51 protein-coding genes (1 of these 51 running past the window's edge) are annotated in these 56,578 nt (G+C 71.6%); 27 read left to right on the forward strand and 24 right to left on the reverse strand.

The annotated features are described in order from the left end of the window. Positions 1-196, forward strand: partial view of an alpha/beta fold hydrolase gene (locus ACLBX8_RS23225; RefSeq protein ID WP_447715795.1) — the 3' portion only. Its footprint begins 584 nt before the window's first position; only the last 196 of its 780 coding nucleotides appear in the window; the start codon falls outside the window, past its left edge; its stop codon occupies positions 194-196. A 182-nt stretch (positions 197-378) separates the two neighbouring features. Next, positions 379-792 carry a thioesterase family protein gene (locus tag ACLBX8_RS23230; RefSeq protein ID WP_091927586.1) on the forward strand — a complete coding sequence of 138 codons (414 nt, stop codon included), beginning with the start codon at positions 379-381 and terminating at the stop codon, positions 790-792. Between the two features lie 69 nt (positions 793-861). Here ACLBX8_RS23230 and ACLBX8_RS23235 read toward each other — a convergent pair whose 3' ends face one another. From ACLBX8_RS23235 to ACLBX8_RS23255, 5 genes are all read right to left on the reverse strand, one after another. Continuing rightward, positions 862-1,149: a helix-hairpin-helix domain-containing protein gene (locus ACLBX8_RS23235; protein WP_244527020.1), complete on the reverse strand. Its 288-nt coding sequence runs from the start codon at positions 1,147-1,149 to the stop codon at positions 862-864. A 577-nt stretch (positions 1,150-1,726) separates the two neighbouring features. Further along, positions 1,727-2,674 carry a PDR/VanB family oxidoreductase gene (locus tag ACLBX8_RS23240; RefSeq protein ID WP_447700323.1) on the reverse strand — a complete coding sequence of 316 codons (948 nt, stop codon included), beginning with the start codon at positions 2,672-2,674 and terminating at the stop codon, positions 1,727-1,729. Between the two features lie 14 nt (positions 2,675-2,688). Next, the gene (locus tag ACLBX8_RS23245) at positions 2,689-3,258 is read right to left on the reverse strand and encodes an MOSC domain-containing protein (protein WP_026605417.1); all 570 of its coding nucleotides are present in this window, start codon (positions 3,256-3,258) and stop codon (positions 2,689-2,691) included. 20 nt (positions 3,259-3,278) lie between these two features. Beyond that, positions 3,279-3,668, reverse strand: a complete 390-nt coding sequence (locus tag ACLBX8_RS23250; RefSeq protein WP_447700322.1) for a RidA family protein — start codon at positions 3,666-3,668, stop codon at positions 3,279-3,281. 93 nt (positions 3,669-3,761) lie between these two features. Beyond that, complete coding sequence (locus ACLBX8_RS23255) at positions 3,762-5,090, reverse strand: MFS transporter (protein ID WP_447700321.1); 1,329 nt, start codon at positions 5,088-5,090, stop codon at positions 3,762-3,764. Between the two features lie 203 nt (positions 5,091-5,293). On the opposite strand from ACLBX8_RS23255, the gene ACLBX8_RS23260 reads away from it, so the two are divergent. Beyond that, positions 5,294-5,902 (forward strand): helix-turn-helix domain-containing protein, encoded by a 609-nt coding sequence (locus ACLBX8_RS23260; protein ID WP_020096176.1) that lies wholly within the window; start codon positions 5,294-5,296, stop codon positions 5,900-5,902. Between the two features lie 61 nt (positions 5,903-5,963). On the opposite strand, the gene ACLBX8_RS23265 is transcribed toward ACLBX8_RS23260, so the two are convergent. Together ACLBX8_RS23265 and ACLBX8_RS23270 are read right to left on the reverse strand one after the other, a co-directional pair. Beyond that, entirely contained in the window at positions 5,964-6,203 is a 240-nt protein-coding gene (locus tag ACLBX8_RS23265; RefSeq protein ID WP_012329666.1) for an Lrp/AsnC ligand binding domain-containing protein, read from the reverse strand. Between the two features lie 96 nt (positions 6,204-6,299). Beyond that, positions 6,300-7,085, reverse strand: a complete 786-nt coding sequence (locus ACLBX8_RS23270) for an alpha/beta fold hydrolase (RefSeq protein WP_447700319.1) — start codon at positions 7,083-7,085, stop codon at positions 6,300-6,302. 126 nt (positions 7,086-7,211) lie between these two features. Here ACLBX8_RS23270 and ACLBX8_RS23275 point away from each other — a divergent pair, with 126 nt between their 5' ends. From ACLBX8_RS23275 to ACLBX8_RS23285, 3 genes are all read left to right on the forward strand, one after another. Continuing rightward, the gene (locus ACLBX8_RS23275) at positions 7,212-7,844 is read left to right on the forward strand and encodes a GntR family transcriptional regulator (protein ID WP_020096173.1); all 633 of its coding nucleotides are present in this window, start codon (positions 7,212-7,214) and stop codon (positions 7,842-7,844) included. A gap of 95 nt (positions 7,845-7,939) precedes the next feature. Beyond that, on the forward strand, positions 7,940-9,463 hold the full coding sequence (locus ACLBX8_RS23280; RefSeq protein WP_447700318.1) for an aldehyde dehydrogenase: 1,524 nt from the start codon (positions 7,940-7,942) through the stop codon (positions 9,461-9,463). 83 nt (positions 9,464-9,546) lie between these two features. Then, on the forward strand, positions 9,547-10,953 hold the full coding sequence (locus ACLBX8_RS23285) for an MFS transporter (protein ID WP_447700317.1): 1,407 nt from the start codon (positions 9,547-9,549) through the stop codon (positions 10,951-10,953). A gap of 46 nt (positions 10,954-10,999) precedes the next feature. Here the strand turns inward: ACLBX8_RS23285 and ACLBX8_RS23290 are convergent, their stop codons facing one another. Next, positions 11,000-11,434 (reverse strand): YybH family protein, encoded by a 435-nt coding sequence (locus ACLBX8_RS23290; RefSeq protein WP_020096170.1) that lies wholly within the window; start codon positions 11,432-11,434, stop codon positions 11,000-11,002. Positions 11,435-11,500: 66 nt separating this feature from the next. Continuing rightward, positions 11,501-12,052 (reverse strand): lipocalin-like domain-containing protein, encoded by a 552-nt coding sequence (locus ACLBX8_RS23295; protein WP_447700316.1) that lies wholly within the window; start codon positions 12,050-12,052, stop codon positions 11,501-11,503. 410 nt (positions 12,053-12,462) lie between these two features. Between ACLBX8_RS23295 and ACLBX8_RS23300 the strand changes: the two genes are divergently transcribed. Next, positions 12,463-14,553: a prolyl oligopeptidase family serine peptidase gene (locus tag ACLBX8_RS23300; protein ID WP_447700315.1), complete on the forward strand. Its 2,091-nt coding sequence runs from the start codon at positions 12,463-12,465 to the stop codon at positions 14,551-14,553. A 743-nt stretch (positions 14,554-15,296) separates the two neighbouring features. Here ACLBX8_RS23300 and ACLBX8_RS23305 read toward each other — a convergent pair. From ACLBX8_RS23305 to ACLBX8_RS23315, 3 genes are all read right to left on the reverse strand, one after another. Further along, positions 15,297-15,530: a hypothetical protein gene (locus ACLBX8_RS23305; RefSeq protein ID WP_020095857.1), complete on the reverse strand. Its 234-nt coding sequence runs from the start codon at positions 15,528-15,530 to the stop codon at positions 15,297-15,299. Positions 15,531-15,835: 305 nt separating this feature from the next. Further along, positions 15,836-15,958 (reverse strand): hypothetical protein, encoded by a 123-nt coding sequence (locus ACLBX8_RS23310; RefSeq protein WP_331297492.1) that lies wholly within the window; start codon positions 15,956-15,958, stop codon positions 15,836-15,838. Between the two features lie 216 nt (positions 15,959-16,174). Beyond that, positions 16,175-16,342: a hypothetical protein gene (locus tag ACLBX8_RS23315; protein ID WP_020095859.1), complete on the reverse strand. Its 168-nt coding sequence runs from the start codon at positions 16,340-16,342 to the stop codon at positions 16,175-16,177. A 412-nt stretch (positions 16,343-16,754) separates the two neighbouring features. Here ACLBX8_RS23315 and ACLBX8_RS23320 point away from each other — a divergent pair, with 412 nt between their 5' ends. Then, on the forward strand, positions 16,755-16,973 hold the full coding sequence (locus ACLBX8_RS23320) for a hypothetical protein (protein ID WP_020095860.1): 219 nt from the start codon (positions 16,755-16,757) through the stop codon (positions 16,971-16,973). A gap of 279 nt (positions 16,974-17,252) precedes the next feature. After that, positions 17,253-17,543: a hypothetical protein gene (locus tag ACLBX8_RS23325; protein WP_026605349.1), complete on the forward strand. Its 291-nt coding sequence runs from the start codon at positions 17,253-17,255 to the stop codon at positions 17,541-17,543. A gap of 61 nt (positions 17,544-17,604) precedes the next feature. Here ACLBX8_RS23325 and ACLBX8_RS23330 read toward each other — a convergent pair whose 3' ends face one another. Beyond that, positions 17,605-18,519: a manganese catalase family protein gene (locus ACLBX8_RS23330; protein WP_010685278.1), complete on the reverse strand. Its 915-nt coding sequence runs from the start codon at positions 18,517-18,519 to the stop codon at positions 17,605-17,607. 223 nt (positions 18,520-18,742) lie between these two features. Here ACLBX8_RS23330 and ACLBX8_RS23335 point away from each other — a divergent pair, with 223 nt between their 5' ends. The 7 genes from ACLBX8_RS23335 (at position 18,743) to ACLBX8_RS23365 (ending at position 26,262) form a co-directional block, all read left to right on the forward strand. After that, positions 18,743-18,952 carry a hypothetical protein gene (locus ACLBX8_RS23335; protein WP_020095863.1) on the forward strand — a complete coding sequence of 70 codons (210 nt, stop codon included), beginning with the start codon at positions 18,743-18,745 and terminating at the stop codon, positions 18,950-18,952. A gap of 131 nt (positions 18,953-19,083) precedes the next feature. Then, positions 19,084-20,256, forward strand: coding sequence for an alpha/beta fold hydrolase (locus tag ACLBX8_RS23340; protein ID WP_447700314.1), 1,173 nt, complete (start codon positions 19,084-19,086; stop codon positions 20,254-20,256). Positions 20,257-20,385: 129 nt separating this feature from the next. Next, the gene (locus tag ACLBX8_RS23345) at positions 20,386-21,687 is read left to right on the forward strand and encodes an MFS transporter (RefSeq protein WP_447700313.1); all 1,302 of its coding nucleotides are present in this window, start codon (positions 20,386-20,388) and stop codon (positions 21,685-21,687) included. A gap of 235 nt (positions 21,688-21,922) precedes the next feature. Next, positions 21,923-23,341, forward strand: coding sequence for an FAD-binding oxidoreductase (locus ACLBX8_RS23350; RefSeq protein WP_447715796.1), 1,419 nt, complete (start codon positions 21,923-21,925; stop codon positions 23,339-23,341). Positions 23,342-23,770: 429 nt separating this feature from the next. After that, positions 23,771-25,072 carry an oxalate/formate MFS antiporter gene (gene oxlT, locus ACLBX8_RS23355; RefSeq protein ID WP_091682085.1) on the forward strand — a complete coding sequence of 434 codons (1,302 nt, stop codon included), beginning with the start codon at positions 23,771-23,773 and terminating at the stop codon, positions 25,070-25,072. Between the two features lie 279 nt (positions 25,073-25,351). Continuing rightward, positions 25,352-26,053, forward strand: a complete 702-nt coding sequence (locus ACLBX8_RS23360; protein ID WP_020095868.1) for a GntR family transcriptional regulator — start codon at positions 25,352-25,354, stop codon at positions 26,051-26,053. A 26-nt stretch (positions 26,054-26,079) separates the two neighbouring features. Next, a complete protein-coding gene (locus ACLBX8_RS23365; protein WP_020095869.1) occupies positions 26,080-26,262 on the forward strand; it encodes a hypothetical protein in 183 nt (60 codons plus the stop codon). 50 nt (positions 26,263-26,312) lie between these two features. Here the strand turns inward: ACLBX8_RS23365 and ACLBX8_RS23370 are convergent, their stop codons facing one another. From ACLBX8_RS23370 to ACLBX8_RS23385, 4 genes are all read right to left on the reverse strand, one after another. After that, entirely contained in the window at positions 26,313-27,668 is a 1,356-nt protein-coding gene (locus ACLBX8_RS23370) for a peptidoglycan-binding protein (RefSeq protein WP_056524238.1), read from the reverse strand. A 184-nt stretch (positions 27,669-27,852) separates the two neighbouring features. Then, a complete protein-coding gene (locus ACLBX8_RS23375; RefSeq protein WP_447715797.1) occupies positions 27,853-29,157 on the reverse strand; it encodes a cytochrome P450 in 1,305 nt (434 codons plus the stop codon). A gap of 59 nt (positions 29,158-29,216) precedes the next feature. Continuing rightward, positions 29,217-30,356, reverse strand: coding sequence for a helix-turn-helix transcriptional regulator (locus tag ACLBX8_RS23380; RefSeq protein ID WP_020095872.1), 1,140 nt, complete (start codon positions 30,354-30,356; stop codon positions 29,217-29,219). A 154-nt stretch (positions 30,357-30,510) separates the two neighbouring features. Continuing rightward, a complete protein-coding gene (locus tag ACLBX8_RS23385) occupies positions 30,511-32,379 on the reverse strand; it encodes a di-heme-cytochrome C peroxidase (protein WP_447700308.1) in 1,869 nt (622 codons plus the stop codon). A gap of 412 nt (positions 32,380-32,791) precedes the next feature. Here ACLBX8_RS23385 and ACLBX8_RS23390 point away from each other — a divergent pair, with 412 nt between their 5' ends. Next, complete coding sequence (locus ACLBX8_RS23390) at positions 32,792-35,614, forward strand: hypothetical protein (protein ID WP_447700307.1); 2,823 nt, start codon at positions 32,792-32,794, stop codon at positions 35,612-35,614. A gap of 819 nt (positions 35,615-36,433) precedes the next feature. Here the strand turns inward: ACLBX8_RS23390 and ACLBX8_RS23395 are convergent. Further along, positions 36,434-36,652, reverse strand: a complete 219-nt coding sequence (locus ACLBX8_RS23395; protein ID WP_020095876.1) for a hypothetical protein — start codon at positions 36,650-36,652, stop codon at positions 36,434-36,436. A gap of 261 nt (positions 36,653-36,913) precedes the next feature. On the opposite strand from ACLBX8_RS23395, the gene ACLBX8_RS23400 reads away from it, so the two are divergent. After that, the gene (locus ACLBX8_RS23400; protein ID WP_447700306.1) at positions 36,914-37,579 is read left to right on the forward strand and encodes a phosphatase PAP2 family protein; all 666 of its coding nucleotides are present in this window, start codon (positions 36,914-36,916) and stop codon (positions 37,577-37,579) included. 14 nt (positions 37,580-37,593) lie between these two features. Here ACLBX8_RS23400 and ACLBX8_RS23405 read toward each other — a convergent pair whose 3' ends face one another. Continuing rightward, complete coding sequence (locus ACLBX8_RS23405) at positions 37,594-37,785, reverse strand: DUF1127 domain-containing protein (RefSeq protein ID WP_056524250.1); 192 nt, start codon at positions 37,783-37,785, stop codon at positions 37,594-37,596. Positions 37,786-38,140: 355 nt separating this feature from the next. Here ACLBX8_RS23405 and ACLBX8_RS23410 point away from each other — a divergent pair, with 355 nt between their 5' ends. Genes ACLBX8_RS23410 through ACLBX8_RS23430 form a run of 5 tightly spaced genes read left to right on the forward strand, consistent with a single transcriptional unit; the run spans position 38,141 to position 42,828 of the window. Further along, entirely contained in the window at positions 38,141-38,638 is a 498-nt protein-coding gene (locus ACLBX8_RS23410; RefSeq protein WP_020095879.1) for a MarR family winged helix-turn-helix transcriptional regulator, read from the forward strand. Beyond that, positions 38,635-40,677, forward strand: coding sequence for an FUSC family protein (locus ACLBX8_RS23415; protein WP_447715798.1), 2,043 nt, complete (start codon positions 38,635-38,637; stop codon positions 40,675-40,677). Before ACLBX8_RS23410 ends, ACLBX8_RS23415 begins: the two co-directional genes overlap by 4 nt. Beyond that, positions 40,674-40,883, forward strand: a complete 210-nt coding sequence (locus ACLBX8_RS23420) for a DUF1656 domain-containing protein (protein ID WP_056524255.1) — start codon at positions 40,674-40,676, stop codon at positions 40,881-40,883. The genes ACLBX8_RS23415 and ACLBX8_RS23420 overlap by 4 nt, the downstream gene beginning before the upstream one ends. Positions 40,884-40,940: 57 nt before the next feature. Further along, positions 40,941-41,888, forward strand: coding sequence for an efflux RND transporter periplasmic adaptor subunit (locus ACLBX8_RS23425; RefSeq protein ID WP_020095882.1), 948 nt, complete (start codon positions 40,941-40,943; stop codon positions 41,886-41,888). A gap of 52 nt (positions 41,889-41,940) precedes the next feature. After that, positions 41,941-42,828 carry a VOC family protein gene (locus ACLBX8_RS23430; protein ID WP_447715799.1) on the forward strand — a complete coding sequence of 296 codons (888 nt, stop codon included), beginning with the start codon at positions 41,941-41,943 and terminating at the stop codon, positions 42,826-42,828. Between the two features lie 248 nt (positions 42,829-43,076). Here ACLBX8_RS23430 and ACLBX8_RS23435 read toward each other — a convergent pair whose 3' ends face one another. The 3 genes from ACLBX8_RS23435 to ACLBX8_RS23445 form a co-directional block, all read right to left on the reverse strand. Continuing rightward, entirely contained in the window at positions 43,077-43,526 is a 450-nt protein-coding gene (locus tag ACLBX8_RS23435; protein ID WP_447715800.1) for a DUF6691 family protein, read from the reverse strand. 3 nt (positions 43,527-43,529) lie between these two features. Further along, positions 43,530-43,955 carry a YeeE/YedE family protein gene (locus tag ACLBX8_RS23440; protein WP_447715801.1) on the reverse strand — a complete coding sequence of 142 codons (426 nt, stop codon included), beginning with the start codon at positions 43,953-43,955 and terminating at the stop codon, positions 43,530-43,532. Positions 43,956-44,269: 314 nt separating this feature from the next. Continuing rightward, positions 44,270-44,593 (reverse strand): ArsR/SmtB family transcription factor, encoded by a 324-nt coding sequence (locus ACLBX8_RS23445; protein WP_020095886.1) that lies wholly within the window; start codon positions 44,591-44,593, stop codon positions 44,270-44,272. Positions 44,594-45,190: 597 nt separating this feature from the next. Here ACLBX8_RS23445 and ACLBX8_RS23450 point away from each other — a divergent pair. Then, positions 45,191-51,550, forward strand: coding sequence for an autotransporter outer membrane beta-barrel domain-containing protein (locus ACLBX8_RS23450; protein WP_447715802.1), 6,360 nt, complete (start codon positions 45,191-45,193; stop codon positions 51,548-51,550). Positions 51,551-51,735: 185 nt separating this feature from the next. On the opposite strand, the gene ACLBX8_RS23455 is transcribed toward ACLBX8_RS23450, so the two are convergent. After that, positions 51,736-53,193, reverse strand: coding sequence for an FAD-dependent monooxygenase (locus tag ACLBX8_RS23455; protein ID WP_447700300.1), 1,458 nt, complete (start codon positions 53,191-53,193; stop codon positions 51,736-51,738). Positions 53,194-53,307: 114 nt separating this feature from the next. Beyond that, a complete protein-coding gene (locus ACLBX8_RS23460) occupies positions 53,308-53,541 on the reverse strand; it encodes a lipase family protein (RefSeq protein WP_447715807.1) in 234 nt (77 codons plus the stop codon). A 182-nt stretch (positions 53,542-53,723) separates the two neighbouring features. Between ACLBX8_RS23460 and ACLBX8_RS23465 the strand changes: the two genes are divergently transcribed. The 3 genes from ACLBX8_RS23465 to ACLBX8_RS23475 all read left to right on the forward strand — a co-directional run bounded on the left by ACLBX8_RS23465 (position 53,724) and on the right by ACLBX8_RS23475 (position 56,247). Continuing rightward, on the forward strand, positions 53,724-54,128 hold the full coding sequence (locus ACLBX8_RS23465; protein WP_244527014.1) for a hypothetical protein: 405 nt from the start codon (positions 53,724-53,726) through the stop codon (positions 54,126-54,128). Between the two features lie 681 nt (positions 54,129-54,809). Continuing rightward, complete coding sequence (locus ACLBX8_RS23470; protein ID WP_447700299.1) at positions 54,810-55,631, forward strand: hypothetical protein; 822 nt, start codon at positions 54,810-54,812, stop codon at positions 55,629-55,631. Between the two features lie 301 nt (positions 55,632-55,932). Next, on the forward strand, positions 55,933-56,247 hold the full coding sequence (locus ACLBX8_RS23475; protein ID WP_447715803.1) for a hypothetical protein: 315 nt from the start codon (positions 55,933-55,935) through the stop codon (positions 56,245-56,247). Positions 56,248-56,578: the final 331 nt, after the last annotated feature.

The raw sequence follows: 56,578 nt of genomic DNA on the forward strand, positions 1-56,578 counted from the left end.
GCGCTCGAAGCCGAGCTTCTACGCGGTGTCGACCGAGGATCGGACCATCGACCCGGACCTCGAACGGTTCATGGCCAAGCGCATGAACGCGCGGACCGTCGAGCTCCGGGCGAGCCACCTGTCCCTGATCTCGCGCGCTCCGGATATCGCGGACCTCATCCTCGAGGCGGCCGGCCAGCCCCGCCGTCGGCGCTGACCGGACGCGACTCGCTTGCGGGCGCTCGTCCCTCCCCACGGTTCCCGGTCCGGGGTTCCCGTGCCTGGCCGGGCGGCGGGGAGGGGGCTGGGCTGCGTGCGGCGAAGGTCCCGGGATGTCCGGACGCGGTCCCTCGGCCCTACCTATCGGTCATCGGGCCGAAACGGATCTGGAGCGCGCGCATGCAGGACATCCCGTTGGGGGCGAAGGGGAGCTTCGCCATGCTGGTCGGGCCGTCACATCTGGCCAGCCAGTTCAAGGACAACATCCTTCCGCCGGTCTTCGCCACGCCGATGATGGTCCTGATCATGGAGAACGCGGCGCTGAACGCCGTCCGCCAGTACCTCGATCCCGGCGAGAGCGCCGTCGGGACCAAGGTGGACGTGACCCACATGGCGGCGACGCCGGTCGGGCACCGCGTCCGGGCGGAAGCCGAGGTGGTCGGCGTCGCCGGACGCCAGATCCAGTTCCGCGTCGCGGCCTGGGACGAGTCGGAGCAGATCGGGGCCGGGACGCACGAGCGGATGATCGTCGACATCGAGCGGCTCGGCAAACGTCTCGCCGCCAAACAGCCCGCCCCGTCGAAGCGCGCGTAGCGTCCGGGCCGTGGCCCCTGGCACCCGTGGGACCGGCGAGCCCGGCTCGGTGCCGACGGGCCTCGACCCTCAATCCGGGCGGCCCGCGCCAGCGGACTCGGTCTGCCGCACCGCGACGGCAGCCCTGATCGCCTCGTAATCGGCCTTCTTCAGGACACGCCGGGTCACGAGATCCTCCGGGGAACCGTAGGGCCGGAACGCGACGATCCGGCGCCCGATCATGCCGGCCCCGAGGGCGTTCAGCTCCTCGACGGACGCCGTGTTGAGGTCGACGCCCTGGCCCGGAGAGGCCGGCGGCTGGCCGGAGCCCGGCGCGCCCTCGGCCTGCTGCGGCGGCGGCGCCGCCGGCTTCGCCACCCCGCTCGCCGCGGGGGCATCCGGCGACACTGCCGGCGACGCTGCCGGCGATGCGGGCGGCGATGCGGGCGGGGTTGCCGCCAGGGACGACGGGGGGGCGGCTGTCGCGTTCCGCGGTGCCGGGGCGACGCGCGGGGCGGATCCGGCGTTCGGCCCCGGATAGACGGACCGGATGGCCTCGCCCTGCGGGTCGATCCCGGATCGGTCCTGCTTGGACACGGGGATCGCCGTGGACGCCTGCCTGTCGCGGCTCGCGTGAGGGCGGGGCCCGTAGGAGATCCAGAGGCCCGCCAGGACGACTGCGGCCGCCGCCAGACCGGCGCTGATGGACAGCGTGGATCGGCTCATTCTCACAACCTCCTCTTGGCGGGCGGGGCACTGCCCCACGGCGATGGCGCGATCGAGGCGGGCTAACCCAGCCCGCGCGGCATCGCCATCCGCCGCGTGAGGTTCGCTGATCCGAATCGTGCGGCGCGCTGGCGCAGCTCACGGTCGCGCGGGCCGCGCGGCGAGGCTGCCGGCGTCGTCGCCCGCGCGGGGCCGCACGTCTGATAACGCCGCAGCGCGGGTCCGGCCGTCAGAGCTCGAGCGTCACGGCGTCCCGCGCACGTGAGACGCAGGGCATCATGCGGCTCCCGCGCTTGGCGAGCGGCAGGACCGCGTCGCGGTGGAGGACCGCGCCGTCGCGATAGCCGCACTCGCAGGCGCCGCAGACGCCGAACTCGCAGGAGGAGGGCAGGTCGAGCCCCGCGCCGCGCAGCACGTCGAGCAGCGACCAGTCGGCGGGCACGTGGAGCACCTGCCCGGTGGAGGCGATGCGCGCCTCGAACGGCTCCGGTACGAAGCCCTCGTCGCGCAGCGGCTCGAAATGCTCGCTGTGCACCCGCTCGGCGGGCCAGCCCCGCACGACCAGACCCTCCTGGACCGCGTCCATGAGGCGCCGCGGCCCGCAGGCGTAGGCGTGGGTCCCGGTCTCGGCCGGGCCGAGGGCGTCGGGGTCGAAGCGCCACCCCTCGGACCCGAACCAGCACCGGAGGCGCGGCCCGCAGACCGCCCGCACCGCCGCCAGCAGCGGCGCCGCCTCGGGGGAGGGGGCGCAGAGGTGGAACACGAACTCCGCCCCCGACGCGGCGAGCGCGCGCGCCATGGCGAGCAGGGGCGTCACCCCGATCCCGCCGGCCACGAGCAGGTGGCGGCGCGCCTCGGGGTCGAGGGGGAAGTTGTTGCGGGGCGCCGAGACGTGGGCGAACGCCCCGGGCGCGAGCGTCTCGTGCGCCCAGGCCGAGCCACCCCGGCCGGCCGCCTCCCGCTTGATCGCGATCTCGTAGCGGCTTCGGTCGGCCGGGTCGCCGCACAGCGAGTACTGCCGCACCCGCCCGTCCGGCAGGCGCAGGTCGACGTGGGCGCCGGCCGTCCAGGCGGGGAGTTCCGGGCGCGCGGGATGGACCAGACCGAGGTGCAGCACCTCCGGCGTCGTCGCGACCGCGTCGGCGACGCGCAGCTTCATGATCAGGCGGGCCGTCATCGCGCGCAGCTCCGTCAGTCCAGCAGCGCGATCGCGTCGCCGGGCCGGATCACGCCGCCGCTCTCGATCCCGCAGTTCAGGCCCGAGCGGTTGTAGAGCGGCAGGTAGACCGGCATTCCGAGCAGCTCCTCAAGATAGCGGCAGGGGAAGTTGAGGCGCCCGCCCCGCAGGATCACCGCGCCGACCCGGAAGCGCCGGCCGACCAAGTGGTTGAGCGGCACGCCGCGCACCGTGAGGTTGCGCCGATGGTCCCCCGGCAGGAGGCGCAGCGGCCCCTCCTGCAGCGGCGGGTCGTTGCGGTTGAGGGCGTCGAGGGCCTCCTGCTCGATCAGCGTGACCTCGCGCACGTCGGGCTTGGGCGAGTAGGTGCCGGTGCCGAGGAAGTAGCGGTCGCCCTCGATCCCGCGGCCGGCCACGCACACGGCCTCGGACACCTCCTCCATCTCGTAGCTCGCCGCGGGGGCGATGTGGATGTGGGTCAGGCTGCCGACCCAGCCGGCGGCGCCGCCCGGAACCCGGACGGCGGCCGATCCGGCCGCGTGCGCGAAGGCCTCGACCATGCGGGGTGCGGTCTCGCCGGTCATCGTGCTGGTCGCCTCGGTTGTCATGCGGCCTCCGTGGCGAGCGCGATCGCCTCGATCTCGACCCGGGCGTCGCGCGGCAGGCGCGCGACCTCGACCGTGGAGCGGGCCGGGGCCTCGCCCGGGAAGTGCTCGGCGTAGACCGCGTTCATCGCGGCGAACTCCGCCATGTCCTTGAGGAACACGGTCGTCTTCACGACGCTCGCGAGGCTGGCGCCGCCCGCCTCGAGGACGGCGGCGAGGTTGGCGAGGGAGCGCCGGGTCTGCGCCTCGATCCCGTCCGGGAACGCGCCGGTGGCGGGATCGATCGGCAGCTGTCCGGAGGCGAAGATCAGCCCGCCGGCCCGGATCCCCTGTGCGTAGGGCCCGACCGCCGGAGCGGCCTTCTCGGTGCGTATGGTGTGCTTCGTCATGCGGTCGATCTCGCGTCGGTCTGTTTCAGATAGTGGACGATAATCCACTGTATGGGAAGCCGCCGCGCGCGTCCGGGGCGGCGGCTCATCCGGTCAGTCGATCGGCTTGCGCGCCGTCTCCGGGGCGAGGAGCGTCGCCGTCAGGGTGATGCAGGCGAGGGCGATCAGGTAGACGGAGATCGGCCAGGTCGCGCCGGAACTCCAGCCCAGCAGGGCCGCGGCGATCAGCGGGGTGAAGCCGCCGCTGAGGGCCGCGCCCACCTGGAAGCCCAGCGAGGCGCCGCTGTAGCGCAGGCGCGCGTCGAACAGCTCGGACATCCAGGCGGCGCCGGTGCCGAACATGATCCCCTGGCCGAAGCTCAGGGCCACCGCGACGGTCAGGGTGATGATCGTCGGGTCGCGCGTGTCGAGCAGGGTGAACAGCGGGAACGCGAAGGCGATCGAGAACAGGCAGGCGGCGACGAACAGGGTCCGGCGGCCGTAGCGGTCCGACAGCCAGCCGAAGGCCGGCAGGGTGAAGAGCTCGATCACCGCCGCCACCAGGATGCCGTTCAGGATGATGCTGCGCGACAGCCCGAGCTGGCCGGTCACGTAGGAGATCGAGAACACGGTCACGACACTGACGTAGGCGATCTCGGAGACCTTGAGGCCCACGGCCTTCAGGAAGGTGCGCGGGTGCTCGGTGAGGATCTCCATGACCGGCAGCCGCGCCACGGCTGACCGCCGCTTCACTCGCTGGAACGCGGGCGTCTCGTGCAGGCGCAGGCGGATGAACAGCCCGAGGCCGACCAGCAGCGCGCTGGCCAGGAACGGGATCCGCCAGCCCCAGGCGAGGAAGTCCGCCTCCGGCAGGAAGCCGCACAGCGCGAAGGCCCCGATCGACGCGATGACGCCGAGGGGATAGCCGAGCTGGACGATGCTGCCGAAGAAGCCGCGCCGCTCCGCCGGGACGCTCTCCACCACCATCAGGACCGCGCCGCCCCACTCGCCGCCGATCCCGATGCCCTGGACCAGGCGCAGCGCCACGAGCAGGATCGGGGCCCAGATGCCGATCTGCGCGTAGGTCGGCAGGCACCCGATCAGGAACGTGCCGAGGCCCATGATGATGATGGTCAGGGACAGCATCGCCTTGCGGCCGATCTTGTCGCCGAAATGCCCGAAGATGACGCCGCCGAGGGGGCGCGCCAGGAAGCCCACCGCGTAGGAGCCGAACGCCGCGATGGTGCCGACCAGCGGGTCGAAGCTCGGGAAGAACAGCTTGTTGAACACGAGCGCCGTGGCCGTCCCGTAGATCAGGAAGTCGTACCACTCGACCGTCGTGCCGATGACGCTCGACCAGACGATCTGGCGCCGGTCGGCGACCGGCACCGGGCCGGCATCGGGAGCCGGGGACGCCTCAAGGGGCAACGCGGTATCGGCCACGGTACATCCTCCACTGTGATGGATAAAAATCCATTCTTGTGGAGGCAAGCGGCGTGCCAGCCCGGCGACGCGCGTTTCGGAGTGCGCTTCGGCGCAAGGTGCGGCGCAAGGTGCATTTCGGCAGCCCCTGCGCTAGGCGGGGGCGACTCTCTCGGTGCCGCGCCCCGGTCGCGCGGGCCGGACGCGGGCGCGGATGACGGGGCATGACGGCGAGGACGATCATCGGGGCGGACCCGGCAGCGACGGAGACGTCCCCGCAGATCCACATCGCCGAGGAGATCCGGCGGCGCCGCAGGGAGCAGGGCCTGTCGCTGGAGACGCTGGCGGCGCGCTCGGGCGTCAGCCGCTCGATGATCTCGAAGATCGAGCGCTCCGAGGCCGTGCCGTCGACGGTGGTGCTGTCCCGCCTCGCGGAGGCGCTCGGCGTCACCTTCTCGCGGCTGATGGCGCCCGCGACGGAGCGCGAGATCCTGGTGATCCCGGCGAGCCGCCAGCCGATCCTGCGCGACGAGGCGTCCGGCTACCTGCGGCGCTGCATCTCGCCGGTCCTGCCCGGGCGGGGCATCGACTGGGTGCTCAACACGCTGCCGCCGGGCGCCAGCACCGGCGAGTTCACCGCCCATCGCCGCGGCGTGTCCGAGTACATCTACGTCCTGCGCGGCCGCCTGCGGGCGGTGATCGGCGAGCGCGCGGTCATCATGGAGACCGGCGACAGCCTGTATTTCGAGGCCGATGCCGGGCACGCCTTCACCAACGTCGGCACGGAGGCGTGCGAGTACTTCCTGGTGATCGACCCGTCGCGCGTCCGCTGAGCCGGCGCCCCCCGGACGTCCGCGGCGCGCGGGCCCGGCGCGACGGGCCCGGTCGGGCGCGTCAGTGGAAGGCCTTGAAGGCGATGATCGTCTCGGAATCCTTCACGCCGTCGAGGCGCAGGAGGAAGTCGTTCACGAACAGCCCGATATCGACGCCGTTGTCCACGTGGAACTTGGCCATGATGTCGAACCGTCCGGCCGTAGAGTAGATCTCGGACGCGATCTCCATCGCGACGAGCGCGTCGGACACGGCGTAAGTCTTGCCGATCTCGCATTTGATCTGCACGAAAAATGTCTTCATGTCCGTCTCGCTGGATGGCGCGCCGCCGCGGCCGCGCGGATCGGGGCCGCCGACCCCGCCGGAGCGGCCGAACCTAGCACCGTTCCGCGCGTCCGCTCAGGCGGCGCCCGGCCGGAGAAACGCCAGGACCTCGCGGGCGAAGATCTCGGGGGCCTGGAGCTGCGGGACGTGGGCGCAGTCCGGCAGCGTCACGAACCGCGCGTCCGGCAGCCCGGCCGCGAGCTCGCGGGCCATGGCCGGCGGGGTCGCCTCGTCCTCCTCCCCGACGAGCACCAGCGCCGGCGCGCGGATCTCGGAGAGCCGCGCGCGCAGGTCGAGGCCGGCCAGGGCCGCGCAGGCCGCCCGGAACACGTCGACGTCCGTGCGCAGGAAGGCGGCCCGGCGCTCGGCCATCAGGTCCGGGTGCGCGGCCTGGAACGCCGGCGCGAACAGCCGGCGCATGGCCGTGTCGGCGAGCGCCGCGAGCCCCTTCTCGGCCGCCGCGCCGGCCATGCCGCGGAACGCGGCCCGGCCGGGCTCCGGGAAACAGGCGCCGCAATCGGCGAAGACGAGCCGGTCGAAGAGGTCGGGATGGCGCAGGGCGCAGAGCAGCAGCACGAAGCCGCCGTAGCCGTTGCCCAGTCCGGCCGCCGGCCGGCCCCCGGCCGCCGCGCGCAATGCCGCGCCGACCCGGTCGGCGACGGCCTCGAGGCCGCCCGGCGCGGGCGCGGAGGCGCCGAACCCGGGCAGGTCGGGGACGAGGAGCCGGAAGTCGCGGCCGAGCGCCGGGGTGACCCGGTCGAAGCTCGTCCGGTCGGCGAGCAGCGAGTGCAGCAGGACGAGGGGCGGGCCCTCGCCGGACAGGGTCACCGCGACCTGGCCATCCGCGAACATCGCCTGCATCCGAGACCTCCCCCGCCGCCTCTGCCGGCGGCTCCACGACGCTGTCGCATCCGACGCGTTCGCTCGCAATCCGGTTGACGTGATATTTCACGAATGGCAGCATGTGTCGATCGAACGAGGCCGTGCGTGCTGCTCCGAGACAACATCTACGCGGCGATCCGCGCCGACATCCTGGCCTGCGTCCTGCGCCCCGGCGCGGAGGTGCGCGAGCAGGAACTGGCCCAGCGCTACGCCGTGAGCCGGCAGCCGGTCCGGGAGGCGCTGCTGCGCCTGGAGCGCGAGCGGCTCGTCACGGTTCACGCGCGTCAGGGATATCAGATCAACGCGATTTCGGTGGCGGACGCGCGCGATCTGCTGCGCATGCGCCTCGCCCTGGAGCCGGCCTGCGCGGCCGAGGCCGCGGCCGGCGCGCCCGCTTCCGTCCTGGCGTCCCTCGACGCGTTCCGCGCCGTCGCGGACGGCGCCGACTTCATCGCGGAGAACCGCGCCTTCCACATCGCCCTCGCCGAGGCGTCGGGGAACCGCCGCATGGCCGCGACCGTGCGCGACCTCGTCGAGCAGGCGGACCGGCTGGTCCGGGTCAGCCTCGACGGTATCCGCGGGCGCGACCCGGCGCAGCTGGTGGACGAGCACGCCGCCATCATCGACGCCGTGCAGCGCCGCGACGGGCGCGGGGCGCGCCGCCTCGTGCGCGCGCACGTCGCCCAGGCCGAGCGCCGCATCCTGACCGCCCTGGAACGCAGCGCGATCGTCCTCTGAACGAGGTCGCGCCCGGCGCGGAGCCGAGGGACGCGGTGGAACACGACACCGGGCCCGACCCGGCCCGACAACGGACCCGACACGGGAGAGACGCCATGACCCTGCACGCGCCGGAACCGACCGTCGAGACACGGGGCAACTTCATCGACGGGCGCGAGGTCGAGGCCGGCGACGGCGCGCTGATCGACGTGCGCAACCCCGCCACCGGCGCGGTGATCGCCCGGATCCCCAATTCGGGGCCGGCCGACGTCGACCGGGCGATGCGCGCGGCCCGGGCGGCCTTCGAGGGCCGGGAATGGGGCGGGATGGACATCCGGGCGCGCGCCCGGCTGGTGAACAGGCTCGCCGACGCGTTCGAGGCCAACCTCGACACGCTCTACCGGCTGGAGACCACCAACAACGGCCGGCCGGTCAACGAGACCCGGGCGCAGCTCTCGCGGCTGCCGGACTTCTTCCGCTACTTCGCGGGCGTGGCGCTGGCGCGGCGCGACGACGTCATCCCGGTCGAGGGCAACTACCTCAACTACACCCGCCGCACCCCGATCGGCGTGGTGGCGAATTGCACGCCGTTCAACCACCCGCTGATGATCCTGTGCAAGTCGCTGGCGGTGGTGCTCGCCACCGGCTGCACCACGGTGGTCAAGCCCTCCGAGTACACGCCGCTCACGACCCTGAAGCTCGCGCAGATCTTCACCGAGGCCGGCCTGCCGCCGGGCGTGTTCAACATCGTGCTGGGGCTCGGCGCCTCGACCGGCAAGGCGCTGGCCGAGCACGGCGACATCAACAAGCTCGTGCTCACCGGCGGCACCGAGGCCGGCCGGATCGCCGGCTCGGCCGCCGCGAAGGTCTTCGCCCACCAGACCATGGAGCTCGGCGGCAAGACCCCCGTGATGGTGTTCGACGACTTCGACGTCGAGCGGGCGGTGAACTACGCGGCCTTCGGCGCCTTCATCGGCGCCGGCCAGACCTGCGTCTGCGGCAGCCGCCACCTCGTCCAGGCCTCGATCTACGACGAGTTCGTGGAGCGGCTCGCCGCCAAGACCGCCGCGATCCGCCTCGGCGACCCCTTCGACCCGGCGACCCAGCTCGGGCCGGTCATCTCCGAGCGCCAGCGCGAGCGGGTGCTGGCCTATGCCGGCTACGGCCGCGACCAGGGCGCCCGCGCGGTGGCGGGCGGGCGGGCGGGCCGGGTGCCGGGCTTCGAGGGCGGCTACTTCGTGGAGCCCACCGTGTTCGCGGACGTCACCGCCGACATGCGCATCTTCCAGGAGGAGGTGTTCGGGCCCTTCACCAGCGTCACCCGCTTCGAGGACGAGGCCGACGCGCTCCGGCTGGCCAACGACTCGCCCTTCGGCCTCGCCGCGGCCGTGCGCACCCGCGACGTCGCCCGGGCCCACCGGGTGGCGCACGCGGTCAAGGCCGGCATCGTCTGGATCAACGACCACCACCGCCTCGACCCGGCCTCGCCCTGGGGCGGGGTCGGCGACAGCGGGCTCGGCCGCGAGTGCGGGATCGAGAGCTTCAACGACCATTTCGACGTGAAGAGCGTGATGGTCGCCACCGGCGACGGGCCCTTCGACTGGTACCGCGACACGGCCGGCCAGCGCCGCCTGAACTGACGACCGGCGGCGCGGGGGATGCGAGGTCCGCGCCAGACGGGCCCCTTCCGCGCCGGCCCCGAACCCGAGGAAGGAAACGCCCCATGTCCGAAGCCGTGAGCCAGGCGGTCAACGCCGGAGGCCGCCTCGACCGCCTGCCGATCGGCCCGTTCCACCGCCGCATCATGTGGCTGATCGGGATCGGCATGTTCTTCGACGGGTTCGACATCTACATCGCCGCCACCGTGCTCGGCGCGACCCTGAAGAGCGGCTTCTCGACCCTGCCGCAGAACGCGTGGTTCGTCTCGGCCACCTTCGTGGGGATGATGGCGGGCTCGTTCCTGACGGGCTTCTTCGGCGACCGCTACGGGCGCCGCTTCACCTACCAGGCGAACCTCCTGGTCTTCGGGCTGGCCGCCATCGGGGCGGCCTTCGCGCCCAACATGACGGTGCTGATCGTGCTGCGCTTCATCATGGGCGTGGGGCTCGGGGCCGAGAACGTCGTGGGCTACTCGACCATGACCGAGTTCGTGCCGGCACGCTCGCGCGGGCGCTTCCTCGGCCTCATGGCGGTGTTCGTCGTCACGGGCCTGCCGGCCGCCTCCCTGATCGGCTACCTGATCATCCCGACCTTCGGCTGGCGGGCGATGTTCGCGCTGGGCGGCCTCGGGGCGCTCGCCGTCTGGTACGCCCGCAAGAGCCTGCCGGAATCGCCGCGCTGGCTCGAGGCCGTGGGGCGCCACGCCGAGGCCGAGGCGCTGATGCGCGCGATCGAGGCCGAGGCGGCCCGCGGCGCGCCCCTGCCGCCCGCCGCCGCGGCCGCGCCCGTCACGCAGCTCGGGCTCGCCGCCCTGTTCCGGCCGCCGCTGCTGTCGCGCCTGCTGCTGGGCTGCCTGTGCCTCGTGGTGATCAACACCCTGCTGTACGGCTTCGTGACCTGGCTGCCGACCTTCTTCATCCGGCAGGGCCTCTCGGTGGCGACCTCCTTCGGCTACGCGCTGCTGATGGGGCTCGGCGCGCCGGTGGGCAGCGCCATCGGCGCCCTGACCGCCGACCGCTGGGGCCGCAAGCCGACGATCATCGGCGCCTCGGCGACGGCCATCCTGTTCGGGATCCTCTACCCGATGACCCTGGACCCGGTCCTGCTGCCGCTGGTCGGGTTCGGGCTGACGGTGCCGATCTACGTGCTGGTGGCCCTGCTGTTCGGGATCTACATCCCCGAGCTGTTCCCGACCGAGGTGCGCCTGCGGGCCTCGGGCCTGTGCAACACGGTCGGGCGCGGGGCGACCATCGTGACGCCCTTCCTGGTCGTGACCCTGTTCGAGGCCTACGGCATCGCGGGCGTGACCGGCCTGATGATCGGGCTGCTCGCCCTGCAGATCGTGGCGGTCGCGGCCTTCGGCGTCGAGCCGCGCAGCCAGAGCCTGGAGAGCCTGGAGGCCGGCGTCGCGCCGGCCGAGGGCGGCCCGGCCGCCCGGGCGCGGGGCACGGTTCCGCGCCCGATCCACTGAGACCGGGAGGCGCTCCGCCCGGCCGTCCCCCGGCTGGGCGGAGCGATCAGTTCCAGGTGTGCAGGACCGTGCGCCAGGCGCCGTCGCGCTTCTCCAGCACGTTCACCCAGTTGCCCTCGAACTTCTTCTTCGCGCCCCCGTCCCCGGGGCCGGTCATCTCCCAGCGGCCGGACACGATGAGCAGGTTGTCCTTCGGCAGCGCGGATTTGACCGTCGTCTTGTGCTCGTCCCATCCCTTCGCCTTCAGCCCGGCGAAGAACTTCTGGATGCCGTCGCTGGTCTGCGGCGCGCCCTTCGTGACGACGATCGCGTCGGGCGTGTAGAGCTTGGCCAGCGCGTCCATGTCGCCGCCGTTATACGCCGCGTCCCACTGGCTCGCGGCGCTCTGCGCGTCGGCCTGGACGGTGTCCGACCGGCACAGGCTCGGCGTCATCAGGGCGACAGCGAATACGGTCGCGTGCAGGACGTGGGGACGCAGCATGTCTTCCTCCATCGTGAAATGTTCTGGTTGATGAGAGCGTGACGGCACAGGATCTGCGGGGGCGGGCTAAGGGTATTTCTCCCAGGTGAGCGTGATGACGCTCATCCTGCCGTCGACGTTGAACTTGAACGGCACCGTCGTGAGGACGAGCCGCCCGTTCTCCTGCGCGACGTGCCGGACCTGGGAGGTCCCGGTCCAGGCCTCGTTCCAGGACGTGTCGATGTCGTGGACGATCCGGTCGCCCTCGAGCCGGTAGGTCCCGGCATAGGCGAAGAAGGTCTTGTGGAGCTTGATCCGGTCCGCGTCGGACATCTTGTCGTTGGCGATCGGCCGCTCTCGGCCTTCGTGGGCGCAGACCACCATCATGCGCCCGTCGAGGCCGTAATGGATCCATCCGGTCGGCTTCGGGCCGCCGTAGGCGTCGATGGTCTCGCCCGTGTCCACGATCCGGCGCGTGGCCGCGGCGAGGCGCCAGGTCCCGACGACCGCGTCCGCGTCCACCGCCCATCCGGGCGAGGTGCCGAGACAACCCGAGACCAGGACGGCGGCGCCCGCGACGCCGACCATCGCCGCCTCGGCGAGCCGAGACCTGCGCAACCCCTGTTCGACGACGCGCATCGCAGCGACCCCCGGTAAGGCCATGGGGACTCAGAGCACGAACCAGACCGTACGCGACAGAACCATCATTGAATACCATGATCGGTGCGAATGCAAGGCATATGTGCTGATTTGATAAAAACGAAAACAGTCAAAGATCTGATATGGTCCGAATGGTGCTGGAAAGATAAGTATAGATGCGCCCGAGAGACCTGCGCGGCCTGCCGGCCGAGTCGACGGCGCGCGCGGAGGCGACGTTCGGGAGGGGGATCGGCCGCCCGCATGCGGAAACGTCCTGATCCGCGTGTCTGGATCGTCCTTTCCACCTGCGCGAGGCGTGCGAACATCTGCGCGTCCGAGACGATTGACCGCTCATCGGGAGAATGCCGCGCGCCTATCGAGGGTGGCGCGCAGGGGCTACGCTCCCACTGATGTCCGCGGCAACCGACCCCCACCCCGACCCCAGGCCGACCCTCGCGCGGCCCGACGACGATCCGTACCTCTGGCTGGAGGAGGTCGACGGGCCCGACGCGCTCGCCTGGGTCGAGGCGCGCAACGCGGAGACGCTCGCCCGCTACGGCGATGCCGGCTTCCTCCGCGACCGCGACATCGCCCGCGCGCTTCTCGACCGGCCGGACCGCATCCCGTTCGTCCAGCGCTTCGGCACTTGGCTCTACAATTTCTGGACGGACGGCGCGCATCCCCGCGGCCTGTGGCGGCGCGTCGACGCGGCCGGCTACCGCGCCGCGGTCCCGGACTGGGAGATCCTGCTCGATCTCGACCATCTCGCGGCGACGGAGGGCGAGGACTGGGTCTGGGCCGGGGCGACGATCCTCAGGGACGCGCTCGATCGCGCCCTCGTCCGCCTCAGCCGCGGCGGCAAGGACGCGGCCGTGATCCGCGAGTTCGATCTGGACACCCGCACCTTCGTGGCCGACGGTTTCGTCCTGCCCGAGGGCAAGGGCGGCGCGACGTGGCTCGATCGCGAGACGGTGCTCCTGTCGAGCGCCCTCGGCCCGGGCATGGCCACGCGGTCCGGTTACGCGCGCACCGTTCGGCTCTGGCCGCGCGGCACGGACCCGCGCGACGCGTCCGTCCTGTTCGAGACCGCCGAGACCAGCATGGCGGTCTGGGGCGCGTCCGACCGGCAGGCCGGGACCGAGCGGATCACGGTCGTCGAGCAGCTCGGCTTCTTCGACGCGGCTGTCCATATCGGCGATCGCGGCGGCCTGCGCGCGCGCCTCGACCTGCCCACGCATGCCGGGGTCCAGCTGCACCGCGACCACCTGTCCGTGCGGCTGCGGCGGCCCTGGACGGTGGACGGCGTCGCGCACGACACCGACACGGTGCTGGCGATCGCGCTCCCCGACCTGCTGGCGGGAGGCCGCGCCTTCACGGTCCTCTGGCAGCCGGACGCGCGGCTCGCCCTGCAGAGGGTGTTCTGGTCGGCCGGACGGCTGATCGTGGACGTGCTCGAGGACCTGCGTCCCACCTACCGGGTCTTCGAGCCGGGGCCGGGCGGCTGGACCGAGCGGCCCCTCGCCGGCCTGCCCGCCCTCGGCTCCGTCCATCTCTGGCCCCTCGACGGCGATCCGGAGCGGGCGGACGGAGCCCTGCTGGCGCTGGCCCAGGATCCGGTGACGCCGCCGGCGCTGCTCGCCTTCCCGCCCGCGCTCGATGCCCCGGCCGTCCTGCGTCGGGCGCCCCCGGCCTTCGACGCGCGCGGCGTCCGGGTGACGCGCCACGAGGCCCGGTCGGCGGACGGGACGCGCGTGCCCTACGTCCAGGTCGGACCGGAGGCCGAGACCGGTGCGGCCCCCGTCTACCTGACGGCCTATGGCGGGTTCGGGCTCTCGCGCCTGCCGGATTACCAGCCCGTGCTGGGCAAGCTCTGGCTGGAGCGGGGCGGCACCTGCGTGACCGCCAACATCCGCGGCGGCGGCGAGTTCGGCACCCGGTGGCACCACGCGGGCCGGCGCGAGGGCAAGGCCCGGGCGCACGACGACTTCGCCGCGGTGGCCGCCGATCTCGTCGCCCGCGGCGTGACGCGGCCGGGGCGGATCGCGGCCGAGGGCGGCTCGAACGGAGGCCTGCTGATCGCCAACATGCTCACCCGCTACCCGGAGCGGTTCGGGGCGCTGGCCTGCACGATCCCGCTGATCGACATGCGCCGCTACACGAAGCTCCTGGCCGGCGCGAGCTGGATCGGGGAGTACGGCGATCCGGACGACCCGCAGGACTGGGCGTTCCTGTCCGGCATCTCCGCCTACCACGCCGCCGAGGCCGGGCGGGCCTACCCGCCGATCCTGCTGGCCACGAGCCGCGGCGACGACCGCGTCCATCCCGGCCACGCGCGGAAGATGGCGCAGAAGCTCCGCGTCCTCGGCTGCGACGTCGCCTTCTACGAGCCCGCGACCGGCGGGCACGGCGCCGGCAAGGACAGCGAGCAGACGGCGGCGTTCCGGGCGCTGGGGCTCACCTTCCTGCGCCGCGCCATCGGATGGGATGACCCGGTCGCGTGAGCGCGGCCTCGATCCGAACCGCGGCATCGTCCGGGTCCGCATACGGGAACGGCGGGGCTCTCGCCCCGCCGCTCACGCCGTCCGTTCGGGCAGTCCGTCGCCCGGGCGGCCCCGAGGACCGCCGCGGCTCAGAAGCCCATCAGCACCCCGGCCGAGCCGGTCACCGTCATCGCGAGGCCGCCCAGGAAGGCGCCGATCATCGCGTAGGAGAAGCCCTTCAGGACCATGTCGTGCACGCCTCTCATCGAGCAGCGGGTCTCGGGCGAGACCCGGGATCACCGCCGGGATCACCGCCGGGATCACCGACTGCAACGATGATGCCGCATCGGCCGAGCGCGTGCGGTGCGAAGAGTCACGCTGCACCGCGGAACCGTTCGGCGCGCGTTCAGGCGGCGACGGTCAGCGAGACGGCCGCCGGGCCCGTCTCGCTCACGCGAAATGGGCCGGCAGGCTGAGGGCCTGCGCGTAGGTCACGAGGGCGACCGCGCCGGCGATCAGAGTCGCGGCCAGGGCAATGCGGTTGGTCCAGGTCATCGTCGTCTCCATCGGGTTCGCGACTGTGTTCGCGGTGTGATCCCGATGTACGCCCAAGCTTTCAGGTCCGGCGTGTCCCGGAACACCTGCAGGGCCACCGCTCGCGCACGGATCCCGGGCCGCGCACCGGCCGGAGGCGGGCTGGGAGGCCGCCTCCGGGCTCGGAGGGCCCCGCAGAGCGGGACGGGACCCTGATCCGCCGGCCCGCTCTATCCAGCCCCCGCGCCCTGATCCGCGTTGGAGGCGACCGTGAAACCCTCGCGATCGAAGACGGTGTAGAGGATGCCGGCCGGATCGAGGCCGAGACCCCCGATATGCGCGATCGCCGCTTCCTTGGCCTCGGCCAGCGTGCTGAACGGGTCCGGCAGCTGATACATCCGTGAGGCCTGCTCGGCGCCGTCGATCCGCACCGGCGGCGTGGTGATCTCGACCGTGTAGGGCACGACGACTGTCCGCCTCGACCTAGTGGAACACGCCGAGGAAATACAGCAACAGGATGATCGGCAGCGGGATTCCCAGCAGCCACAGCAATCCACCGCGCAGCATTCGCGCCTCCTCTATGTCGACAATCGCACCGAAATATCGGCCGGTTCGAGATTGGAACGCGCGAACATCGGAAAGGGATGCACAATACTGGTGCGAATGCTCGGAGCGCACCTTCGGTAGAGCTGCGTGAGATCTGCAGGCGTCCCGCCCCGCGCGGATGGCCGTCCGCGCCCGACCTCCGCCCGGCCGCGGCTGGGACGGCTCAGCGATGCAGCGCGGCGATCCAGTCCCTCAGCGGATCCACCACGTAGGCCATCCAGGTCCGCGCCCAGGCCAGGGCAGGGCGGTTCGCGTCGATCGGCCGGGCGGCCATCAGGGCCGCCACGTAGGCGTCCTCCTGGGGCTTGCACGCGTCCAGGGCGCCCCGCTCCCGGCTGGGCCTGCTCCGGTGCGCCGGCTGCCGGTCGAAGGCCTCGCGGACGCAGCCGTGCCACGCCCGCTCCAGGCCGGCAGGTCGGCCGGCTCCGCTGCCAGCGCCGCGGCGGGCTCGGCCCCCGCCAGGGCCGCGAGGAGCGTCAGGCCGGCCGCGAGGGGCGAGCGTCTACTCATCCGACGCGCGCTCCGTCTGCGGGGCCGCGTCGGCGAGGGTCATCGCGCGCGCGGCCGTGCGCAACTCGTGGCGGGCCACGCCGTCCGCGAGCGCGACGAGGGCGACGAGCACGAGCCCCAGCATGAGGAGACGGCGGATGGTCGGGGCGGGGATGAGCATCTAGGGCGCCTCAGGGAGACGTCCGCACCGTAGCGGAGCCGTCGCGCGCCGGCTGCCACTCCGATGCCACATGAGTACGGAAAGCGAACGTCCGTCCACGAAATCCCGGCGGGAGCGCCCCGGCGCGCCCGCGAGTCGCGGATGCCGGCCATCGCCGCGCCGGATCGAGCCGCGGTGCCGGGCGCGCCCAAAAGGGGCCGGTCCGGCGCGACGAAGAGACCTCGCGCTCGATCCGATACTGACGATTGTGCGGCGTCGCACGCATTCGCGGCAACCGCCGGCCTAACATCCATGTTGAAGGATGACATTCGGCCCGACAGAGCCGAGGCGATCAAGACCGCCGGAACGACGATCTTCCTCACTCGCGACAGTTGACCGGATGACTTCGTGCCGAAGTCAGAAGAGGTTTGCCATGACCGTCCGCCTGTTCGCTGCCGCCGCGCTCGCCGCGACCCTCGCCGCCGCCCTCGCGACGCCCGCCTCCGCGCAGGGATCCGCCGCACGCCACGGCCTGTCCGACGTCACCGCGGTGATGCTGCCCGAGATCTCCGTCACCTACCACCGGCCCGTGCCGGCCGACCGCTCCGCCGGCCCGCACGTCGCCGGCCCGGCCGGCCGCCAGCCGCGCTGACCGGTCAGGCCCGGCGCCCGCAGGATTGCCGGCCTTCCGCGATCTGACCTGCACGAGGCCTGTACGGTGCCCGCATGATGCCTGGCGAGGAGGGCGCGTCTCACGGCGCAAAGGCAGATCTCGATCCGGTCGGGCCGGGCGGCGACGCGCATTCGCCGAGCGCGCCCGGTCGACATGCACGCGCGATTAGTGTTGACGGCCGTCAATGCTATGCTCGGTGGTCCGTCCACGGTATGCATCGACTTCAGGAGCGCGCCGGGACGCGAAGGGCCGATTGCTATGACACGCTTGACCGTCGCCGCGCTGGTGTTCGCCCTCGCAAGTCCCGCGATCGTCGCGCAGGCCCAGCAGGACATCCCGATCCAGCAGGATCTCAAGCGCATGGATCGCCTCGATCAACGGCTCGGGCGCGAGGATACCGAGTTGAAGGTCGACCCCAACGTGACGCCGGACAATCCGGACGGTGTCGTCGGCTTCGACGGACCTCCGTTCAACTACGGGGATCCCGGCGTGATGGGTGACGGCCCCCTCCCGCCGGGATCGCCCGCCGACGACGACGACTGGTACTGACCGGGGACGGCGCGGCCCGCGGTTCTGAGACCGCGGGGCCCTGCCCGGTTCTCAGCGCGCCTCAGCGCCCCTTCTTGTAGAGCTTGCTGGCGATCTCGAAGATCTCCTCGGGGGCGTAGTTGGGCGCGAAGGCCCCGTAATTGCCGTCGAGTTCCGGGATCTTGCCGCCCTCCGGCAGGCCGTCGACGACCTCCAGGTTGCCGGGCGGATCCCCCGGCAGCGCGACCTCGTCGTTCGACCAGACGCCGGCCGCTTCCTTGTAGTCGTCCGGGCTGAAGCGGTAGAGGCGCCGGTGCGAGCCCTCCTGCAGATACTTCTGGCACTCCGGAATCTTGTCGAGAACGATGTTCGGGGTCGGCAGCATCTTCTCGATCTCGACGCCGGTCAGCTTCTTGAGCGCCAGCGCGTAGGCGTGCGCGTGCACCGAACCGCGCACGAGCAGGTAGCCGCAGACCTCGCGGCCGGTCGGGTCCTTCAGGGTCTCGTACACGCGCAGCTTGTGCAGGCGCGCGCCGCACTCCAGGTGGAAGTTGTGCAGCAGGTCGATGATAATGTTGCCCGTCGTCGTCACCATGTCGACGTTCCAGGACTGCGCGTTGGAATTGACCGGCGTCGCGCCGCCGCCGTTGCTCAGGAAGCTGCCGGCGAGCCGGATGTCCTGCATGTCGTGGAACGGGGCCTTCGAGACGTCGACCTCCTCGGTGTCGTCGCCGGGGCCGTTGTTGAGCATCGCGATGCCGGTCGAGACCAGCTCCACGTGCCCGAGTTCCTCGGCGAAGATGCTCGACACGAGGCTGTAGAAGGGGCGCAGCTTCGACTTGTTGCGGAAATTGAAGCTCTGGAACATGTAGTTCCCGAGGGTCGACATCTCCCCGTACTTGCCGCCGAGCAGCTCCTGCAGCGCGGCCGCCGCGTTGGGATCGGGCTTCTTCGGCTGTGGCAGTTCGGCCTGAAGGCGGTCGAGCTTCATGAACATGCGAGCAGCTCCGTTCGCGCGGGGTGCGCATGACGGCATCTTCCCGCACGGACGATTGTTCCTGCGGCTGAGACGGGGCGCCCCGCGGGCGGTCTCCCGGCGGCCGGTGCCATCCGGCTGTGGACAGGGGCCTCGGCGCGGGCGCCCGGCCGCCATCCTTTCCGGAGCGGTAACCATGCCGGTCCTACCAGCCGCGACCCCGGACGGTGAGGCAGGTGGACGAATGGGCGACGACGTGGCGGCGATCCTGTTGACCCTCGTGACCGAGAATTCCGAGTTGCGCGAGCAGCTCGCCAGCGCGCAGGACATGCTGATGGAGACGGCCATCGATGCCGGGCAACTCCATGCCCGGATCCAGGGCCTGGAGGCCGAGCGCGACGCGTGGCGGGCCGAGGCCGGGCACCGGCAGGCCCGCGCCGCCCTGACCGCCTGACGGTTCGGCGGCGCGCCGACCGGGCGCGGAGGTGGGGCAGGGCCGGATGCGCGCGGGTCGGATTTCGCGGTCGGATCGCGGAGCGTGTACGCTCGGCGGCCGTCGAACAATCGGCACGGGAGCGCGCGCCCATGGTGACGAACGTCCTGCCCCCGCTCGATCCGGCCGCCCTCCCGGCCGGAATCCGCGCCCGCTTCGTCGAGGGCGTCAACGGCCTGCGCATGCACGTGCTGGAGGCGGGCGACGGCGGTCCCGACCGCCCGCTCATCCTCCTGGTGCACGGCTTCCCCGAGATCGCCTATTCCTGGCGGAAGGTCATGCCGGCGCTGGCCGCGGCGGGCTACCACGTCGTCGCCCCCGACCTCCGGGGCTACGGCCGCACCGCGGACGCGCCGGTCGCCTTCGCGGACGACCTCGCGCCCTACCGGCTGCACAACCTTCTCCTCGACCTGCTGTGCCTGATGAGCGCCCTGAAGCGCGACAGGGTCGCGGCGCTCGTCGGACACGATTACGGGTCCTGGGTCTGCGGCTACTGCGCCCTGGCGCGGCCCGATCTCTTCGGCATGGTCGCCCTCATGAGCGCGCCCTTCGCGGGGGCGCCGGGGCTCGACGCCCTGGCCCGCGGCCTCCGGACGCCGGCCGACGACCCGATCCACGCGGCGCTGGCCGCCCTGCCGCGCCCGCGCACGCACTACCACCGCTACTACGCGACGCGCCGCGCCGCCGCCGACATGGAGCGCAGTCCCCAGGGCCTCGCCGCGTTCCTGCGCGCCTATTTCCACCACAAGAGCGCGGACTGGCCGGACAATCGACCCCGCGCGCTCGCCGGCTGGACGGCCGAGGCCCTCGCCGAGATGCCGACCTACTACGTGATGGATGAAGGCCGGACGATGCCCGCGACCGTGGCGCCGGAGATGCCGGAGCGGGGCGGCGCGGACTGCGCCTGGCTGACGGAGGCGGAACTCGCCGTCTACGCGGCCGAGTACGCGCGCTCCGGCTTCCAGGGCGCGCTCCAGGGCTACCGGTGCCGCATGGATGGCAGCATCGACCGCGACCTCGCGCGGTTCGCCGGCCGGCGGATCGAGGTCCCCCTCCTGTTCGTGTCCGGGGCGCGCGACTGGGGCCCGTTCCAGGCGCCGGGCGCGCTGGAGCGCATGAAGGAGGCCGCCGGCGCGGGCCTGGTCGGCTGCCACTTCGTGGCGGGGGCGGGGCACTGGGTTCAGCAGGAGCAGCCCCGGGCCGTCGCGGACCTCCTGCTCGACGCGCTCGGTCGCGGCGGGGCCGGATCCCGCCCCGGCGCGTAGGCGCCCGCCGCCGCACCGCGTCCGCTCCTATCGGGCCGCCGACGGCCCGGCTATGTCTCCCGCCAACCGACCGGAGGCCCGGTCGGATCGGGCGCCCGGCGTCCGTTCCGGATCCTCGAGGGGGCGACGATGGATGTGGAAGCGCGCGCCATCCGGCGGGTCAGCAGGCGGCTCCTGCCCCTCCTGATCACCTGCTACTTCATCTCCTACCTCGACCGGGTCAATGTCGGCTTCGCCGCGCTGACCATGAACGGGGACCTCGGCATCTCCGCCACGGCCTACGGGCTCGGGGCCGGTATCTTCTTCCTGAGCTACTTCGTCTTCGAGGTGCCGTCGAACCTGATCTTGGAGCGGGTCGGGGCGCGGGTGTGGATCGCCCGCATCATGCTCACCTGGGGGCTCCTGTCGGGCGCGATGGCCTTCATCGTCGGCGAGAAGAGCTTCTACGCCGTGCGCCTGCTGCTGGGCGCCGCGGAGGCCGGGTTCTTCCCCGGCATCATCTTCTACCTCACGCTGTGGTTCCCCGCGCGCTACCGCGCGCGCATCATCGGCGCCTTCATGGCCGCGGTCCCGCTCTCGAGCGTCATCGGCTCGCCGGTCTCGGGGGCGCTGCTGGGCCTCGACGGGGTCTGGGGCTTCAAGGGCTGGCAGTGGCTCTACGTCCTCGAGGCGCTGCCCGCCGTCATCCTCGCGGGGATCGTCCTGGCGTTCCTGACGGACCGGCCGGCGCAGGCGGCCTGGCTGCCCGAGGACGAGCGCGCGTGGCTCACCGAGCGCCTCGCGCAGGAGCGGCGGGCGCGCGAATCCGCCCGCCGCTACAGCGTCGCGGAGGCGCTCCTCGACCGGCGCGTGCTCGCCGTCGCCTTCGTGTATTTCGGCAACGTGGCGCTGCTCTACGGGCTCAGCTTCTTCCTGCCGCAGATCGTCAAGGGCTTCGACCTCACGAACGTCCAGACGGGTCTCGTCAGCCTCATCCCCTTCGCGATCGGGATCGTCGGCATGCTCGCCCTCGGGCGCTCCTCGGACCGCAGGGGCGAGCGCAAGGGGCACGCGGCCTTCGCGCTCCTGCTCGCGGCCGGCGGCACGGCCGCGGCGGCGCTGGTCTCCGATCCCTACGCCAAGATGGCCCTGTTCAGCGTCTCGGCCTTCGGCATCTTCGGCGGCCTCCCGGTGATCTGGACGCTGCCCACCGCCTACCTGTCCGGCGCCGCGGCGGCCGGCGGCATCGCCATCATCAACGCCCTCGGCAACCTCTCCGGCTTCGCCGCGCCCTACGCGGTCGGCGCGATCAAGGACGCCACCGGCACCTTCACGGGCGGCCTCCTCCTCATCGCGGCGGCCGGCCTCGCCGCCATGGTGACGGTCCTCTGCCTCACCCACGACCGGCACCTGGAGCAGGCCGCGGCGCGCGGCGCGCGGGCGGCGGAGTAGGCGCGGCGGGGCAGACGCGGCGGGGCAGACGCGGCGGGTGAACGCGACCCGGGGGGAGGGGGCAGCGCCGCCGCCCCGCCGCGCCCGGGTGGCGGGCGGCCGCCGATCGACCTACGGTCGCGTTGCTAGGTCCTCCCGGCGGAGGCCATGTCGCAGGGCCGCGCCCCCCCCCGGGACACGCCGTCCCCGGCGCCGTCCCCGGCGACGCCCCAGTTCGAGCCCATCGGAGCAGCCCATGAACGCCCCCGTTCCCGCCCCGCGGACCCGCCCGGACGCGGCGACGATCGCGGGTCTCGCCGAGGCCCTGCGGGCCGTGCTCGGGGACCGGGTGACGGCGAGCCCGGCGGTGCGCGAGCAGCACGCCAACCAGCTCACCTGGGCGCCGTGCGAGCCGCCGGACCTCGTGGTCTTCCCGCACTCCACCGCGGAGGTGCAGGCCGTCGTGCGCGCCTGTGCCGAGCGCGACGTGCCGATCGTGCCCTACGGCGTCGGCACCTCCCTCGAGGGCCACGTCAACGCGCCGTTCGGCGGCGTCTCGATCGACACGGGGGCGATGAACCGCGTCCGCGCGGTCCATGCCGACGACCTCGACTGCACGGTCGAGGCCGGCGTCACCCGCAGGGCGCTGAACGCGTACCTGCGCGACACCGGCCTGTTCTTCCCCATCGATCCCGGGGCGGACGCCACGATCGGCGGGATGGCGGCGACGCGGGCGTCGGGCACCAACGCCGTGCGCTACGGGACGATGAAGGACGCGGTGCTCGGGCTCACCGCGGTGATGCCGAACGGCGACATCGTCACGACCGCCCGGCGGGCGCGCAAGTCGTCGGCCGGCTACGATCTCACCCGGCTCCTCGTCGGCTCGGAGGGCACCCTCGGGATCATCACCGAGGTCACGCTGCGCCTGCACGGCATCCCCGAGGCGATCTCGGCGGGCATCTGCCCGTTCCCCTCGATCAAGGCGGCCTGCGACGCCACGATCCTGACGATCCAGTCCGGCATCCCGGTCGCGCGCATCGAGCTGCTCGACGAGGTGCAGGTGGCGGCCTGCAACCGCTACTCGAAGCTCGCCCTGCCGGAGACCCCGCTGCTCCTCGTGGAGTTCCACGGCACGGACGCGGGCGTGCGCGAGCAGGCCGAGCGGTTCGGCGAGATCGCCGCCGATCTCGGCGGCGGCCCGTTCGACTGGGCGACCGGGGCCGACGAGCGCGCGCGCCTCTGGCAGGCGCGCCACGACGTGTACTGGGCCTCGGTCGCGCTGCGGCCGGGCCCCACGATCAAGAACATGTCGACCGACGTCTGCGTGCCGATCTCGCGGCTCGCGGAATGCGTGGAGGCGACGAAGCGCGACATCGCCGCGACCGGGCTCACGGCGCCGATCGCCGGCCATGTCGGCGACGGCAACTTCCACACCCTGCCGCTCGTCGATGCCGACAGCCCCAAGGAGATGTCCGCGGTGGCCGGCTTCCTCGACCGGCTCGTCGCCCGCGCGCTGGACCTGGGCGGCACCTGCACGGGCGAGCACGGGATCGGCCAGAAGAAGATGCGCTTCATGGAAAGCGAGCACGGGCCAGAGGCGCTCGGCCTCATGCGGACCCTGAAGCGCGCGATCGACCCCCGGAACCTCATGAATCCCGGCAAGCTGATTCCCTGACGCGCCCCGCGACCCGGCGCCGCCGTCCGCGTCGCCCGTCGATCCCTCCGATCCGGGCCGATCGTCTGCATCGGTGCCGTTCAGGGCCGAGCGATCACGTCGTCCGATCCTCAAAGCTGGGGATCGCGCCGACGCCGCGGGGCGGGTCTCAGATGGCGCCGGCACACCGAGGACGGGCGCCCGCGAGAGCGGCGGCCGGCCGCGCGATCCGTTAGCACGCGCGAGATCGCCCTCTAATCCCGAATTCTCGGCCGAAACGGATGAATTATTCTGCTTGCCATACGTTCCTGGCACACAGAATAATGCATGCCGCCGTGCCAATTTCGGAACCCGACATAAGGTTCCGGCGCGGGCAAGGAATTCGTCGGCGTGCACGCCAATCCTATAGCACGCCGCTGAATGTCAGCGCAGGAATGAGGGAGGAAGCTCATGGCCATGCCAAATGCCACGCCGGCTACGGCAGTACCCAGTACAAATCGATGGCTGCAGATCGTGCTCGGCGTGATCTGCATGGTTGCAGCGGCGAACATCCAGTATGCCTGGACGCTGTTCGTCCCCGAGATTCAGAAGACCTTCGGCTGGGACCGCGCCGCGATCCAGGTCGCCTTCACGATCTTCGTCGTCGTCCAGACCTGGCTGACCCCGATCGAGGGTTACTTCATCGATAAGTACGGTCCGAGCCGCGTCGTCATGTTCGGCGGTCTGATGACGGGCCTGGCCTGGGTCATCAACTCCTACGCCACCAGCCTGAGCGGCTTCTACCTCGGCTCGGTGGCCGGCGGTATCGGCGTCGGCTGCGTCTACGCCACCTGCGTCAACAACGCGCTCAAGTGGTTCCCGGACAAGCGCGGCCTCGCGGTCGGCCTCACGGCGGGCGGCTACGGCGCCGGCTCGGCGCTCACCATCCTGCCGATCGCCAAGATGATCGACGGCGGCAACTACGCCCAGGCCTTCTTCGTCTTCGGCCTGATCCAGGGCGCCATCATCATCGCCGCCGCCATCGCCATGCGCGCCCCGCGCAAGGATCAGGTGCCGTTCTCCACCAAGGTCCTGCAGTCGCGGCGCGACTACACCCTGGGCGAGGCGCTGCGCACCCCCGTGTTCTACGTGATGCTGCTGATGTTCACCTGCACGGTGACGGGCGGCCTGATGGCCGTGGCCCAGCTCGGCGTGATCGCGCAGGATCTCGGGGTGAAGAACTTCCAGGTCAACCTGTACTTCTTCGCCATGGCCGCGCTGCCCTTCGCGCTGATGCTCGACCGGATCATGAACGGCATCTCGCGCCCCCTCTTCGGGTTCGTCTCGGACCGGATCGGCCGTGAGAAGACGATGTTCATCGCGTTCGCGATGGAGGGTATCGGCATCGTGGCGCTGGGCTACTTCGGCTCCAACCCGTGGGCCTTCGTGATCCTGTCCGGTGTGGTGTTCCTGGCCTGGGGCGAGGTCTACTCGCTGTTCAGCGCCACCGCCGCCGACACCTTCGGCTCGAAGCATATCGGCAAGATCTACGGCGTGCTCTACTGCGCCAAGGGCTTCGCCGCGCTGTTCGTGCCGGTGGGCAACCTGATCATGCAGGCGACCGGCACCTGGGCGACCGTCCTCTACACGGTGGCGACCATGGACCTGATCGCCGCCGTCCTGGCGATCGCGGTCCTGCGGCCGATGCTCAAGCAGCACCACGCGGCGAACAACGACGCGGCGGCTCCGGCGATGAAGCTGGCCCACGCCTGAGCGACGGCCCCGGCCGCTCCGCGGCCGGGGCGAAGCCTCCCCGACCCGGCTCCGGAATTCCGGAGTCGGGTCGGCCAGCACCGGGCAGCTGGCCCGCACGGAGACCGTCTCGTCGAGACGCAGGGCGCCGCGGACGATCGCGCATGTTCGGGCGCGCATCGACGATCGGGCGAGGGGCGGCTGTCCTGGCGCCTCGCTCTCACGCGATAGCCCGGCCGCGCTCGGCGCCATTCCAGGACCTGAGGCCAGAATCCATTCTCGCGTTCCCGGAGTTCGACTGTGCTGCAGCCTTCCGAGACCTCTCTGGGTCTAGCCTCGATCGGACAGACCCTGAGTCTGCGTGAACAGGCCTACGACAGCATCAAGCAATCGATCCTGGCGATGGATCTCTACGCCGGATCGGCGCAGATCCGGCTGCACGAACACCAGATCGCGCAGGATCTCGGCATCAGCCGCACGCCGGTCCGGGAAGCCCTGACGCTCCTGGAGCGGGAGGGCTTCGTGTCCACGGTGCCGCGCCGCGGCCTCTTCGTAACGCGCAAGAACAAGCGCGAGATCGTCGAGATGATCACCGTCTGGGCCGCGCTCGAAGGCATGGCGGCCCATGCCGCCGCACGGAACGCCGAGGATGCCGATCTCCGCGCGCTCGGCAGGGCCTTCGAGGCGTTCGATATCGCGACTCTGCCCGACCATCTGAAGGCCTACGACGAGGCCAACCTCGACTTCCATCGGACGATCATCCGTCTCGGCGGCTGCGGGTTGATGGTCGAGATGACGACCAACCTGTTCATCCACATGCGGGCGATCCGGTCGGCCTTCCTCCATCGGGCCGGGAGGCTCGAGGACTCGATGCGCGAGCATGCTGCCATCATCGCCGCCTTGCAGGCACGCGACGCGGATCGGGCCGCGATCCTCGTCCGCGATCACGCGCTCGGGCTGATCGCCCATGTCGAGGCGCACTGGGTTTGGCCAGAGGGGTGAGAGGCACCTCTGACGGAGGACCACCGATGCTACCGTCCGTTCAGACGACCGATCTGCTCGGCCTCGGCTTCCTGATCATCGGGCTCGCCGCAGCTGGGATCGCCAGCGCGAGCCGGTCCGCGCGTTTCGCAGAGGAGCCGCGCGAGGAGCTCGCGGGCGGGGCTCTGCTGGTGGCGATCCTCGGCCTCGCCTTCGTGCTCGCCGAGTGAGCGGGCGCGGCGCGTCGTGAGCGCCGCCCGTCCCGGAGAACCGCCGCGCGCTACGGGGTCGCCTGCCCCGCGCGTGCGTTCCACTTCTCGAACTTCCCGAGCGCGCCCCACGCCGTCAGCCCGATGAAGATCGGCATCGTGTAGGGGCTCAGCCCGAAGGCGGGCGTGAGCTGTGCGAGCACCTGCCCGAGACCGGTGTTGAGCGGCACCTGGGACAGGATCTGCGTGGCGACGGCGCCGATGATGCCGATCGCCGACTTCTTGCCGGAGAGCAGCTGCCCGATCGTCTGCCCGAGCGCGCCGTTGACCGGCCCGAGGACCGCGCCGTCGGGACGCGCCGCGGGCGGGCCGGGCAAGATCGGGGCGGTCGGGAGGCGCGCACCGTCGATCTGTCGGCGCAGGGCCTGGAGGAACTCGTCGAGCCGCGCCGCGACGTCGGCGGGCGGCGCGGCCGGCGCGATCACCACCGGGGGCATCGAGGCAGGTTGCATCGGGGCGGGCTGCATCGGGGTGACCGCCCTCGCGGCGAGCTGTCGCTCCAGGTCCTGGATCCGCGTCAGCACCGCGTGGTCCGGCGCCGCCGGCCGCAGCGCCTCCTGGATGGCGGCGATCGTGCGCGCGTCCGCGAGGCCGGTATCGTCCAGACCGCACCGCGCCTGGAACGTCGCGACGGCCGTCATGGTCCGCGGCCCGTTCCGGCCGTCCTCGACGAGGGGCGGTGTCGCGCCGAGGCGATTGAGCGATTGCTGGACCCAGAGCGTGCTGTCGGCGAGTTCGTCGTCGGGCTCGCGGGACACGGCCGCCTCGACGGCGCGCGGCGCCGCGAGCGCGACCGTCGCGTCGAGGTCGATGAGGCTCCGCAGGATCACCGCGGTGCCGATCTGCGTGTCGACCACGTTCGGGTCGAACACGTGGTCGCGCACGAACTTGCCGCCGCGCGCGCCCGGCGGCCCGTAGGCCGTCGATCCGCCCCAGAGATACGGCGAGTTCACGCCCCGGCCGTGGTAGCCGTAGCCGTTGAAGCCCTCGAGCCGGTAGAGGGCCCGCGCGACGCTCCAGTCGCCGAGCCCGACCAGGCCCTGGAGGCGCAGCGCGTCGACCGCCCCTTCGACGAAGGCCTGCGGCCCCGTGAACGGCCCGCGCCCCTTCGGGACGATCGTGGTGCGCCGTCCGAGCTTCTGTCCGTTGCCGAGATACGTGTCGAAATCGAAGGTCGATTCCCGGTAGTGGCAGAGCCCGATGAACCACCAGGGCACGCCGGTGCGCGCCTCGATCTCCTGGTAGCGCGGCTTGCCGGCGGCGAGCTGCTGCGCGAGCTTGCGCACGGTCGCGAGCTTCTCCGGCCGGATCTGGAGCGACGCCCAGGTCCGCTCGTAGCCGTCCTGAAAATCCTGGAAGGATGCCATGTCGATGCTCCGGGCTCTGCGGTGACGAAGCCTTGATGGGACGGCCGGCACCTGCGCGCCGCCGGGCGCCGATCGGGCGGGCCTCCGGGCGACGCCCCGGATCCGGGCGCGCGCGGTCGCGCGCCGCCCGGGCTCGCGACGGAGGGACCGGGCGCGGTGTCGGCGACGTCCCGCGCGCGCCGGGCTAACCGAGCCCGGCGGCCCCCGCCGGCCGGCCGGCGCAGGAGATCCGGAACGCGGTCGGGAACGGCGTGCCCCCGTCCTCAACCGCGCCCTCGGCCCGCACGGCGTCGCGCAGGAGGATGCGGCGAACGATCTCCGGGACCATCGCGCCCGCCACGTAGCGGCCGAGGCACTCGTGATGGCCCCGGCCGAAATGGAGATAGGTCTGCTCCGGGCGGGCCGGGTCGAAGCGGTCCGGGTCGGGCACGCCGGTCGCGTCGAACATCGCCGACAGGCTGAGGGGCAGGACGACCCGGCCCTTGGCGATCCGGCTCTCGGCCGGGCTGCCCCGGCCGAGCACGTGGTCGGTCTCCGCCTGGCGGAACATGAAGGCGACGATCGGCGCGAAGCGCAGCGCCTCCCACACGTAGCCGTCGAAGGCGGCGGGTCCGGTCCGGGCGGCCGCGCGGGCCGCCGCGAGGACCTGCGGCCGGCCGAGGAGCTCCGCGAGAGCGTGCACCACCGCCTCCGACGTGGTCTCGATGGCCCCGATCAGCAGGCCGCCGACGTTGATGACGACGCGGTCCATGCCGAAGCCGGTCGCCGCCGGCAGGTGCAGCCGGAGCAGCCGGGTGAGGACGTCGTCGGGCAGGTCGGCACCGGCCTCGATCGCCGCGACGCGCGCCGGGATGATCCTGGCGAAGGCCGCCCGCATCTCCTGGCGCGCCAGATCCGCCGCCGCGTGGATCGCGTCGGCGTCCGGGCGCTCGTCGAAGGGGAGGTTGTTGAACTGGTCGAACTGGTTCGCGTACGACCAGCGCAGCAGGTCGGCATCGGGCGCCGCGAACCCGAAGAAGCGCTGCACGATCCGCAGCGGGACGCGGCGCGAGATCGACGCCACGACGTCGATGGATCCGCCGCCCTGGTCGAGGCCCGCGTCGAGGCCCGCGTCGAGGGCCGCGTCGGTCTCGGCGCCCGCCAGAGCGCGGATCGCCGGGAGGTCGCGCCAGGACAGCACGGCCCGCATGACCGCCTTGTCGCGGTAATTCACCTCCGTGCCGTCGAGCGCCAGCATGAACTCGCCCATCTTGGGCTTGTAGAGCGCGACGGAGAAGACCTGCGGCAGGGACAGGATCTCCTCGACCTCGGCGCGGCCGGCGACGAGGATGGCCGCGCCGCAATCCAGGGCGGTCCGTCGCGCGCGCAGCTGCGCGAAGAAGGGCCGGGGCGCGCGGGCGATCCAGTCCCGGGCGCGCTGCCAGCGCTCCGCCACCGGCAGGGCCTCCAGGAAGGCGAGGCAGGGCGTCTCGGGAGCGGCGGCGCGCATGCACGACCTCCTGTGGCGTTCGCGGAGCGGCGCGGGCCGTCCGGCCCGACGCCCGGTGATCAGTTGAGCGAGACGTCCAGCCCCTCGCGCAGGCGCGCCACGAGCTCGCCCTGCCGGTGCGTCTCGGTCTTGGCGAACAGGGCGCGCAGCTGGGTGCGGGCGGTCGAGATCGCGATGCCGCGGTCCTGGGCGTGGTCGTCGAGGGACCGTCCCGAAGCGACCGCGTTGGCGAGGATCGACTCGGCGACGGTCAGCCCGAACAGCTTCTGCAGCCGCGCGGCGTTGCTCCCCTGGACCTTCGGGGTCCCGGTCCGGATCACGATCGCCAGCTCGGCCCGCACCTTCGACCCGGTGCCGGCCGGGCGCTTCGACAGCGGGTGCAGCGACACCCGGTAGGGCATGCCGCTCTCGCCGCAGGTCACGGTGATGTGGTCGGCCTGCGTGATCGCGACGTCGCCGCTCGCGGCCGCGAGCGCCTCGCCGGCCGCGCGGGCGATCCGCCGCCCGGTCTGGCTGTCCTTGAGGACGAGGCTGCCCTTCACGAAGGACAGGCCGGTCCGGGACCGCGCCAGCGCCTCGGCGGCGCGGTTGGCGTGCGCGACGCGCAGGTCGGAATCCGTGAGGATCACGGCGGCGTCGAGCAGGTCCAGGGCGGAGGCGAGATCGGACGTGCGCTCGGAGGCCTGCCGCATCAGCGCGTACAGCTCGAAGGCCCGGCGCAGGTGCGGGACGAGCATCGCCAGGCGCCGGACCTCGTCGGACCGGAACGGGCCGCCCTCCTCGCCCCGCATCGCCGCGAGCGTCGCCATGACGTCGGCTTCCTTGGCGAAGTAGGTGACGAGGCTGTGCTCGATCTCGAAGGGCTGCACGACCTCCTTGAACAGGGCGGACTCGCGGAACTGCACCGCGTCGACCCCCTCCTCGGCGCGGATGACCTTGCCCTGGTTCGACAGGATGTAGGGGAGGCGCGGATCCTCGGTGGCGTGCCGGTAGAGGAACTCGCGGTACCGCGACCGCTCGAAGCCGGACACCGCCCAGAGCGGCTTGCGGTTCCCGTCGAGGCTGAACACGGCGAGCTGGCCGACCCGGCCGCCGACGAAATCGGTCAGATCCTCCAGGAGCGCCGACCACTCCTCCGGCTGGCCGACGCGGTCGTAGATCGACCCCACCAGAACCGAATACGCCTCGAGATCCTGCATGGCCACGCTCCGCGCTGAGTGCGAGTCTTGAGTGTTGTCAGATCTCCAGCCATCCGGTCGGACCGACAGGTGCCGAAATCGGTTGTTCCATTACGGATGCAATCGAACGACAAATCAATACTGATAAGATAGAAATCGAAACCGCGGAGCGCGCCTACAGGGTTCGCAGATACTCCAGGAGCTGCCGGCGCTGCGCGTCGTCGAGCTGCTCGGTCCCGTAGGCCGGCCCCTCGTGGCCGGTATTGGCATTGCCCGGCAGCGCGGTGTCGAACAGGAACGGCCCGACATCGGACCGGAACCCGATCCGGTCCTCGTCCAGCTCCCGGCTGCCGACCCGGAACGTCCTGGATCGCCGGCTGGACGGCAGCAGGAGTTCGTACAGGTTCGGCACCGAGCCGTTGTGCAGGTACGGGCCCGTCGCCCAGATGCCGTTGAGCGGCCGTGCCTTGTAGACCATGAGGTCGCGGTCTCTCCGCGAGCCGACGAACGTGGCGACGAGGCCCTTGCCGCCGGCGGTCGAGACGTCGTCGAGCATCGCGTTGCGGGCCTCGAGGGCGGCGGTGCCGCGCTTGAGCAGCCGGTCGAGGATGACGGCCTGGTCCGCCCCGACGCCCGCCGGGTCCGGTGCGCGGTCGAGGGGCGCCAGGATCGCGCCGGCGACGAGCGTGGCCACGAGTTCGAGGCTGCTCGTCTCGGCGGCCAGCGGCGGCGTCGTCGCCAGGAACGGCATTCGGATCCCTTCGAGGATCCCGGTCCGCGCGCGCCGGGACACGGCGTTCGTCGCCATCTTCGGGTCGGTCCCGATCTCCGCCAACGGCGTCAGGGTCACGGTCAGCGTGCGGTTCGCGCCGGTCGGGGCGATCGCGTGGCAGGACAGGCAGTACCGGTCGTAGTGGACCTTGCCGGCCGCGGCGTCCCGGGCCTGCGCCTCGGTGCGCGGCGCGATCCGGTCGGGCCAGGCCGGCGCCGTGAGGGCGCCCAGCTGGTTCTCGATCCGCAGGAGGTTGACCCGGTCCGCCGAGGTCTCGAACCAGAGCGGCGGCAGGGTCGGCTCCCGGATGTCGGTGCGGGCGAAGACCCCCAGCACCTCGCCGACATTCCGGCCCAGGCGCTCGACGGCGAGCCCGTTCGCGGCGGAGCCGTTCCACTGTACCCGGTCGTGCCACGACGTATCCCACAGGAACGGGTAGCTGACGGGCGCGTCGGGCGGGGCGATGTTGTGCGGGTCGCGCAGATCGATGCCCGTCGCCCGGTTGAAGATCATGCCGAACGCGTCGAGGCGTGCCGGCCCCCAGGGCACCGCGGTCCGGCTCGACGCGACGTAACGGGAGAAGTCCTCGGCCAGCCGCGTCAGGCTGGCGCGCAGGCGGCGGCGGTCGGGCTCGGACGGGCCCGTCCCCGGCGTCGACAGTTCCGCCGGGATGACGCGGCGGGCGAAGCGCTCGAAGCGCGCCGGGTCGTCGCGTGTCCGCGCGAGGGCGCGGCCGAGTTCCTCGATGAAGGCGAACATGTCGGCATCGGCCGGGCCGCCATCGATCAGGATCGACCGACCGCGCAGGTCGACCCGGTTCACGTGGCAGGCGGCGCAGGTCATGCCGATCCACTCGCCGCGATCGTCGACGTCCTTCACGAACCCGATGGGGAGCCCGCTGCGGTCCGATCCGCGCGTCCCGTCGTACGGGTTCGGCAGGTAGCCGAAGCGCGCGAGCCCGTCCGCGACGAAGAGCGTGTCGTCGTCCGGGCGCTCCAGGGACATGAACCAGGCATACGGCATGATCTGCGAGCCCTGGCTCGCCCGGTAGAACCACGCGCGCTCCTGCGGCGTCCAGGATTGTTCGAGAAAGTGCGGGGTGCCGTCCGGCCTGTCGCTCGGCCCGTCTGCCGGCCCGTCTGTCGGTCCTCGGTCGGCGGCGCGCGATCCGGCCTGCGCCGGGAGCAGGATCGCCGCGGTGAGCGCGACGACGCGGGCGGCGTGGCGGGCGGCGTGGCGGGCGGTCTGGCGGGCGGCCTGGGAGCGGGTCACGATCGCACCTGGGACATGGCGGGAACCCTGCCTTCGCGAAGCGTCTCGCCGATTTCAATAAACGCCGATCCCCATGCGCGCGTCATTCGAATGGATGATGTTCGAATACAGTTTTTCTGTGAGGGTCGGCGCGCCGGTAGTTTCGGGCTTCGGTCGTGCGGCGCCCCTGCTCGTCCGCAATGCTGATTCGGGTAACCTGTTCTCCCGTTCGTTATTCTCGATATCGTTTATATAGCGGTTACTGATTCCGTAAAATTTTATCGTCACTTGTTTCGACATCGGGCGGGGAGATGTTCGAGAGGTCACCGATCAGGACGGCCGGGGCGCCGTCGCTGTCGTGCACCGGCGGCCGAACCGCACAGTCCGGCACGGTCCGGCACCGCGCGGGCGATAGCGGGCGATAGGAGGAGCGATGAGCGCCAGTGTCGCGGACATCCAGGCGGATGCCTCTCCCCACCATCTGCCCGCCCTGACGACGGGCCGGGACGCGTGGTTCCTCGACACTGAGCAGGCGCTCGCGGAGGAGATGGATCATTTCTGCGGGCCGCCGGAGCCCGGCGATCGCGCGCCCTGGCAGGCGCGGGCCGACCAGGCCCGGCTCGCCGCCCTGTGCCTGTCCGGCGGCGGGATCCGCAGCGCCACCTTCTGCCTCGGCGCCCTGCAGGCCCTGGCCAGCCGGCGAATGCTCGGCGAGTTCCACTACCTGTCGACGGTATCGGGGGGCGGTTTCGCCGGCGGCTGGTTGCAGACGTTCATCCGTCAGTGCGGCAGCATCGCCGAGGCCGAGCGCCAGCTCGGCGGCTCGGGCAACGAGATCTTCGCCAAGCTGCGGCGCTACACGAACTACCTGACCCCGGAAGTCGGGATCCTGTCGCGCGACACCTGGGCCGGCATCGTTCTCTACATCCGGAACACGATCCTCAACTGGTTGATCATCTTCCCGCTGCTGCTGTTCGTCCCCCTCGCGCTGCTCGCCTACCGGACGGCGCTCGAGGCTGCGAGCGGCAGCACGCTGTGGCTGCCCCTGGTGCTCGGCAGCGCGGCGCTGTTCGTCGCGACGTTCAGCGCCTGCACCCTCCTGCCGAGCCATCGGCCGCGGATAGGCGGCGTCACGGCGTACGCCTCCCCGGCGCGGATCGCGGCCTGCATCATCGCGCCGACCTGCGTCTGGGCCCTCGCGCTGCCGTTCACGCTCCGCGCGCTGTTCGAGCAGCCGCTGCCGGTCTCGGGCCTCTCCCTGTGCCGCCTGGGCCTCGCCTACTTCGCCGTGCAGGTCGCGGCCTATCTCAGCGGCCTGATCTGGCAGACCTCGAAGGGCCATCCGGGCCTCTGGCTGTACGAGCGGAATCTCGGTCCCTGGCTCGCCAGCAGCCTCGTCTCGGCCGGGCTGATCTGCGTCTGCGCCGACGCGTCCATCGGCTGGCTGGTCGGTGGCTCCGCTGCCGGCTTCGACGCCGCGAAGGCCGAGGTCTCTCAGATCCTGACGGTCGCGGCCCCGCCGGCGCTGATCGTCATCCACCTTCTCCAGAGCGTCATCTTCATCGGGTTCCGGAAGAGCGCCGAGTGCGCCGACCTCGACCGCGAGTGGGTCGCGCGGGTCGACGGCCAATTCCTGCTGGCCGCGATGGGCTGGACAGGCCTGTGCCTGTGCTGCCTCGTCCTGTCCGCCGACGCCCTCGGCCGCCAGGACGCGCAGATCCCCGCCCTGTTCGGCGCGCTCGGCGCCCTCGCCACCGGCCCGGCCGCCGCCTTCCTGGGCAAGCAGGTCTTCGTCCGCGCGCAGTCCCTGGCCGCCAAGGGACGCATGGACGACCTCGTGATGATCGGCCTCAGCGCGATGGCGGCGGTCTTCGGGATCAGCCTGTTCGCCCTGATGGGCTGGTGCCTCGGCCGCTTCCTCGGCCAGGCGCACGATTGGTGGGGCAACTGCCTGCTGCCGCGCCGGGCGCTCGGCGGCGCGGACACCGGCGCGGATGCCGGCTCCGTCTGCGGCATCAACCCCTACGGCATGATCGTGATCCTGGACGTCGCGGTGGCGGCAATCCTGGCCGGGGCCGTCTGGCTGTTCGGCCGCGTCAACGTCAACCGCTTCTCCATGCACGGCGTCTACCGCAACCGCCTGACCCGGGGCTTCCTCGGCTCGGCGCGGACGCGGCGCGACGCCGATCCGTTCACGGACTTCGACGAGGAGGACAGCCCGCGCATCGCCGATCTCGGGACCGAGAAGCGGCTGCTGCCCGTCGTCAACATGACGCTCAATCTGACGGATCTCCTCCACACCGAGTGGGCGGAGCGGAAGGCCGCCTCGTTCACCGCGACACCCTTCGCCTGCGGCTCGGCGATCCTCGACCGCGCCGACAGGGCGCGCGACCGGCCCGGCACCGTCGGCCCGCGCGGGGCCTACATCCGCACGTCGCAATATGCCGGGATGGAGACCCCGGGCGACCGTGTCAGCGCGGGCCGAGGGCCGCTGCTGGGCGGTCTGCTGACGATCTCCGGGGCGGCGGTCAGCCCGAACTGGGGCTATCACTCGTCGCGCCTGATCGCGTTCCTGATGACCCTGTTCAACGTCCGGCTCGGCGCCTGGCTGCCCAACCCCGCGGTGGCGCGCCGGGACGACCTCAAGCTCGCGAAGCCGAGGAACTCCGTGCTCGCGCTCCTGAGCGAGCTCGGCGGCCGCAGCACCGATGTCCGGCAGGCGATCTACCTCTCGGATGGCGGCCATTTCGACAATCTCGGCGTCTACGAGATGCTGCGGCGGCGCTGCGCGCGGATCGTGGTGATCGACGCGGGCCAGGACGAACGCTGCACGTTCTTCGACCTCGGCAACGTGATCCGGAAGGCCGAGGTGGACGGGCTGGCGAAGGTCCAGATGGGCGAGATGCGCATTCTCCCCCGCGCGACGATCGAGCGCGAGGGCAAGCGTGCCGGTGCGCTGGGCTACGCGCGGGGTACGATCGCGTATCCGGGGGCCCGCGACGCGGCCTCGCTGATCTACATCAAGCCGAGCTTCCTCGACGACATCCCCGCCGAAGTCCGCGCCTACGGCGCCACCAGCCCGGCCTTCCCGCACGAGAGCACGGCCAACCAGTGGTTCTCGGAGAGCCAGTTCGAGAGCTATCGCGCCCTGGGCTACTACCAGGTCAGCAAGATGTTCGGCTCGCAGCTCACGACCTTGTCGGACTGGTCCGTGTATCTCGACAGCGAGATCGGGCGCCGGACCGCGGATTCCTAGCGCGGGCGACGCCGGACGCGCGCACCTCCCGATCACGGTCGCTCGGCCGAACGCTGCGGCCGCGCGGACGCGCAGGTCCGGGACGACCGGCGCCGGGGTGGGGTGTCCGTCGCGCCGGCCGCGCCCCGGCGGCGGCGCGTCGTAGCAGAGCGGAAGATCAGTTCCTTCCGGGGCGGTCAAAGCGCAGGAAAGCCGATGCCGATCCGGCCGCGCTCAGGATCTCGGCACATCGTTCAAGGCATCGCGGCTCGACCAGAGCGCCCCCTGTCCGCGGCATCCCGAGCGCCGCCCGGCCGGCGGGGCAGGGAAGTCCTTCGAACCCGCGCGCGGTCTGTGTCGAGCCGGCCACCGTCTGCCACGAGACCGAGCGGCCGAAGCTGATCGGGGCCGGGATTATTTCGTGCGCAAGCCAGATCGGTGAAGCGAGGGACGTGGAAACTCTATTGCGCGGCCCGATCAGGGCATCGATTGAGAAATCTACGTAAACTTGCGCGCTGCAGAGGCGCGGAATCGATCAAATGATGGATGCGTTAATTGAAAGTAGCTGCTAGGACACGTCGTGATGTCGTGCGGAGGAGCGGATGCGCTACCGGGCCGTAAGTGTCTTGGATGTGTCGGCGATGGCTTCGGAAGAGAACCCGACGGACGAGACCCTCATGCTCCGCGAGCACATCCGCCGTATCCTGCGCAAGCTCTCCCGCGCGCGGGCCGAGCTTCAGTACAGCTGAACGGCGCGGGGCATGCCGGCATCGGTGCGGATCGCCGCGCCCGCACCGTCGCGATGCGCGGCGTCGCGCGCCGGTCCGAGCCTCCGCGGTCTCACGAGGTGACGTCGGTGTCGTGGCGGCTCGGCGCGGGTTCGACGTCGCGACAGGACGGGGTGTAGGCGCACCAGCCGCACTGCCCGAGGTCGGCAGCCCGGGGCGCGTTCCACTGCGAGCACAGCGGGCAGACCTTCAGCACCAGCTTGGCGCCGTGCGCGAAGGCCAGACCGCGGCCGCGGAACGTGACTCTACCCTGGGGGAGATCAGTGGACATCGTCGCCCTGACTGTAACACAGGTTAGTCACTGGAACCTGTCCAATCTGTCCGATTCCGTCAACTCCGGGCCGGCCTGACGGGTATTCGGGGCCGAGCCGCATGTCCGATTCCGCCGGTCCTGACTGAGATCCTGGCTCAGATCCTGGCCGATCCTCTCCATCCGCCGGGCCCGAGTTCAGGCGATCACGGCCTCTCCCGTCCGGACCGTGAGTTCGCCGACGCGGCGCGCGTCCCTGATCGGGCGCGGGTGCGGTGGCGGGTGCCGTTCGCGGGGGCCGCATCGAACGAACGCCCGTCGGGCGCGTTTATGGCCATGCTTGCGCGATCCCCGAACAGACCGTCCGACGTCAGAGCACGCGACACCGCCAACCGGTTCGAGGCGGCCGACGTCGCCCTCGGCGTCGGGCTGGCACGCGCGAAAGACCACCCCGTCGTTCGAACGGTGGGGACGGCGAGCGAGATCGGGAGCTGGCAGTCCCTGCTCTCGCTGTCTGCCGGCACCCTCGTCCTGGGGCTCATGGTGCGCGATCGCCGGATGGCGGAAGCGGGGCGGCACATGCTGCAAGCCGGTCTCCTGGCCGGTGTCGTCAAGACGAGCTTGAAGCGGGCGGTGCATCGGACGCGGCCGAACGTCCTGATGGACGAGGGGGTCTACGTGCGGGGATGGCCGGGAACGGGCATCGGTCCGTGGCAATCCTTCCCCTCGGGTCATTCCGCCCTGAGCACCGCCGTCGCGCGCGCCGCCGCGCGCGCCTATCCGGAGATCAGGGGACCGTCCTACGCCGCCGCGGCCGGCGTCGTCACGGCGCAGGTTCTCCGCGGGGCGCACTTCCCCGCCGACGTGCTGGCGGGTGCCGTCATCGGCATCGCCGCGGAGTTCGCCGTCGACCGCCTGACACGCGACCGGCGCAGGTCGCCGCGCTGACGGCGCCGGGATCCTCAGGCCCCGCCTCTCCGCACGGACCGCGCCGAGGCGATGCGCTTCACGTCACAGCCGACGAGATCGAGATCCGCGAGGTCGCGCTCGCTGAACGACGCGAGTTCGCTCCGCGCGCGACGGCAGTCGAGCCATCGCCTGATGAGGGAGAACGGAGCCGTCATCTGATCCTCCTGGCCTGCGGAGACTGACATGCCCTGTGCGCCGCTCCGCGACCGTGACGAAGGTCACGGACGCCCGGACGCCTGGCCCGCCGCATGGGCGGGAAGGGGGGAGCCCCCCGGCCGCACACGCCGCGTTGCCGGGGCGTCCCAGGCGGGAGACGGCGCCGGCGTCGGCTCATCGGCCGCGAGGGACGCATCGCCGAGGCCGGCGTCGCGTTCCTCGCGGACCGGGCTTCCGGCCTCGAAGATCCGCGGGATGGACCACCGCGCGTTGTGGCCCGCCGGCGCGCGCCCTTGAACGGCGCCGCGCCAATCGATAGGTTACTATCAATATCGGTGCGGGGCCGCCCGATGCGCGTCACCACGATCCGCCGGGAGGCTTGAGATGGCAGCCAAGACCCTGCGGCAGCTCCGTCTGGCCTACACCCACACGCTGCTGCTCTCCGGACGGCAGTGGCGGCGCCTGGCCAACGCGGCGACCGAGGCCCACGGCATCTCGGAGGCCAAGGCCCTGCCGCTGGTGCTGATCGCCCGCATGGGCGGCGAGCCGCGCCAGACCACCCTGGCGGACGCGATCGGCATCGAGGGGCCGTCGCTGGTGCGGCTCTTGGATCAACTGGAGAAGGCGGACCTCGTCGCGCGCCGGGAGGACCCCACCGACCGCCGCGCGAAGGTGCTGACCCTGACGCCCGCGGGACAGGCGGTCGTCGCGCGGATCGAGGCGGATCTCGAGCGCCTCAGGGAGACGGTGTTCGCGACCGTGAGCGCCGCGGACCTGGAGGCCGGCCTGCGGGTGTTCCAGGCCCTGCAGGATCATCTCCGCGGCGAGGCCGGGCTCGACGGGGCGGAGGCCGGGGCGCGTCGCGGCGAGGCCGCGGAATGACGCTCCCCGGCTGGCGCGACTGGGCCTTCGCGCTCAAGACCTTCGGTGCCGGCATGCTGGCCCTGTTCCTGGCGTTCTGGATCGATCTGCCGAACCCCTACTGGGCGCTCGGCACCGTCTACATCACCAGCCAGGTGCTGGCCGGCGCCACCCGCTCCAAGGCGCTCTACCGGGTGCTCGGCACCCTGCTCGGGGCCGTGGTCACGGTCGCCCTCGTGCCGAACCTCGTGAACGCGCCGGAATTCCTGACGCTCGCCATCGCGACCTGGGTCGCGACGTGCCTGTACTTCTCCCTCCTCGACCGGACCCCGCGCAGCTACCTGATGATGCTCGGCGGCTACACGGCGGCGCTGATCGGCTTCCCGGCCGTGGGCGATCCCGGGACGATGTTCGATGTCGCGGTGGCCCGGGCCGAGGAGATCACCCTCGGCATCCTCTGCGCCAGCCTCGTGAACACGATCGTGCTGCCGCAATCGGTGGCGCCAGTGATCTCCGGCCGGCTCGACCTCTGGCTGCGCGACGCGCGGGGCTGGGTCATCGACGTCCTCGGCCGCACCCGCGCGACGACGGACACGCAGGCCACCCGGCTGAAGCTGGCCTCGGACGCGGTCGCGTTCGATGCCCTGGCGACGCCGCTGCGCTACGACATGACCGGCGCGGAACGCTCGGCGGATGCCATGGCGACCCTGCGCCAGCACATGCTCATGTTCCTGCCCATCGCCTCGGCGGTCTCGGACCGCATCGAGACGCTGGAGCGGGCGAGCGCGCTGCCGCAGCGCCTGCGCACCCTCCTCGACGCCATGGCCGGCTGGCTCGCCTCCGGAACCACCGAACAGGCCGAGGCCGACCGCCTGAAGGCCGAGGCGGACGCCCTCGAACCCGGGCTCGGGGAGCGGCCGTCCTGGGACGCCCTCGTGCTGGCGAGCCTCCTGGCGCGGCTGCGCGACTTCATCGACCTGCGCCAGGACGCCCGGATCCTGCAGCGGCACATCGCGGACGGGACGCCGGTCACCGAGGACCTGACCTTCCGGTACACCGCGGCGGCGCGCACGATCCGCCACCGCGACCACGGCATGGCGCTGCTGTCGGCCCTGGGCGTGTTCCTGACCATCCTGGTCACCTGCGCGATCTGGATCGCGACCGGATGGCCGCACGGCTCGGCGGCCCCGATGATGGCCGCGGTCGGCTGCTGCTTCTTCGCCGCCCAGGACGATCCCGCCCCGTTCATCGTCAGCTTCGCCAACTCGGCCATCGTCGGCGCCCTGGGGGCGGGCGCCTACCTGTTCGCGGTCCTGCCGCTGGCCACCACCTTCGAGATGCTGGCCCTGGCGCTGTCCCCGGCCCTCCTGGCCTGCGGGGTGTTCATGGCCCAGCCGAGGACCGCGCCCCTGGCGATGGGCGCGGCGGTCAACGGCTCGGCCATGATCGCCCTCCAGGGCAGCTACACGGGGGACTTCGCGGCCTTCACCAACGCCTCCGTCGCGGTCATCGTCGGCATGTGGGTCGCGGCCATCGTCACGCGCCTCGTCCGCTCGGTCGGCGCCGGCTGGTCGGCGCGGCGCCTGCGGGCCGTCAACCGCCGCAGCCTCGCCCGCGCCGCCGGGCGCCAGGGCGCGCAGAACGGTCTCGAACTCGCCGCGCTGATGCTCGACCGGGTCGGCCTGATCGCGCCGCGGCTGGCCGCCCTGCCGTCCGACGACGCGGAATGGACCGCCGACCTCCTCGCCGAGGTCCGGGTCGGCATCAACGTCGTGGAACTGCGGCGCGACCGGCGGCAGCTCTCGGAGCCGGCCCGGGCGGCGGTCGAGGCACTCCTCGTCGCGCTGTCGCGGCACTTCGCGGCCGAGCCGGGAAAGCCCGCCCCCGGCCTGCTCGAGGCCGTCGACGGGGCCCTCGACGCCGTCTCCCGCGACGCGCGGCGGGCGGCCGGCCGGGCCGCGCTGATGGGTCTCGTCGGCGTCCGGCGCGGCCTGTTCCCGGACGCGCCGCCCTACCGGTCGACGCTGCCCACCACCACGCATCCGGAGCTCGCGGCATGACGGGTGAACTCGACCTGTACGGTGTGTTCGTGCCGAGCCTCGCGGCCTGGATGCTGATCGCCTTCGCCCTGAGCCTGCTCCTGCGGCGGGTGCTGGCCCGGACCGGGTTCTACCGCATGGTCTGGCACCGGCCCCTGTTCGACCTCGCCCTCTACGTCGTGCTCCTCGGCCTCGTCGTCTCGGTCGCGGTCCCTCTCACCTCCTGAACGGCGGGCTCGTCCGGCCGCCCGGTCTCGCCCTGCCCACACCTTCCGGATCCCTCCATGCCCCGGCTTCTCGCCCTCTCGTTCCGCCTCCTCGTCACCCTCGGGACGGTCGCCGCCGCGATCGTCGTCGGGCTGGCGCTGTGGGACTACTACATGGAGGCGCCGTGGACCCGCGACGGGCGCGTGCGCGCCGACGTGGTGCAGGTGGCCCCCGACGTCTCCGGCCTCGTCACCGAGGTGCTGGTGGCGGACAACCAGGTGGTGAAGCGGGGCGACGTGCTGTTCCGCATCGATCCCGAGCGCTTCGATCTCGCCCTGCGCCAGGCGGAGGCGGTGGTCGAGGGCAAGCAGGCGACCGCCGAGCGGGCCGCCGCCGACTACGTCCGCTATCAGAAGCTCAGCGACGCCGCCGCGTCCCAGCAGAGGGTCGAGGCCGCCCGGGCGACCGACCTGGAGGCCAGGGCGGCGTACGGGCAGGCGGTGGCCGACCGTGACCTCGCCAAGCTCAACCTCGAACGCTCCGCGGTGAAGGCCGCGGTCAACGGGCGCATCACCAACATGGAGCTGCGTCCCGGCACCTACGTGTCCACCGGGCGGGGCGTGATGGCGCTCATCGACAGCGACACGCTGCGCGTCGAGGGCTATTTCGAGGAGACGAAGCTCCCGCGCATCCATGTCGGCGACAAGGCCAGCGTCCGCCTGATGGGCGAGACGTCGACGCTGAACGGCCGCGTTGAGAGCTTCGCGGGCGGCATCGAGGACCGCGAGCGCACGGCGGGCTCGAACCTGCTGGCCAGCGTCAACCCGACCTTCGCCTGGGTCCGGCTGGCCCAGCGCATCCCGGTGCGGATCAAGCTGGACGACGTTCCCGACGAGACCCGCCTGGTCGCGGGCCGCACGGCGACGGTCGCGGTCGCGTCCGAGGGCGGGACCCCGCATTTCAGCCTGTTCGGATCCTGGCGCGGGGCGCCGGAGCCCGCCGCCCGGGAGACGAGAAGCCGCTGAGGACCGGCCGGCGATCCCACCTGCCGGACGGACAGAGATCGGGAGACGAACCATGGCGACACCCGCTTCGAGCCGGCCCCAGGCCGGGCCGGACCGCGTCCTGGCCGAGGCGCCGTACCGGATCGGTGCGGTGACCCTGGCCGTGCACGACCTCGACGCGCTCACGCGGTTCTACCGGGACATCATCGGGCTCGGCATCCTCTCGGAGACCGAGAGTGCCGCGCAGCTCGGGACGGGCGACGCGACGCGCCTCGTCCTGCGCCGTGACCCGAACGCGCGGTCACGGGACCCGCGCGAGGCCGGCCTGTTCCACACGGCGTTCCTCCTACCCGACCGGAGTGACCTCGGTGCCTGGCTCCTGCACGCGGAGAGGCACGGCATCGCGCTCACGGGCGCCGCCGACCACCTCGTGAGCGAGGCCGTCTACCTCGACGATCCGGAAGGCAACGGCATCGAGATCTACGTCGATCGCCCGGCATCGGCGTGGCCGCGTGCGTCGGACGGTTCGGTCGTGATGCGCAACGAACGGCTCGATCAGGCGGGGATCGTCGGTGCCGCGACACGTCCCTGGTCGGCGATGCCGGCCGCCGCCTGCGTCGGGCACGTCCATCTCCAGGTGGGCGACCTCGGAGCGGCGGAGCGCTTCTACGCGAACCTGCTCGGCTTCGACGTGATGTGCCGCTATCCGGGGGCCCTGTTCCTCGGCTCCGGCGGCTACCACCATCAGCTGGCCGGCAACGTCTGGAACAGCCGCGGTGCGGCCGTCAGATCCGAGGGGCGGACGGGCCTCGCCGAGGTGCTGCTGCTGGTCGATCGACCGACCCTGGCATCGACGGGAGACCGTCTGCGCGAGGCCGGCGCGCCCCTCGACGCGGACGACGGCGCGCTCGTTGTCCGCGATCCCTGGGGCATCGCTCTGCGGCTCCAGCCCACCGACTGACAGCGTCGCCGACGCTCCGTCGTGCCCGATGCGCGGAGCGCGAGACCCGAAGGCTGGAGCCGCATCGCCGTCGCGGCCGCCACCACCGGAGCGATGCCGGATTCCGGACCCGAGCCGTGCCCGCCGCGCCCGCAGAGCGTCGCCTTGGGGCTGTCGGACCGCGAGCGCACGGCGACGCCGGCACGCGGACGACATGGCGGGAGCGTCCGATCCCGACGCAGCGAACCCGCTTGCCCGAGCGGTGCGCTTCAGGCGCCGGCTCCCGGCACGGCCTTCGGCTTCGGACGCACCGGCGGCACGAGGCGGAACAGCAGCATGCCGGCGACCATCGCCGCCACGAAGGTCAGGGCCTCGGCCGGGGCCACCGTCAGGATGGTGAGGGCGGGGCCGGGGCAGAGGCCGACCAGGCCCCAGCCGAGGCCGAAGATCGCGGCCCCGGCGATGAGACGCAGGTCGAGGTCGCGCCGGGTCGGGACATCGAACCTGGGCGCGAGCACCGGCCGGCCGCGCCGCAGCGCCAAGCGGTAACCGGCGGCCGAGACCGCGACGGCACCCGCCATGACGAGGGCGAGGCTCGGGTCCCAGCGGCCCGTCACGTCGAGGAAGGCCAGGACCTTGGCCGGGTCGGCCATGCCCGAGACGAGGAGGCCGAGGCCGAACAGGAGGCCGACGGCGAGGGCGGAGACGGTCTTGGCCATGGCTCAGGCTCCGACGAGACGCCGCGCGACGAGGACGGTGAGGATCGCGACGGTCATGAACGTGCCGGTCGCGGCCAGCGAGCGGGGCGAGCCGCGGCCTATGCCGCAGACGCCGTGGCCGCTGGTGCAGCCGGATCCGAGGCGCGCGCCGAAGCCGACCAGCAGGCCCGCGACGACGAGGAGCGGGAACAACGCCCCGATCGTCACCGGCGGCAGGTCGCCCCCGAGACCGCTGTAAGCGACCGGCGCCAGGACGAGGCCCGCCACGAAGGCGGCCCGCCAAGCGGTCCCGCGCGCGGGCGGGACCAGGAGGCTGCCGAGGATGCCGCTGATGCCGGCGACGCGCCCGGTGAGGAGGAGGAGGAGCGACGCGGATGCGCCGATCATCGCTCCGCCGAGAAGGGCGCCGACCGGGGTGAAGTGATCCATCTCGATCTGCCCACAGCTCCGGTCCAGGCGAGGCCCGGCTCGGCGGCGGAGAACGCTGTCCCGCGCGAGAACATTAGACAGTTCTTATTTAGCGCACCCTAATGTTCTGCGGCAAGCCTGCGAGCGCCGGAGCGACGCGCCGGCCGGCTTCCCGGAGCGCGCGGGCTTCCTCCGCGATCGCCGCGCGCGACGGGCCGCGGGCTCGCTCTCGCCATCGCCGCGATGGCGTCACGCCGCAGCGGGCCGAGCCTGCGGCTGCGCAACCGGCCGGACCGATCGGGACTCGCGGTGGAGATCCTGCGTGGCTGACGCGGTCAGGCGAGTTCGGGGCAGAAGATGTCCTTGAGGGTCGCCAGCACGCGGGCGACCCGGGGATCCTCCAGGCGGTAGTGGAGCGTCTGGCTCTCGCGCCGGTACGCGACCAGCCCGTCCTCCCGCAGCTTGGCGAGGTGCTGCGACAGGGCCGACTGGCTGAGTCCGACCGCCTCGGCGAGGCTCGTCACGTCCATCTCGCCGCGGGCGACCAGCAGGCACAGGATGAGCAGGCGCTTCTCGTTGGCGAGGAGACGGAGCAGACGGGCCGCGTCGCCGGCCCTGTCCTGAAGGCGCAGCAGTTCGTTCGGCGTGACGACGTCCATCGGTCCGGATCCGGGCGCTCTCAGGGTCTCTTATTTAGCGGATCCTAATATATCGAGGGCGTCGCTATTTGCCACGCCGGCGCGCCTCGCCTCACCGAGCAGCTCGGCGAACGTGGCCGGTTCCGACGGCCGGCTACGGCGACGAGACCCGGCAGGACGGTCGTCGAGGGACAGCCGTCATTCCTGTTCCGTCTCCGGCCTGTGGCAGTGTGAAACGCGTCCCCCGACGGGGTGGGCAACGCCGTCCGTCTGAAATCCACCGCAACCATATTGCTGCACCCGCGACGCGTGCAATTCGCTCCAGGCGCGGCCTCGAATATCTGAGGACATTTAAACATGGACTCAGATACTAAAAATCGTGAATTCACCAAGAAATATGGGTTCGGTCGCTGTCAGAAATATCGATCTCAGTCCGCACATTTGCTCCAGAATTGGGAAAAATAGGACCATCATCGGCCCGAAAGATCGTTCTAAACGTTTTGTTAACCATGTGAGAGGAATGCATTCAAAACTTCGTGTGGACGATCGCTGGGTGCCCTGAGCCGCGAGGGCCCGGATTTTTTTCTTGAGACAGCGGCGCAGAGAGACGCGTTCCTGATGGGTCACCGGCCAGGTCAGCTCTGTGTCCCACGCCGCGACCGGAAAATCCGCGATGGCGGACGGCTCGTCGTCGCGGCCAGCACCGGCCTGGTCCTGGTCCTCGACCTGCCGGCGCGCGCCGCGGAGCGACCTCGGCCCGAGGTGGTGACCGCCACCAGCGGCCGCGATGGTAGAGCCAACGTCATCGCGTCGAATGTCGTCGCGACGGCCGGTGCCGACGGCCCTGACCTGTCCTTGATCAATGTCGATGCCGCGGCCGCCGGCAACGACCTCGCCGCGACGATCCGGACCGGTTCGGTGGGGGGAGCGGGCGGGCGCGGCGACGCGATCGTGGGGCTGGCATCCGTCCCGGGCGCGAGCGGTGGGCGCGGCGGTGCCGTCGCGGTGACGCTCGGAGAGGATGTGAGCGGAGAGGGGGATCAGGTCGGCTACACGACGCGCGCCCGCGTCTCCCAGCTCCAGTTCCGGCCGATCCCGCGGTTCTGGGTCTTCTCCCGGGGTGGGAACGGCGGCGACGCCCAGAAGGATGTCGGCGCCGGCGGCGATGCCGGGCCGGCGACCCTGACCCTGTCGTCCCGCGTCGCGACCGAGGGGCAGGCCTTCCTGGGGGTCCGGGTCAGTGCGGTCGGCGGCGATGCCGGCCGCGGGGGCACCGACGCCGACCAGACCGCCTCCAGACGGGGCGGCGCCGGCGGCGCGGCCGCGCTCACGGTGACACGCTCCGGGCAGGTGACGACCGACGGTGTCGGGGCGACCGCGGTGATCGTCGAGTCCATCGGCGGCGCGGGCTCGATCCGCGGGTCCGGGACCTTCTACAGCAACCCCTTCGTGACGCCGGGCGGCGCGGGCGGCACCGCGCGCCTCGACATGGCCGGGACCATCCGGACCTCCGGCGACTCTGCCCTCGGCGGCCTCGTCCAGAGCATCGGCGGCGACGGCGGGATACAGCCCGATGCCGGCGGCCGGCCCGGTGGCCGGGGCGGTGACGGCGGGACCGTCACGGTGACCCAGAGCGGCACGATCGTCACGGCGGGCGACTACGCCCTGGGCCTCGTCGCGCAATCGGTCGGCGGGCCGGGCGGCAAGGGCGGCGGCGGCGTGTTCGGCGGCGGCGGCGGGGGCGATGCCGCCCCGGGCGGATCGGTGACCCTGACCAACAGCGGGACGGTGACGACGTCCGGCGCCGGGGCGACCGGCCTCGTGGCGCAGAGCATCGGCGGCGGCAGCGCCCTCTCGGCCCTGCCGCTCGCGGCGCTCGACGTGGCGCCCGGGAGCGGCGGCGGTGCCGGAGGCATCTCGTTCTGGTTCGGCCGCGGCGGGGCCGGTGGGACCGGGGGCGCGGGCGGGACCGCGGAGATCGTCAACGCGGGTGGTCGGATCACGACCGAGGGCGACTCGGCCTTCGGGGCGTTGGTGCAGAGCATCGGTGGCAGCGGCGGCAGCGGTGGCGGCGCCTTCCCGGCCGGGGCCTTCTTCGCGGTCGGCCTGGGCGGCAGCGGCGGCGGCGGCGGTGATGGCGGTCTCGCGCGCTTCACCGGCCGGGCCGGCGCGATCGAGACCGGCGGGGCGGGATCGACGGCCGTGCTGGTGCAGAGCATCGGCGGCGGCGGCGGCGCCGGCGGCGACGTCAGGAGCATCGCGGTGGGCGCGGCGCTCTCCGCCTCGTGGGCGATCGGCGGATCCGGTGGCAAGGGGGGCAACGGCGGCGAGGCCCGCATCGAGAGCAGCAGCACCGTGACCACCGCCGGTCTCGGGGCGGACGGCCTGGCCGTCCTCAGCATCGGCGGCGGCGGCGGTGTCGGCGGCCTGGCCAGCGCGACGGCGATCACGACGCCCCTGGCCACGCCGAGCGGGCAGTCGCTGCCGAGCTTCGCTTTCTCCACCGCGATCGGCGGCTCGGGGGGCGACGGCGGCAATGGCGGCCCGGCGGGCGTGATCAATGCCGGCCGGGTCACCACCTACGGCGACGCGGCCGCGGGGCTGCTGGTCCTCAGCGTCGGCGGCGGCGGCGGGATCGGCGGCGATGCCGCCGCCTACGCGCTGGCGGTCGCTCCGCCGGGCCAGATGGCCGTGTCCGCCACCTCCACGCTGGGCGGGACGGGCGGCGGCGGCGGCAATGGCGGCACCGTCACCGCCGCGAATAGCGGCGCGGTGCGCACGTCCGGGGACGGCGCGATCGGCATCCAGGCCCAGAGCATCGGCGGGGGCGGCGGCAATGGCGGGGGCGCGACCGCGACGAGCAACAGCCTGAGCCTCAAGCAGAATGTCACGGTGGCGCGGAGCGTCGGCGGCACCGCGGGCGTCGCCGGGATCGGCGGCGCGGTCACGGTCACGCAGTCCGGCAGCGTCACCACCGGGGGAGCCGGCGCGGTCGGCATCCTCGCGCAGAGCATCGGTGGGGGCGGCGGCAACGGCGGCAACGCCGCGAGCCTAGCGGCCCCCGGCTTCTCCTTCGACAAGACCCTGAACGGCCTCGTCGGAAAGCTTCCGATCGCCGATACCCTCTCGGTGACGGAGACGATCGGCGGCGGGAAGGGCAAGGGCAATGTCGGCGGCGCGGTCACGGTGACGAACCGGGGCGCGATCACGACCGGGGGGTCGAACGCCCACGGCATCGAGGCGCAGAGCATCGGCGGCGGCGGCGGCAACGGCGGCACCGTGTCCGGATCGGCCGTCGGCAAGCTCACCGTCGGCCTGACGCTCGGCGGCCAGGGCGGCAGCGGCGGCAGCGGCGGGGACGTGACCGTCACCAATGCCGCCGCCGGCGCGATCGCGACCAGCGGCGACGGCTCGCACGGGATCGTGGCGCAGAGCGTCGGCGGCGGCGGCGGCATGGGCGGCAGCGTCGCGGCGCGTGACGTTTCCGACCCCGACACCGTCGGAACGATCTGGACGCAGATCAAGAAGACGATCGGTGTCGCCGCCTACCAGGAGTGGGCGAAGGACAAGGAGAACAAGGACGATCTCGATCGATTCCTGAAGGACATCAAGTCCAGCGACACGTACAAGGGCCTGGCGGATCAGCTCAAGAACTCGGATTTCGGCAAGGCGCTCAAGTCCTACAGCGGCAGCGTCTCGAGCTATCTGGACGCGCAGAAGAAGGGCGCCACCAAGCTGCCCGACGTGGCGTTCACCCTGTCGCTCGGCGGGAGCGGCGCGCAGGGCGGGAACGGCAGTACCGTCTCGGTCGAGAACGGCGGCACCGTCCGGACGATGGGGATCGGCGCGCACGGCATCCTGGCGCAGAGCATCGGCGGCGGCGGCGGCCAGGGCGGCCTCGCCTACGCGGAGGCGACCAACAGGACGACCGTGACGGCGACGCTGGGCGGCACGGGCGGCAGCGGCAACATCGGCGGCACGGCCAAGATCGTGAACACCGGTTCCGTCGCCACCGCGGACGATGCCGCCTACGGCCTCTACGCGCAGAGCATCGGCGGCGGCGGCGGCAACGGCGTCGGCGCCACGGTCGCCGGCAGCCAAGCGAACAAGGGCCTGACGCTCAACCTGACCGTCGGCGGATCGGGAGGGAACGGCGCCCGGGGCGGATCTGTCCAGGTCGATAACCGCGGCTCGGTGACCACCGCCGGGGCCGAGGCGCATGCCGTCGTCGCCCAGAGCATCGGCGGCGGTGGCGGAAGCTTCTCGGCGCCCTCCGCCGAGGCCGACGCCGACACCCCCGACGCCGACACCCCCGCCGCTGCGGCGGAGGGGACGAGATCATCCAAGGAGCCGGGCGCGAGCCAGGTTCAGAGCCAGACCAAGAGCGAGACGAAGGGCGGGACGAGGAGCGACGCCCAGGCGCTGGCGGACGCCCTGCTCGCCGCGCTCGACATCGAGCGGATCGCCCCACCGGAGGATCCGGCCGGCGTCTCCGAGAGATCCGGCAGCCTGACGCTCGGCGGCTCCGGGCGCGTGGCGGGCGACGGTGGCGGCGTGACGATCGTGCAATCCGGCACGGTCGCCACGACGGGCTTCGGGGCGGTGGGCATCCTGGCGCAGAGCATCGGCGGCGGCGGCGGTCTCGCCTCGGTGGCGGCCGGCCCGGGCGGCCACCGCTACACGTTCGGGATCGGCGGCGCGGGCGGCGCCTCGGGGAGCGGCGGCCCGGTCGCGGTGAGCCTGACCGCGGGCGCGCAGGTCTCCACCGTCGGCGACGCGGCGCCGGCGCTGCTGCTGCAGTCGATCGGCGGCGGCGGTGGCTACGGCGGCGCGCACCAGGCGATGGGATACGCGGTGCCCTACGCCCTGCGCGACGGGTCCGACGGCAACGGTGGGACGATCCGGGTGACGCTGGAGGAGGGCAGCGCGATCCGCACGTCGGGCACCCAGTCCCACGGCCTCCTCGCCCAGAGCCTCGGAGGCGGCGGCGGCCTGCTCCTGGACCTCACCGGCCCGGCCGCCGGGGCGTCGGGTCAGAGCCGTCTGAACGCGACCGGCAAGGGCGGCGACATCTCCGTCGCGTCGTCCGGATCGATCATCGCGTCGGGCCGCGACGCGAACGCGATCTTCGTCCAGTCCGGCGTCCAACGCACCGACGGGAGCCTCGAACCCGACCCGGAGCGGGGCGGCAGGATCAGCCTCCAGGTGAACGGCCTCGTCACGGGCGGCAGCGGCACCGGGGCGGCGATCCGCATCGACGGCGGGCGCTCCACTACGATCGTGATCGGCGGGCGCGCCGTGGTCAGCGCGGCTTCGGGCCGGGCCATCATCGGCGCGTTCTCCGCCGGCGAGATCAACAATTACGGCACCGTGATCGGCGACGTGGACCTGGCCGCCGGCCAGGCGGGGGGCGTCACCTTCGTCAACGGCGGTTTCCAGAACACGGGTGGGACCTCGGCGATCCTGCGCACCGGACCCGAAGGCGTCATCGCCCTGGGGCCGAACGGCCGCCTGCACAACAGCGCCACCCTCGACATCGGCGGCGTCGGCAAGGTCGCCCGAGCGACTGTGACCGGCAATTTCGAGCAGAGCGCGTACGGGCGGATGCTCGTCGACGTGGCGCCCCTGGCGCCGGAGGGGGCCCTGCGCGCCGATCTCCTCACCGTCACCGGCACCGCATCGCTGAAGGGCCTCGTCGAGCCGCATCTGATCGACGGGCTGCTGCCCGGCCGGTACGCCTTCCTCCGGGCCGGTCAGGTCGTGGAGAGCGGCGCCATGGCTGTCGGCAGCAGCCTCCATTCCGGCGCGGTTCCGATCTCCTGGTCGATCGTCGCGTCGGGCGACACCCTCTCCCTGGTCCCGAGAGCCCGGTTCACGGAGCCGACGGGCGTCACGCTCACGCCGGACCAGCGCAGCGTCGCACAGGGCCTGCAGGACGCCTGGGACGGCAATACCAGGCAGCTCGGAACGCTCTACGGGCGCTTCCTCTCGGTCGACAGCCAGAAGGCCTACGCCGCCGCCCTCGACGAGTTGAAGCCCGAGTCCAACCAGGACAGCCTGACCGACCGGACGCTCGACACCCGCAAAGGTCTTCAGCGGGCCATGAGCTGTCCGGCCTTCAGCGGCACCGGCACGCTCCTGCGTGAGGGCGAGTGTGTCTGGGGGCGGATCACGAGCGCCCACACGACCCTTTCCGCGACCGCGGAGGACGGCGGCTATCGCCAGACCGCCCTCAGCTACCAGACCGGCCTCCAGACCGAGTTCGCCCCTGACTGGTTCTTCGGTCTGACCGGCGCCTACACCCGCGCCATCCAGAGCGATCCCGACCGGATCACCGGGACGACCAGCGATGCCGGCGATGTCTCGGCGGCGCTCAAGCACCAGATCGGCCCCTGGCTGCTCGCGGCATCGGCCAATCTCGGATATTCCTGGGCCGAGAACAGGCGCCTGATCGACTTCGGCGGCGCCACGGCCACGGCGCGCAGCAAGTCCGGGATCCTCTCGTCGGGCGGGCGGCTGCGGGCAAGCTACCAAGTCCTGTTCGGCGATTGGTATCTCAAGCCCTACGCGGATCTGGATCTGCTCTACAGCTACAGTCCCGCCTATTCAGAGACCGGGGCCCTCGGCTTCAACCTCGACATGCGACCGGTCGCCAAGACGCTGGTGGCGTTCAGCCCGATGCTGGAGATCGGCGGCCGGATCGACCTCGATGCGGGGCGCTGGATCCGGCCTTACGGTATCCTCGGCGTGACGCTCCTCTCGGACGACCATTTCACCGGCAGGGCGAGCTTCCAGGGGACCGGCGCTCTCGGCCTGTTCGCTACGGAATCGTCGATCCCCGATCGCCTCGGCGAGATGGGGCTGGGCTTTCAGATCAGCCTCGGTGGCGGCATCGAGGTGACCGGCGAGTATCAGGGTCAAGTCGGCGATCACTTCCTCTCGCATGCGGGGACTGCTCGGATGCAGCTGCGCTTCTGAGCGCGACGTGGACCATTCCAGGGACGTCGCGTGGGCGGCGGTGACGAAGCGGGCGTGACGGACAGACCGGTGTGACCTGACCGACTGGCTCTGGACCGGGCTGATTGAGAGGATCGGCCAGGACCGAAGGAGTCGGGCATGCGGCGAGGTCAGAAGACGAGCGCGGAGCAGGTGGTGCTCGGACCTTACGCGAGGGCTCGCAGATACTGCTCGGCGGTCTCCCACGCGCCGTCCCTCGCGGCCAGACCGATATAGCCGTCGGGTCGGACAACGATGAGGTCGGAACAGCTCGGCAGCGACCGACGCGTCGGTTCGAGCAGGCCGGGGAAGCGCTCGATCAGTTCAGCCCCACGCGTCGCGTCCGTCGCATAGAGGACGAAGCGCGGCTCGCTGCCGGCGCCCGGGGGCGGTCCCGCGTAGGCAGCAGGCTCCCAACGCGCCCCGGCGCCGTGTCCGAGGGAGAGCGGGCTGTCGGCATAGGCGATCTCGATCTCGCTCAGCTGCGTCGCCATCCGGTCGCGGACGACATGGAGGCCGAGCAGGAAGCGCAGCGCGAGGTTGCGCGCCGTCTGCGCCGCCGGGTTCGACAGCGTCGCCATGTCGGTCAGCCGGGTCGCGTTGCGCAGGACCAGCTCCCCGACCGCGCTGCGCTCTGGGCTGTAGCTGTCGAGCAGGGACGCGCTCGCTTGACCGCGCACCACCATCGCCAGCTTCCAGGCGAGGTTCACCGCGTCCTGCATACCGGTGTTCATCCCCTGTCCGCCTGCGGGACTGTGGATGTGCGCCGCATCGCCGGCGAGAAAGGCGCGCCCGCGCCGGTAATCCGCGACCTTGCGCTCGTTGATGCGGAAGTGCGTCAACCAGACCGGGTCAGACACGCGGAAGCCGCCGCCGGCGCGCTGATCGACGAGGGCTTGCACGTCGTCGAGGGTGGGCTCCGGCCGCGGGTGCGCCGCATCCGCCTTGCCCACCGTCGCGATGACGCGCGCCCGACCGCCCGGGATCGGGAAGACGACGAAGGGGCCGTCACGGTGCAGGTAGGTCGCGATCTCGTCCGCCGGCGGTGCTGCGGGCCCCTCGAGGCGCACGTCGGCGAGCAGCCAGTCGTCCCCCTGCGCCGAGCCGGAGAACGGGATGCCGAGTTTGTGCCGGACCGTGCTGTGAGCACCGTCGCAGCCGATCAGCCACGGCGTCCTCACCGTCTCCTCGCGCCCGTCGGCGTGTCGCACGTGCGCGTCGATGCCGTCGGCCGTCTCGGCGAAGTCGACCAGCTCGACCTGACGCTCGATCTCGACGCCGAAGGCGCCCAGCTGCGCGGTGAGCAGGCGCTCCGTCTCGCATTGTGGGATCATCAAGGCGAAGTTGTACGCGCTCGCCACGCCTTCCAGGCGCGGGCTGCCGAGCACCTTGCCGCCGCTGCGGATCGAGGCACCGGGAGCGCGCAGTCCCGCATCCAGGAAGGCTCGCGTGCAACCCATGCGATCCATGAGTTCGAGGGTGCGCGACCAGACCACGAGGGCCTTCGAGGTCTCCGTGGCGTGCGGGGCGCGGTCGATCAGGCGCACTCCGACGCCGTAGCGGGCCAGCTCCGCCGCCATGGTCAGACCGACCGGCCCCGCGCCGACGATGAGAATGTCCGTCATGGACCCGCCTCCCGCGCCACGTGGCTCGCTCGGTCGCATATCCTGAGGCGGTACCACCTCAGTCTCGAATTCGCCCAGCGGAGAGACCCGACCCTAAAGGGCGCCGTCCGGCGGTCAAGGCTCGCCGCACTCGCTCGGTGCCCGCACGCCGGCGGAGCGGTCACCGATCCGGTCGAGGGCCGCCGGCGCAGCGTCCTTGGCCATCGACAGATGTCCCACGCCAGGCACGCGGTCGAACGCGACCCGGCTGCCGGCTCGGCACAGCCGCGCGCGATGGTCCTCGGTCACCCGCGGCGGCACGCGGTTGTCCGTGCTGCCCTGCGCCAGGAAGATCGGGATGCGCGGCAGAGCAAAATCAGGAGCCGCGTGAGAGCTGGAGAGCCGCGCCTTCGTGCGGCCTGAGCGGCATCCGGCCTGTGCCGCACGTCACCGCATCCTCTGGAAGATCGCCTACAATCCTACACAGTTCGGCGGGCCGACGTAAACGCGGATCTGCTAGACGCCACCATGCATGCAGAAGGTGTGGGATAGTGAAGACGTTGCTCGCAGCCGCCATACTTCTCGGATCGACGGTCGGCGCGATGGCGGTCGAGTCGTACGGGGATTACCGTGACTATTTCGATGCGAAGCCCGTGACCGCGAAGCGCGCGCCGCGCAGCGCTTCCCGGAAGATGGCTCCCATCGACATCACCACGGACCTGAGCGCGGTGCGACGCCGCGCCGATGGCGACCACCGTGAGATGTACCGCTACGAGACTGGGTCGAGGCTGATCGCCGACATGAGGCCTCGCAACTGGGACGGCGGGCATGTTCCCGTGCAGCCGCACAGTTGGTCGCCGGATGGCTTCTGGAGCCCGATGGTACAGTCACACGAGGGGCGCGAGCGGCCCGACCAGTCATTCGAGGGGCGGGGACGGCCCGAGCGATTCCGGTGATGCTGCGTCCTGTAGGGCGCGATGGACGCTGCGGCGTGAGATCTTGAGCGCTCGTTCGAGGCGGTCGAGTACGCCACCCTCGAATGGGTCGACTGGTTCAACCACCGGCGGCCGCTCCAACCGATCGGCACGCTGCCTCCGCCGAGACGGAAACCCGCCGCTTCTGCCGAAGCCAAGGTCCAGGCCTTGGTCCAGGCCTTGGTCCAAGCCTTGGCCGCCTGACCCGAACCGGACAGGCTCCGGGAAAGCCGCCGCGGTTCACTGCGGGTGACGGCGCAGGCCCGCAGAACCATAGACCTCGATGAGCTTGTCCAGCGGACTAGCTCATCGCCGTGGCGTGACGACGCCTGTTACGCGGCGTACAGAAACACAGGCGCTTGCGCCGCGCGGACTCGGATTTGTCCGACGGGTCTGCGACGGTTGCCGAAGTCAGAGCAGGAATGTTGGTGGCTCGCGGCAATGAGCAAGCCTAACATTCGCCAACCATACAGGGCCGAGTTCCTGCTGAACCATAGCTGGTGACGTCGCTTATTCGCGGACGTGCGACAAGGTCGTCGGATGAATTCCTTATCCCGTCTCTTTGTGGCCGCATCACTGGTCGGATTTTACAGCATTGGGTGCGCGCGAGGGCATGCTCCGGGACTGGGTGACGCACGTGGGGCCATCGTGCGTCCCGCGGCCATGAAGCTGTTTGACGCCGAGCCCGTCTTTCCTCGGGTCTCGGCGATCATGCCAAGTCCGTGGATGCCCCTCGAGGTTGGGTGGACCATGGGGGCGATCTGCAAGCCCCACGACGCGGGCGGAGGGACCTCGTTCCTCGGGCTTCATTTCGACGATCACTGCTTCGGCCCGGCTCCTGAGCACGTGGCACACGCTGTCTTGGCCCTCCCTGTCCGAGCGTTCGACCTCGAACGTGACACGCGCCGTGAGGATCTGCGCAAAGCTTTTTACCTGGCGGCTCCCGGCTTCGGGCGCCGTCCTGACTTCACGCTGGGGGCCGGCGCGTTCATGGTCCGCAGCTTCGAGGGAGCGGACCCCCGAGACACCGTGTACCTGATCTGGCCCGTACGATGCGACGAGGGTGAGGCGGGGTTGGATTGCCACAACGGCATGGGTCGGAAGGCTTTTCGGTTCGCTGCCGACGGCGCCTTGCGGGATGTCAGTGCGGACGTGCTGCCGGCGGATCCGGTCCTGAGCTCCGACGACCGCGTGCGTCAGACGAAGTACGGCGGCAGCGTCCTGTTTCTGCTCGACGACAAGCTGCCTTATGCGCCCACCATGCGCTGGATCATGGAATTCGATCCTGACTCGCCACCACTCGAGAAGGACGATCCGAAGGCCGCGGGCCCTTGGGCCCACTTCGGTTTCGTCCACTGGACCGGTTCTCGTTTCGAGCTCGTCGATCGAATTGCCCGATCGCAATGGCCGTGCCGGAAATTCCATGACGCCCCGGCCTGCTCGACGTATCCCGACGGCTTCGAGGATCCCTTTGTCATCCCGTGAGCGGAACTCTCGAAGTGGAGGGTGGGGCGGTGCCATCGCCGGAGCATTTGCTGCTCAGGATCGACGGTCCGCCTCTCGATCCGGGTGACGCTCGTCCTCTGTTCGCTCTCTCAGGGAGACGGTGATCGTCCCGACACTTTTGAATAGGGGCGCATCGTGGCTCTGTCGGGCGACCGTTGGCACGCGACAGAGGAGGTCGAACAGGCAGCGATGGAAGGACATCGGCGAAGGCGCACGCCCGCATGGCGTGCTCAGTGTGGCCGGTTGCACCCTCGACGCGGCCAACACCGGAGACACACCGTTGACCAGCCGTCCCAAGATCAGCTCCGTTCCGATCGTCCCCAGTGAGGTCGAAGGTACTCTCGAAGCTCCCGTCATCTACTTCGAAGCCACATCGACGCATGGCGTCGGAGGAGGCGTCGGTCGCCTCGCTCTCGAGATGATGCTCTCCGAGCCCAGCGCGGACGGCACCCCGATCAGTCGGCGAAAGATAGTCGTACACCTGCGCGGCCCGCTGGGCGCGTTCATAAGTCTGAAAGCCGCGATTGAACACATCGAGGAAATGGCCGCCGGCCCGCTCACGGCGGACGTCGCGGAAGATGGGAAACCCAATTGAATCGCGTGCAGATCTGCGTCAAGCGGTGCTCTCGTACTCAGGTCCTATTGGTTCATTCTGGTTCTCCGTAAAATAGAACTTGTATTGATGCTTGGATCGGAGCGGGTCGAATTTCCGGATTGCGTGAGGGATAATCGATTGGCATGCCAGTATGTGATGTATCCCGCGCCGGACATGTAGCGTGTTGATATCGGGTATTCGATCGTCATCCGGTCATAGGGCAGAACAGGGCGGCTATTCGGGATAGTCGGCTTCTTGCCCGTCCTCTCCCGGACGGCGGATGCATCGCGGCGGACAGATCCAGTCGCGGGTTGCCGCGAAAAATCTTGCA

The organism is Methylobacterium sp. D48H (genome assembly GCF_053345715.1).

Bases quoted from the DNA above. Each gene is read 5' to 3' on its own strand.
- ACLBX8_RS23265 (WP_012329666.1), bottom strand. From the start codon at position 6,203: ATGAAGACATTTTTCGTGCAGATCAAATGCGAGATCGGCAAGACTTAC.
- ACLBX8_RS23470 (WP_447700299.1), top strand. From the start codon at position 54,810: ATGAAGCTGTTTGACGCCGAGCCCGTCTTTCCTCGGGTCTCGGCGATC.
- ACLBX8_RS23285 (WP_447700317.1), top strand. From the start codon at position 9,547: ATGTCCGAAGCCGTGAGCCAGGCGGTCAACGCCGGAGGCCGCCTCGAC.
- ACLBX8_RS23410 (WP_020095879.1), top strand. From the start codon at position 38,141: ATGGCAGCCAAGACCCTGCGGCAGCTCCGTCTGGCCTACACCCACACG.
- ACLBX8_RS23425 (WP_020095882.1), top strand. From the start codon at position 40,941: ATGCCCCGGCTTCTCGCCCTCTCGTTCCGCCTCCTCGTCACCCTCGGG.
- ACLBX8_RS23430 (WP_447715799.1), top strand. From the start codon at position 41,941: ATGGCGACACCCGCTTCGAGCCGGCCCCAGGCCGGGCCGGACCGCGTC.
- ACLBX8_RS23260 (WP_020096176.1), top strand. From the start codon at position 5,294: ATGACGGCGAGGACGATCATCGGGGCGGACCCGGCAGCGACGGAGACG.
- ACLBX8_RS23300 (WP_447700315.1), top strand. From the start codon at position 12,463: ATGTCCGCGGCAACCGACCCCCACCCCGACCCCAGGCCGACCCTCGCG.
- ACLBX8_RS23230 (WP_091927586.1), top strand. From the start codon at position 379: ATGCAGGACATCCCGTTGGGGGCGAAGGGGAGCTTCGCCATGCTGGTC.
- ACLBX8_RS23450 (WP_447715802.1), top strand. From the start codon at position 45,191: ATGGGTCACCGGCCAGGTCAGCTCTGTGTCCCACGCCGCGACCGGAAA.
- ACLBX8_RS23290 (WP_020096170.1), bottom strand. From the start codon at position 11,434: ATGCTGCGTCCCCACGTCCTGCACGCGACCGTATTCGCTGTCGCCCTG.
- ACLBX8_RS23340 (WP_447700314.1), top strand. From the start codon at position 19,084: ATGGTGACGAACGTCCTGCCCCCGCTCGATCCGGCCGCCCTCCCGGCC.
- ACLBX8_RS23330 (WP_010685278.1), bottom strand. From the start codon at position 18,519: ATGTTCATGAAGCTCGACCGCCTTCAGGCCGAACTGCCACAGCCGAAG.
- ACLBX8_RS23250 (WP_447700322.1), bottom strand. From the start codon at position 3,668: ATGACGAAGCACACCATACGCACCGAGAAGGCCGCTCCGGCGGTCGGG.
- ACLBX8_RS23345 (WP_447700313.1), top strand. From the start codon at position 20,386: ATGGATGTGGAAGCGCGCGCCATCCGGCGGGTCAGCAGGCGGCTCCTG.
- ACLBX8_RS23405 (WP_056524250.1), bottom strand. From the start codon at position 37,785: ATGTCAGTCTCCGCAGGCCAGGAGGATCAGATGACGGCTCCGTTCTCC.
- ACLBX8_RS23435 (WP_447715800.1), bottom strand. From the start codon at position 43,526: ATGGCCAAGACCGTCTCCGCCCTCGCCGTCGGCCTCCTGTTCGGCCTC.
- ACLBX8_RS23415 (WP_447715798.1), top strand. From the start codon at position 38,635: ATGACGCTCCCCGGCTGGCGCGACTGGGCCTTCGCGCTCAAGACCTTC.
- ACLBX8_RS23365 (WP_020095869.1), top strand. From the start codon at position 26,080: ATGCTACCGTCCGTTCAGACGACCGATCTGCTCGGCCTCGGCTTCCTG.
- ACLBX8_RS23375 (WP_447715797.1), bottom strand. From the start codon at position 29,157: ATGCGCGCCGCCGCTCCCGAGACGCCCTGCCTCGCCTTCCTGGAGGCC.
- ACLBX8_RS23320 (WP_020095860.1), top strand. From the start codon at position 16,755: ATGACCGTCCGCCTGTTCGCTGCCGCCGCGCTCGCCGCGACCCTCGCC.
- ACLBX8_RS23455 (WP_447700300.1), bottom strand. From the start codon at position 53,193: ATGACGGACATTCTCATCGTCGGCGCGGGGCCGGTCGGTCTGACCATG.
- ACLBX8_RS23315 (WP_020095859.1), bottom strand. From the start codon at position 16,342: ATGCTCATCCCCGCCCCGACCATCCGCCGTCTCCTCATGCTGGGGCTC.
- ACLBX8_RS23245 (WP_026605417.1), bottom strand. From the start codon at position 3,258: ATGACCGGCGAGACCGCACCCCGCATGGTCGAGGCCTTCGCGCACGCG.
- ACLBX8_RS23240 (WP_447700323.1), bottom strand. From the start codon at position 2,674: ATGACGGCCCGCCTGATCATGAAGCTGCGCGTCGCCGACGCGGTCGCG.
- ACLBX8_RS23295 (WP_447700316.1), bottom strand. From the start codon at position 12,052: ATGCGCGTCGTCGAACAGGGGTTGCGCAGGTCTCGGCTCGCCGAGGCG.
- ACLBX8_RS23350 (WP_447715796.1), top strand. From the start codon at position 21,923: ATGAACGCCCCCGTTCCCGCCCCGCGGACCCGCCCGGACGCGGCGACG.
- ACLBX8_RS23335 (WP_020095863.1), top strand. From the start codon at position 18,743: ATGGGCGACGACGTGGCGGCGATCCTGTTGACCCTCGTGACCGAGAAT.
- ACLBX8_RS23390 (WP_447700307.1), top strand. From the start codon at position 32,792: ATGAGCGCCAGTGTCGCGGACATCCAGGCGGATGCCTCTCCCCACCAT.
- ACLBX8_RS23325 (WP_026605349.1), top strand. From the start codon at position 17,253: ATGACACGCTTGACCGTCGCCGCGCTGGTGTTCGCCCTCGCAAGTCCC.
- ACLBX8_RS23395 (WP_020095876.1), bottom strand. From the start codon at position 36,652: ATGTCCACTGATCTCCCCCAGGGTAGAGTCACGTTCCGCGGCCGCGGT.
- ACLBX8_RS23270 (WP_447700319.1), bottom strand. From the start codon at position 7,085: ATGCAGGCGATGTTCGCGGATGGCCAGGTCGCGGTGACCCTGTCCGGC.
- ACLBX8_RS23370 (WP_056524238.1), bottom strand. From the start codon at position 27,668: ATGGCATCCTTCCAGGATTTTCAGGACGGCTACGAGCGGACCTGGGCG.
- oxlT (WP_091682085.1), top strand. From the start codon at position 23,771: ATGGCCATGCCAAATGCCACGCCGGCTACGGCAGTACCCAGTACAAAT.
- ACLBX8_RS23420 (WP_056524255.1), top strand. From the start codon at position 40,674: ATGACGGGTGAACTCGACCTGTACGGTGTGTTCGTGCCGAGCCTCGCG.
- ACLBX8_RS23380 (WP_020095872.1), bottom strand. From the start codon at position 30,356: ATGCAGGATCTCGAGGCGTATTCGGTTCTGGTGGGGTCGATCTACGAC.
- ACLBX8_RS23440 (WP_447715801.1), bottom strand. From the start codon at position 43,955: ATGGATCACTTCACCCCGGTCGGCGCCCTTCTCGGCGGAGCGATGATC.
- ACLBX8_RS23280 (WP_447700318.1), top strand. From the start codon at position 7,940: ATGACCCTGCACGCGCCGGAACCGACCGTCGAGACACGGGGCAACTTC.
- ACLBX8_RS23445 (WP_020095886.1), bottom strand. From the start codon at position 44,593: ATGGACGTCGTCACGCCGAACGAACTGCTGCGCCTTCAGGACAGGGCC.